Below are 57,273 nucleotides of genomic sequence, written 5' to 3' on the forward strand. Positions count from 1 at the left end.
AGCGGGAGAGCGGCGGGCCGAGTTCACGGCATCCGGCACCGTCTACACCTTCAAGGGCTTCCTCGAGGCCTACGAGGAGGGCACCGACGAGAAGCGGGGCGACGCCGACAAGGGCGAGAACCAGTCGCTGCCCCAGTTGACCGCCGGCGACGAGGTCGCGATGGCCGACGTGGAGCCGAAGGGCCACCACACCACGCCCAAGCCGCGCTACACCGAGGCATCCCTGGTCAAGGCGCTCGAGGAGAAGGGGATCGGTCGTCCCTCGACGTTCGCGAGCATCATCGACACGATCCTCGACCGCGGGTACGTCACCAAGCGCGGTCAGGCGCTCGTGCCGAGCTGGATCGCGTTCAGCGTCGTGCGGCTGCTCGAGGAGAACTTCCCCGACCTCGTCGACTACGACTTCACCGCGGCCCTCGAGGACGATCTCGACGCCATCGCGCGGGGCGAGCAGCACCGCGTCGAGTGGCTGCGCGCCTTCTACTTCGGCGACGAGGGCCACGTCGGCCTCCGCAACGTCGTCGACAACCTGGGCGAGATCGACGCGCGCGAGCTGAACTCGCGTCCCGTGAGCGAGAACGTCACGCTGCGCATCGGCAAATACGGTCCGTACCTCGAGGTCGTCGACCCCGAGAAGCCCGACGCCGACCCCCGCCGGGTCAACATCCCCGAGGACCTGGCTCCCGACGAGCTCACGCCCGCCAAGGCGCAGGAGCTCATCGACGCGCCGGTCGCGGGAGACCGCGTGCTCGGAGAGCACCCCGAGACGGGCAAGCTCATCGTCGTCAAGGACGGCCGGTTCGGCCCGTACATCCAAGAGGTCGAGCCCGTCGACCCCGACGCCGTCGACGAGGCCACGGGTGAGGTCGTCGACCCGCCGAAGAAGCGCGGGGCCAAGAAGGAAGCGGCGCCCAAGCCGCGGACGGCGTCGCTGTTCAAGAGCATGTCGGTCGACACGATCGACCTCGACACCGCCCTGCGGCTGCTGGAGCTGCCCCGCACCGTGGGCACCGACCCCGAGTCGGGCGAGGCCATCACGGCGCAGAACGGCCGGTACGGCCCGTACCTGAAGAAGGGCACCGACTCGCGGTCGCTGGAGAGCGAGCAGCAGATCTTCGACATCGACCTCGAGGGCGCGCTCGCGATCTACGCGCAGCCGAAGTACGGGGCCCGTCGTGCGTCGAGCGCGCTCAAGGAGTTCGATGCAGACCCCGTGAGCGGCAAGCCGATCCGCATCCGCGACGGCCGATTCGGGGCGTACGTCACCGACGGCGAGACGAATGCGACCATCCCGCGCGGCGAGACGGTCGAGGACGTCGACTTCGAACGCGCGAAGCAGCTGCTCGCCGACAAGCGCGCGAAGGGCCCGGCCCCCAAGCGCACGACCAAGAGGACGAGCACGCGCAAGGCGCCGGCGAAGAAGTCATGACGGATGCCGCCGCCCGCGGACTCTGGATCACCCTCGAGGGCGGTGACGGAGCGGGCAAGACCACGCAGGCAGGTCTGCTCGAGTCGTGGCTGCGGGAGCGTGGACGCGAAGTCGTCCGCACCCGCGAGCCGGGCGGCACCGAGGTGGGGACGCTGATCCGCGACATCGTGCTGCACCACCGCGGGGACGTCGCGCCCCGCGCGGAGGCCCTGCTGTACGCCGCAGATCGCGCGCACCACGTGGCGACGCTCGTGCGCCCGGCGCTCGCGCGCGGCCAGGTCGTGGTGCAGGACCGCTACCTCGACTCGTCCGTGGCGTATCAGGGTGCCGGGCGCGTGCTCGATGCGGCCGAGGTGCGCGAGCTGTCGCTATGGGCGACGGAGGGGGCCCTGCCCGACCTGACGGTGCTGCTCGACCTCGACCCCGCAGCGGCGCGTGCCCGCCTGGACGCCGCCGACAAGCCGTTCGATCGGCTCGAGGCGGAACGTGAGGAATTCCACGTGCGGGTGCGGGAGGCCTTCCGCGCTCTCGCGGACGCCGAGCCCCAGCGTTTCCTCGTGCTCGACGCGTCGCGTCCGGCCGCCGACCTCGCCGCCGCTGTCCGGGAACGCGTGACCGCTCTTCTCTGACGGCGTGCGCGCCGACCGGACAACATTCCGGAAGGATGCCGCTCTGCGGCTGTGGCTGAGGGACTGCGGATCCCTCGGGGGCCATCGATCCGGAGTGTTGTCGCCTTCCCGGGTCGGACGGGCCCGCCCTGCTGCCGGCGCAGGAGCGGATGTCGGGCCTGGGGATAGGCTGAGGCGGTGCCCTCGACTGCCGATACGACCACCCTCCCTTGGGGGAGCGTCTGGGGGCAGGAGGCCGCGGTCGACTCGCTGAGGGCAGCCGCATCCGACGTTCAGGGCATGACGCACGCCTGGCTCATCACGGGGCCCCCGGGATCGGGCCGCTCGACTCTCGCGTACGCGTTCGCCGCCGCCCTCATCGCCGCCGACGAGCGTGACGAGCCGACCATGCGGCAGGTGCTCGCGGGCACCCACCCCGACCTCACGGCGCTGCGGACCGAGCGCGTGATCATCACGATCGACGAGGCGCGGCGGCTCGTGGAGCGAGCGGCGTTCTCGCCCTCCCTCGGTCGGCACCGCGTGATCGTCGTCGAGGATGCCGACCGCATGACCGAGCGCACCTCGAACGTCCTGCTGAAGTCGCTCGAGGAGCCGCCCGAGCGCACAGTGTGGGTGCTGTGCGCCCCGAGCGACGCCGATCTTCTGCCGACCATCCGCTCGCGTGTGCGCACGCTGCGGCTGCGCGAGCCCGAGGTCGGCGATGTCGCCGCCCTCGTGCGGTCCCGCACGGGCGTGTCCGCGGAGATCGCCGAACAGGCCGCACGGCACGCGCAGCGCCACATCGGCATGGCCCAGCGCCTCGCGACGGATGCCGCGGCCCGCGAGCGCCGTGACGAGACGCTCCGCTCGGTGCTCCGAGTGCGGGGCGTGGGCGATGCCGTGGAGGTGGCGGCGCGCATCGTCGAGGTGGCGACCGACGACGCCAAGGCCCTGACCGCCGAGCGCGACGCGGAGGAGCGGGCGACGCTGCTGCGCACGATCGGCGTCTCCGAGGGGCAGGCCGTGCCGCCCGCCGTGCGCTCGCAGCTCTCGGCCCTCGAGGACGACCAGAAGCGCCGCGCGACACGCAGTCTCCGCGACGGGATCGACCGCGTGCTCACCGACCTGCAGTCGCTGTTCCGCGACGTCGTGATGCTGCAGTTCGGCCGCGCGGAAGGACTGGTCAACACCGAGCTCTCATCGGATCTGCGCGCGCTGGCAGGTGCCTGGGAGCCCGTGCGCACGCTCGCCGTGCTCGATCAGCTGCAGACGACGCGGCGTAGTCTGGAGCAGAACGCCGCTCCCGCTCTCGCTCTCGAGAGCTTGCTCGTGACGGTGATCAGCGGGAGGACCACCACGTGATCAGCACTCTTCGGCGGCGCGCTCGCCGCGCAACCGCCGCGCTCGCCGCGCTCGCCGCGGCATCCCTCGCGCTGACGGCGTGCCTCTACGCGGCGATCCCGGAGGAGGACGCTGCCGTCGGGCCGCAGGCGCCGGCCGATATCCCGGCCGATCTGGAGGGCTTCTACAGCCAGGAGCCGCAGTGGACGTCGTGCGGCGAAGGGTTCGAGTGCGCGATCGTCGCTTCCCCGCTCGATTGGGACGACCCGGCGTTCGGCGTGATCGAGCTCTCGGTCGTCCGTCACACGGCCGGTGGCGGCGCGCCCATTGGTTCGCTCCTGACCAACCCCGGCGGACCGGGCGCCAGCGGGGTCGTTCTCGTGCGGGACTCGCTCGACTTCGCCGTCGGCCAGTCGGTCATCGACACCTACGACGTCGTCGGCTTCGATCCCCGCGGGGTCGGCGAATCGACGGCCGTCGCCTGCCTGGACCCGGCCGAGATGGACGCCTACCTGTACGACATCCCGGCCGCGCCGCGAGGATCGGCCGAGTGGGAGGCAGAGCTGGAGGAGCGCAATCGCGCCTTCGCCGATGCCTGCGAGGCGAACAGCGACGGCATCCTGCCCTTCATCACGACCGAGAACTCCGCGCGTGACATGGACCTGCTGCGGGCCGTCCTAGGAGAGGATAAGCTCAACTTCCTCGGGTACTCCTACGGCACGTTCCTCGGCGCCACCTACGCGGAGCTGTATCCCGAGAACGTCGGCCGGCTCGTGCTCGACGGCGCGATCGACCCGGCGGTGTCGGGGTTGGATGTCGGCACGATCCAGGGCGTCGGATTCGAGAACGCGCTGCGCGCCTTCATGGCGGACTGCCTCGACATGGCGGAGTGCCCGTTCCGGGGAAGCGTCGACCAGGCGATGTCCGATCTCGGTGCGCTGCTGGCGAGCGTCGATCGCTCCCCGCTTCCCGCAGCCGACGGGCGGATGCTGGGGGCCGACAGCCTGCTGACGGCGATCATCGCCGCGCTGTACTCCGAGGGCAACTGGCCGTTCCTCACCGGCGCGCTCTCCGACGCGTTGCAGGGAGACCCCGAAGTCGCCTTCCAGCTCGCGGACTTCTACAACGGGCGCCAGGCGGGGGAGTACCTCGACAATTCGACCGAGGCGTTCCGGGCCTACAACTGCATGGACTACCCGAACGACATCACCGACGAGGAGGAAGCGGCGGCCGAAGCGCTGCTCGCGGCGGAGGCGCCGACCGTCGCTCCGTACTGGTCGGGTCCCGACCCGTGCGAGGTCTGGCCGTACGATCCGACCGGCACCCGCGGTGAGATCGCGGCGGAGGGCGCCGCGCCGATCGTCGTCGTCGGCACCACGGGAGACCCGGCGACGCCGTACGAGTGGTCGGTCGCCCTCGCGGAGCAGCTCGCATCGGGCGTCCTCGTGACCAACGTCGGTGAGGGGCACACGGGCTACAACAAGGGCAACGCGTGCGTGGATGACGCGGTGGAGGCCTACCTCGTCGACGGTGTCGTGCCCGCCGAGGGGCTGTGCGGCTGAGCGCGAGCGTGCCCCCGCCCCGGCGCCTGGCCCGCGCGTTCGCGGCGGCACCGGCGACGCTGTAAGATCGTTGCTTGTGCACGCGCGAGCGGGCACGCGCCACCTTAGCTCAGACGGCAGAGCGATTCACTCGTAATGAATAGGTCAAGGGTTCGATTCCCTTAGGTGGCTCCACATACTCGACTCCGAGATTCGCATTGGCATTCGGGCACCACCTGGACTCTACGTCGGCTCTCGGCCATTCCTCTCACCGTCCCTCTTGCCCTGCCCGTCGAGTTCACTCTCGTTTTCAGATTCGTCGGTTCGCGGCCTCGCCGGCAGGCCGAACGTCCCGAGAGCACGCGCACCGGTGCCGGGTGCTCTGGTACGCGGTCGAGATCCTTCGAAGCTGCGCACGTCCCCGCGGACCCGCGCGTGCTCCCTTGGCAGAGGCGGCGAGTACGTCCCATTCGTCGTGTTGCTCGATGAGGACGTGCCCGGCGAGGCGGAGCAGCGCGGCGGGGTTGGGGAACGTGCCGACGACGTCGGTGCGGCGTTTGATCTCCTTGTTGACGCGCTCGAGCACGCTCGAGCGGGTTCGTGGACCAGATCTGCGGCCAGTGTTGCTGGGGGAACTCGCAGAACGCGAGGATGCCGTCCTTCGCGTCTTCGAGCATGCTGGCGATCTTCGGGTGCAACCGGGTGAGCATCCGCACGACCTCGTGGAACTGGGCGAACACGTGCTCGGTGTCGGGCTGCGCGAAGATCGTGCGGATGATCGACGCGACCATCGGGCCGGCCGTCTTCGGAACGTGGGAGAGCACGTTCCGCATGAAATGGACCTGGCATCGTTGCCAGCTGGAGCCGACGACGACCGTCTCGATCGCCGCGGTCAAGCCGGTGTGCGCGTCGCTGATCACGAGCTTCACCCCGTCCAACCCGCAGGCCTTCAACGACCGCAGGAACGTGGTCCAGAACGGCTGCGATTCGGTGTCTCCGACCTCGAAGCCGAGGATCTCCCGGCGGCCGTCCGCCGCGACGCCGACCGCGACCACGACCGCGTGCGATACCACCCGGCGGCCGACGCGGGCTTTGATAGAGCGTCTCGGTCGCTGTCCGGATCTGGTCGTTGACATCGGTGAGTTTCAGTTCCCCGAGGAGCCCGAGGAGGGCAGACTGGTCAAGAGCCATCGTGCGCTTGTGTCTTTCTGTGAGTGACTTTGATCGGTTCTCACTGACCATCGCACGATGGCTCACCAACGTCTACGACGAAGACAACCCGTCCGAATCCTCCACCAATCCAGGGGACGTCACCCCACGGCGGGGCCGCGCTCCATGGCCGGGCCGGATGACAGGGGTGGCATTCTGGGGAGAGCGCCGCCCCTTTTGTACGCATCGGCGAAACGCAATCTTCTCGGGGGGAAACACGAGCGCATTCCGTTCGTAGCCACACCGAAACAGGACGTCCGTCTACTGGAGTCATGACTCCCGGACCGGCTGCTGCGACACCCACCGCGACCCACGTCTCGACCCGCGTCGACATCGCGTTGCTCGGTGTCCGAAGCGATGCGCCGGTGCGGAGGGCGGGTGGTGCCGGACCCAGCGACGACGGGCACTTCATCGTAAACGGCGAGGGCGCCGCCATCCCCCTCAACCCGGCCAGCCCGTACGTCGTCACCTCCAGCGGGCGGTTGACCCTCGACGGCGCCGACCTCGGCTTCGACGTGGCGCCCGTCGTGCGACCCGCGTTCTACGACCTCGAGACGGCCGACGGCATCAATTACGAGAAGATCGCCAAGCTCCACGGCAAGAACGTGCTGGCGACCACCGTCGTGCAGACCTGCGTGCGCTACGACGAGAGCGAGCGGTGCCGGTTCTGCGCCATCGAGGCGTCGCTGGATGCCGGACTCACCATCGCCGTGAAGACCCCGGCGATGCTGGCCGAGGTCGCCGAGGCGGCCGTTCGACTCGACGGCATCACCAGCATGGTCATGACGACGGGGACGTCGAACGGCTGGGATCGTGGAGCGAAGCACCTCGCCCGGTGCGTCCGAGCCGTCAAGCGCGCGGTGCCAGACCTCGAGATCCAGGTGCAGTGCGAGCCGCCCGCGGATCTGCGGGCGATCACGGACCTGTACGAGGCCGGCGCGCGATCGATCGGCATCCACGTGGAGTCGATGGACGAGGATGTGCGCAGGCGCTGGATGCCCGGAAAGTCGCGCGTGAGCATGGACGAGTACCGCGCCGCGTGGCGCGAGGCCGTTCGTGTGTTCGGATTCAACCAGGTCTCGACGTACCTGCTGGTCGGGATGGGGGAGGACCCCGACGAGCTGGTGGAGGGCGCCCGGGAGCTCATCGAGATGGGCGTGTACCCGTTCGTCGTCCCGTTCCGCCCCCTCAAGGGAACCCTCGCCACCGATGTCGACAGGGTTCCGGCTCCCCACCGTTCCGTGCTTAACTCCGTCACCAGCCGCGTGGCCGCTATGCTGCAGGCGGCCGGCATGCGCGGTGAAGACCAGCGGGCGGGCTGCGTGGCCTGCGGTGCGTGCAGCGCGCTCAAGACGGCAGGCGCCTGACGTGCTCGACGTGCCGGTCATCACCGGGACTTCGCTTCGCACACGGGTCGACCGGGCGGCGTGGACGATCGAGCGCGCCACGCGGGGGCAGATCGAGGCCTACCGAGCGATCAGGCGCGACGTGTTCGTGGCGGAACAGGGCATCTTCGAGCGCGACGACACCGATCGCATCGACGAGGATCCACGGACGATCGTGCTGGTCTGCGTCGACTCCGGGGGCGCGGTCCTCGGGGGCGTGCGCCTCGCCCCGGCTGTCGAGGGCCGGGACATCGGGTGGTGGACCGGGAGCCGACTCGTGGTCCGACGTGACGCGCGGGGGTCGGCCGGTATCGGCTCGGCGCTCGTGCGCGAGGCGTGCGCCACCGCGCTCGCGAACGGCGTGCTGAGGTTCGAGGCGACGGTCCAGGAGCGCAACGCCCCGCTGTTCCGGCATCTCGGCTGGGAGCAATGGGGTACCACCGCCATCGGCGGCGCCGCCCACGTGCGGATGCGGTGGCCGATCGATCGCATCGAGCGACTTCTGCGGTCGACCAAGGGCGTCCTCGGCGATCTGCTCGGGGACCTTCGGGGCGACGACCCGCGCGCCCTCGGCGGACCGCGCTTCGTCGGCGACGACGGAGCGCCCCTGCCCGGCAGCGATGTCGTCGCGGCCTGCGACGCGATCCTTCCCGCCATGATCGAGAGGGATCCCGAATGGGCCGGCTGGTGCGCGGTGCTGGTCAACCTGAACGACCTCTCGGCGATGGGCGCGAAGCCGATCGGGCTGCTCGATGCCGTGGCGGCACCGACCGCCTCGTTCGCGCGGCGGATCCTGGGCGGGCTCCGCAGTGGCGCGGATGCCTGGGGCGTGCCGATCCTCGGCGGCCATACGCAGCTCGGGGTCGCCCCCGCGCTGTCGGTGACGGCAATGGGGCGCACGAAGCGGCCCGTGCCCGGCGGGGGCGGGCGGGCCGGCGACGACCTCAGCCTGACCGTGGACCTGCGCGGGCGTTGGCGGCGCGGTTTCGAGGGCAGGCAGTGGGACACGACGTCGGCGCGGACGCGAGCCGAGCTTCGTGAGCTCGGCGCCATCGTGCGACGTGCCCGTCCCGCGGCGGCGAAGGACGTGAGCATGGGCGGAATCGTCGGCAGCGCCGCGATGCTCGCCGAGGCATCCGGCACGGGCCTGTCGATCGACGTGGCGGCGATCCCCGCACCCGAAGATGTCGCCTTCGGCGACTGGATCACCTGTTTCCCCGGTTTCGGGATGCTCACGGCCGACCGTCCGGGTCGCTCGCGGGCCGCCTCGCCCCTCGCCGAGACCGCCGTCATCGGACGGCTCGACGACGACCCCGACGTCCGGCTGCGCTGGCCGGACGGAGTGACGACGATCGCCTGTCCGGCGCCCGCCACGGGCCTCGGAGCATCCGGTTCGTAACGCGACCTCATTCCGGATGAAACCACACCGAAACACCCACTTGGGAGTGTGAATGCACGTTCCCATCGGCTCCATCTTCCGCTCGACGCCCCCGTTCCATCCCGTGCTCCACCTCACGAAAGAGATGAACCATGCCTGAAGACATCGACGCCCAGATCGCCGAGAACATCGCCAAGTCGCTCGGCGAGATCCCGCACCCCTCGCTGCCGAAGGGCACGAACCTCTACGGATCGACCAAGATCTTCCCCGATTTCCAGGCCGAGGATGGCGAGACCTACTTCACGCTGATCCACGGCATCCCGCACGAGTCCTCGGTCAGCTTCGTCGCGATCCTCCAGGCGACCCGCGCGCTGCGCAAGGGCTTCGAGTCGGCGATCTACTTCTACGGCCCCGGCACGCTCGCCTGTACGGCCAATCGCGGCTTCCCCACGACGGGCGACGCCGGTTTCCCGGGCGAGCTCAACATGAACGGCTCGCTCGAGACCTTCATCAAGGAGGGCGGCACGGTCTACTGCTGCCGCTTCGGGATGGCGCTTCACGGCATGCGCGAAGAGGACCTCATCGAGGGCGTCATCCCCGCGCACCCCCTCGACGTCCAGGACGCCCTCATCTACTACGCGCGCAAGGGCGCGATCATCAACTCCACCTACAACCTCTAGGTCGATCCATGACACTCACCGTCGCGTCGGTCTCGGCGAACTTCACGCGGGACCTGGACCAGAACTACGCACTCATCGAGCAGCTGCTGCAGGATGCGCGCGCTCGGGGTGCGCGGCTCGTCGCCTTCCCCGAGGCGGCGATCGGGGGATACCTCTCGTCGCTGGGCAACCATGGAGACACGGTGCAGAACACCACGCGCTCGCTTCCCCCGGCCATCCGGCTGGACGGGCCCGAGATCCGCCGTGTGCAGGAACTCGCGGGCGACACGATCGTCACGATCGGGTTCTGCGAGCTCGACGACGACGGGTCGACCCGCTATAACGCGGCGGTCTGCCTCGACGGCGGGCAGATCTACGGGTCGTATCGCAAGGTGCATCAGCCTCTCGGCGAGAACATGTCGTACTCGGCGGGGTCCGAGTACACCGCGTTCGACACCCCGCTTGCGCGCATCGGGATGCAGATCTGCTATGACAAGGCCTTCCCCGAGGCGGCGCGGATGCTGGCGCTCGACGGCGCGGAGATCGTCGTGAGCATGTCGGCCTGGCCGGCGGCGCGGACGGCGACGGCCGAGAACCTGCAGGACGACCGCTGGACCTATCGGTTCAACCAGTTCGACATCGCTCGGGCGCTCGACAACCAGGTCTTCTGGATGGCGTCGAACCAGTCCGGGACGTTCGGCTCGCTGCGCTATGTCGGCAACGCCAAGGTGGTCGATCCGGGCGGCAACATCCTCGCGACCACGTTGCTCGGTGCCGGTCTCGCCGTCGCCGAGATCGACGTCGACGAGACGTTCCGGGCGATGCGCGGCGGCATGTTCCACCTGCGCGACAGGCGACCGGACGTCTACGGCCCGGTCACCTCGACCGAGAGCGCCAGCGCGACCCGGTGGACGGAGCTCGCGCATGCCTGAGATGACATTCGCCGTGCGCTGGCCCGACGGCCGCGAGAGCACCCACTACTCGCCGAGCCTGGTCATGCATGACTTCCTCACGGTGGGGGAGAGGTACCCGGTGTCGGACTTCGTCGGACGCACGAGCGAGGCGCTGGCCCTTGCCAGCGAGCGGGTGCGCGCCAAGTTCGGATTCGCATGCACCTCGGCGATGCAGTCGGAGCAGACGATCATGACGGCCGCCTCCTCGTACCCGGACGGTCACGTCGAGGTGGTCGCGATGGAACCGCCGCTGGACGGAGGGACCGCATGATCCCCGTCGACCTGAGCGACGGGGATCACTTCGATGCCGTGATCGTGGGCGGGGGTCAGGCGGGGCTCGCCCTCAGCTGGCATCTGGTCCAGCGGGGCATCCGCCACGTCGTCATCGAACGCGACACGGTCGTGCACGAGTGGCGCGACGGCCGCTGGGACAACTTCACCCTTGTGACGCCGAACTGGCATTGCGCGCTTCCCGGGTACGCCTATGACGGGCCGGAGCCCGACGGATTCATGACCCGCGACGAGGTGTACGCCTGGGCGCGGCGGTACGCGGACACCTTCCCGGCGCCGGTCGCCGAGCACACATCGGTCTCGCTCGTCGAGCGGCGCCCCGGCGGCGGCTTCCTCGTCCACACGAGCGCGGGCATGATCACGGCGGAGACCGTCACCTCGGCGACGGGCGGCTACCACCTGCCCGTCACCCCCGCCTGGTCGGACGACATCCCCGAGCACGTTTTCCAGCTGCACTCCCACGAGTACCGCAACGCCTCTCAGCTTCCCGACGGGCCCGTCCTCGTGGTGGGTTCGGGACAGTCCGGAACCCAGATCGCCGAGGACCTGCTGCTCGAGGGGCGTGACGTGCACCTGGCTCTGGGCCGCGCGCCGCGCGTCGCGAGGTTCTATCGCGGACGCGACTGCATGACCTGGCTCGCCGACATGGGCGTCTACGACGTGCCCGTCTCCACGCGGGGGCTGGCCAAACGCGAGTCGACCAACCACTACGTCACGGGTCGCGACGGGGGACGCGACATCGACCTTCGCGAGTTCGCTCTGCGGGGGATGGCGCTCTACGGCCGGGCGATCGGGATGTCGGGCGGAGACTTCCTCTTCGACGACACCCTGGCCGACAACCTCGACTACGCGGACTCCGTCGCCGAGTCGATCAAGAACGACATCGACCGCTACATCGAACGCGAGCGGATCGATGCGCCGCACGAAGACCGATATGAGGCCGTCTGGCGCCCCGAGGACGTTCCGGCGAGGCTCCCCGCACGGGATGTCTCGTCGGTCGTCTGGTCGATCGGCTTCCGCGCGGACTGGTCGTGGCTCGGCAGCCTCGACGTGCTGGATCACGAGGGGCATCCCGCCCACTCGAGAGGTGCGACGAACGTGCCCGGGTTCCAGTTCATCGGGCTGCCGTGGATGCACACCTGGGGATCCGGACGATTCCATGCCATCGCGCGCGACGCCGAGCACGTCGCGGGACTCGTCGCCGAGGGAGCGGAGCGGCGCATCCCCGTCGCCTGAGGCGCCCGGATATCGCGCTATACCCTGAGGAAATGGTCACGGTCACGATGGCGGGGGTCGCAGCGCACTTCGGGCGAGACGTGGATCGGACCCTCGCCAAACTGCCCGGGATCATCGCTCACGCGCGGGAGAGGGGCGTCGATCTGCTCGTCCTGCCGGACGCGACGATCGGCGGGTATCTGTTCGACCTGCAGCATCCCTCCGACGAGGGCGACAGCGCGCCCCGCTCGGTCGACCTGGATGGGCCGGAGATCGCCGCGGTCATCGCGCTCGCCGGCGGCATGACCGTCTGCTTCGGCGTCGCCGAGCGTGCGCGCGCCGAAGGTGCGGAGGTTCGCTACAACACGGCCGTGTGCGTGACGGGCGACGGCATCCTCGGAACCCATCGGAAGGTGCACCTGCCGCTCGGCGAATCCGACGTCTATCGCGCGGGTGACGCGTTCTCGGCCTTCGACACCCCGGTCGGCCGCCTGGGAATGATGATCGACTTCGACAAGACATTCCCGGAATCGGCGCGGTCGCTGGCGCTGGGCGGGGCCGAGATCCTCGCGTGCCTGAGCGCGTGGCCGGCGAGCGTGACCGACCGCTCCGACCGCATCCGCAACGACCGTCAGGCCCATCTGTTCGACCTGTACGACTGCGCGCGGGCGGCGGAGAACCAGGTGTATCTCGTCTCGTCCAACCAGACCGGCGTCATGGGCGGGCTGCGCTTCCTCGGGCAGGCGAAGATCGTCGATCCCGCGGGAGAGATCATCGCCAAGACCTGGGCCAAGGGCGGGCTCGCGATCGCGGAGGCCGATGTGAGGGCGTCCCGGGCCCGGGCGCGCCGGAGCCTGAACCACATCGAGCAGCGCGCCGAGCACGCGTACCGATTCACCCTGTCGTGAGCCGGAGCCGCTGCCGCGGAGGAGGAGTCGTGTGAAGATCGCACAGGTCACGTACTCGACGAGGCCGCGCGGCGGCGTCGTCCATACGCTCGCCCTGTCGGAGGCGCTCGCTGCGCAGGGGCACGAGGTCGAGATCTGGACGCTCGGTCGGGGCGACGACACCGCCTTCTTCCGCGACGTCGATCCGGCCGTCGCCGTTCGCGTCGTCCCCTTCGAAGCGCGCGAGGGGGAGGGCGTCGGCGATCGGATCGAGCGGTCCATCACCACGATGGCGTCGGCTTTCTCGACCGACGCGGACGTGGTGCACGCGCAGGACTGCATCTCGGCGAACGCCGTCATCTCCGCCGGTCACGCCTGCGTACGCACGATCCATCACCTCGACGCCTTCACGACGCCGCGCCTGATCGAGTGCCACGAGACGGCGATCCACCGGCCCGCGGGGCGTGTCTGCGTGTCTCGGGCGGTCGCCGCGGAGGTCGAGGCGGAATACGGATACACCCCGACCGTGATCCCGAACGGCGTCGACGCCGATCGCTTCGCGGCCGCCGCCGGGCCCGCCGGCGACGCCCAGCGCACCCGGTGGCGCTCGCGGCTCGGCGACTACGTGCTCGCGCTCGGCGGGATCGAGCAGCGCAAGGGCTCGATCGATCTGCTCGAGGCGTTCGCCGCGGTCCGTGCCGAGCATCCGGATCTGCGGCTGGTGTTCGGGGGCGGCGAGACGCTGTTCGACTACCGGCCCTACCGCGAAGAGTTCGATCGGCGGGCGGACGAACTGCACATCCAGCCGACGGTTCTCGGCGCGGTGCCCGATGACGACCTTCCCGCTCTCGTCGCCGCGGCGACGACGCTCGGCTTCGTCTCGACGAAGGAGGGCTTCGGGCTCGCCGCGATGGAGGCGCTCGCCGCGGGGGTGCCCGTCGTCGCGAGGGACCTTCCCGTCCTCCGCGAGGTATTCGGAGGGGCCGTCCTCTACGCGTCGGATGTCCCGGGCATCGCCGAGGCCCTGAGCGCCTCGATCGACCCGCTCTCGCGCGCCGATCCCGCCGACGGGCAGCGCCTGGCGCGCTCCTACAGCTGGAGCGCCGCCGCCCGGGCTCACGACCACTTCTACCGCTCGTTCCTCGCACGCGGGGGCGGATGATGCGACAGTCGATCTCCTCGATCATCGCCGACAGGGCGCGCGCCGCGCCGAACGATGTCGTCGTCATCGACGAGCGCGGCGGGCTCACGGCATCCGACCTCGATGAGTCGGCGACGCGTCTGGCGCACGCCCTGCGCGGTCGTGGTGTGGAGACGGATGACCTCGTGACGATCTCGCTGCCCAACGGTCGCGATTTCGTCATCGCCACCGTCGCCGTCTGGAAGGCGGGTGCGACCCCACAGCCCGTGGCGACGAGGCTCACGGATGCAGAGCGCGCCGCCGTCGAGGAGGTGTCCGGGCCGGCCGCCGCGATCGGTCTTCGCCCCCAGGACCGGTCGACCCCGTGGTTCGTCTCGGTCGATGCGCCCGCCGTGGCCGAGCCGCTCCCGGACCTGGCGGCGTCGTCCTGGAAGGCGCCCACGACATCCGGGTCGACCGGTCGCCCCAAAGTGGTCAAGGCGAACGCCCCGGCGCTGCTGGACCCGACCACGCCCGTCGCCGCCTTCCTGCCCTTGCGCGCGACGCAGCTGGTGGCGGGGCCGATGACGCACTCGGCGACGTTCACGTACGCCTTCCGGGGCCTTCTCACGGGCCATCGCCTCGTCATCCTGCCGCGCTTCGACGAACGAGGGTGGCTCGACGCGGTCGAAGAGCACGCCGTCACGTGGGGCCTCATCGTGCCGACGATGATGCATCGGCTGCTCCGTCTGCCCGAGGCCGAGCGTCATCCCGATCGTGTGCGCAGCATCGAGTCGCTGCTGCACATGGGAGCCCCGTGCTCGATCCCGCTCAAGCGCGCGTTCGTCGAGTGGGTCGGCGCGGAGCGGGTCGTCGAGGTGTACGCCGGATCCGAGTCGAACGGGCTGACGATGATCGGCGGCGACGAATGGCTCACCCGCGAGGGCAGCGTCGGAAGGGCCGTCGGTGGAACCGAGATCCGGATCCGTGCCGCGGACGGCGAGCCCGCGCCGATCGGGACGATCGGGACGGTGTGGATGCGTCGAGGCCCGCGGCCCGCCTACGAATACGTCGGCGCGACCTCCCGCAGGGACTCCGAAGGGTGGGACACGCTCGGTGACGTCGGCAGGCTGGACGACGACGGCTACCTCTACCTCCTCGATCGCCTGGACGATGTCATCAACCGCGGCGGGGAGAAGATCTATCCCGTCGAGATCGAGCGCGTGTTGGAGCAGCATCCCGCCGTTCGCGGTGCGCTCGCCTTCGGGCTGCCGGATCCCGCTCTCGGCGAGCGCGTCGCGGCCGTCGCGGACGTCGCCGGCGCGCAGATCGGCGCGGACGAGCTGCTGGCATGGTCGAGGGAGCGGCTCGGAGCGCGGGCGCCCGCCTCGATCGTCGTGGTCGATGAGCCCGTGCGCGATGATGCGGGCAAAGCGTCTCGTCGTCGGTGGGCGCAACGAGCCGCGCGATCATGACGCCCGGGCGCGACGTACCGTACGCGTGGCGGAATAGGACACCGCATCCGGTCGTTGTGGCTCACCCGGACCGTCATCCGCGGTCCGGCCCCTCGAAAGGACGCACCCGTGGACCTGTTCTCCCCGCTCACCCTCGGTGATCTCGATCTCCCCAACCGGGTGATCATGGCCCCCCTCACCCGTATGCGAGCGGACGCGGAAGGTGTCCCCGGTGCGCTGATCGCCGAGCACTACGCCCAGCGCGCGAGCCTCGGCATGATCATCTCAGAGGGCGTGTACCCGAGCCACGAGTCGCGTGCCTACCCCGGCCAGCCGGGGATCGTCACCGACGAGCAGGCTGCGGGATGGCGTAGCGTCGCAGACGCGGTGCACGCCGAGGGCGGGCGGATCGTGATGCAGCTCATGCACGGCGGCCGCGTCTCCCACACCGACATCACGGGAACCGACCGCATCGTCGCTCCCAGCGCGGTCGCGATCGACGGCGACGTGCACACCCCCGGCGGGAAGAAGCCCTTCCCCGTTCCCCACGCCCTCTCGACCGAAGAGCTCGCGCAGGTGAGAGACGAGTTCGTCGCCGCGGCGCGGCGCGCGATCGATGCCGGTCTCGACGGCGTCGAGGTGCACGGCGCGAACGGCTACCTCCTCCACCAGTTCCTCTCGCCGGTCTCCAACCAGCGCACCGACGCCTACGGCGGGTCCCCGGAGGGACGCGCCGCGTTCGTGATCGAGGTCACGACGGCGATCGCCGAGGCGGTGGGTGCGGGACGCGTCGGCATCCGCCTCTCCCCGGCGCACAACATCCAGGATGTCGCCGAGACGGACGAGGCGGACGTCCGCGCCACCTACACGGCGCTCGTGGAGGGCATCGCGCCCCTCGGCCTCGCCTACCTCAGCGTGCTGCACGCCGAGCCCGAGGGGGAGCTGGTGCAGGGCCTGCGCGCGCGCTTCGGCGGCGCGTTCGTCGCCAACAGCGGATTCGGGCGCCTGACCACGAAGGAGGAGGCGGTCGACATCGTCGCGCGGGGCAAGGCCGATGCCGTCGCCGTGGGTCGCCTCGCGCTCGCCAATCCCGACCTCGTCGAGCGGTGGGTGGGAGGCCACCCCGAGAACGAGCCGGACCCCGCCACGTTCTACGCGCAAGGCGCCGTCGGCTACACCGACTACCCGCGCCTGAGCGCCTAGAACGGTCGGCCGTTGCCGGGTGGCACTCACACGCCACCGCGCCACCCTCGTGACCGGCTTCCTCGGCGGGGTCGAGGTGGGCGTCGGCGTGCTCGCCTACATCGGCGTCCTGCACGCCACGGGTGACCAGCTGCTGGCGGGCCTCGCGTTCAGCGTCGGTCTCATCGCCCTCCTGCTCGCGCACGGCGAGCTCTTCACCGAGAACTTCCTCATGCCGATCGCGGCGCTCGTCGCGCGAGAGGAGACTGCGCTCCAGCTCGCGAAGCTGTGGGGCGGCACGCTCGTGGCCAATCTGCTCGGCGGCTGGGTGATCACCACTCGATCCTCGACTCGCTCTTCGCTTTCGGCGCGATCTTGAGCGGAGCCCCCATCACCTATCTGAACTGGCTGCTGTGGTTCCTTCCGGTGCTGGCGCTGAACCTGATCGGGGGGCTCGTGCTCGTGACCGGCCCTCGTCACCATCCGTGCGTGTTGAACCAGGCGGCGCGGCCGGATGCCTCGGCATCCGTCTCGGCGCCCCGGAAGGCGTCGTGCGTGGCGAGGCGCGCGTCTCGGGTGAGTGCCACGAAACCGGTGCAGACGGGGCACAGAGCCCGTCCGCCGGGAAAGCCGCCGGGGAGTGCCGACGCCGGCTCCGCGGGAATGCGCGAGCCGTCGCAACGAGGGGGATCGGCGTCGCGGTCCGCCCACATGGCGCCCGTCCCGCGGCGGTTGTGCAGCCCCGCGTGGCCGGGAGGTCGGCTGCAGATCACGCCCCCACGCCGGCTGAAGCACCAGATCCGCGGCGAATCCGTCATCTGACCACCGTAAGGGCCGCCCGGAGGACGCGGCCCTTCTTCCCCACGGCGTGCGTACGATGGATCCCATGAGCACCACGCCCGAGAACAGCAGCCCCCTTCAGGTCCTGACCCCCGTCACGGACGAGCAGAACCTCCTGAAGAACCAGGATGCCGCGCCCTCGTGCTGCGGCGGCGCCTGCTGCTCGAGCTGACACCCCTGCAGCCGCGAGGACGCGGCATCCGTGGGTCATGCGGTCCGGTCAGGCGTGCTGACCGGGGTGCTTGCCTTCGGCGATCTCCTCGATCACCTTCGCGTTGAAGGCGGGGAGGTCGTCCGGTGTCCGGCTCGTGACGAACCCCTGGTCGACGACCACTTCCTCGTCGACCCATTCGGCTCCGGCGTTGCGGAGGTCGGTCTTCAGGCTCGGGTAGCTCGTCAGCGTGCGTCCCTTCACCACGCCGGCCTCGATGAGGGTCCACGCCGCGTGGCAGATCGCGGCGACGGGCTTGGACGCCTCGAAGAACGCCTTCGAGAACGCGACGGCCTTCTCGTCCATCCGCAGGTGGTCGGCGTTGACGACGCCGCCCGGCAGCACGAGCGCGTCGTAATCCGCCGCATCCGCGGCATCCGTCGTGAGGTCGACGGGCTGGGTGTGGCCGTTCTTGCCCTCGATCGAGCCGCCCTCCGGTGCGATCAGCACCGCCGTCGCACCGGCTGCCGTGACGGCCTCCCACGGGGAGGTCAGTTCGCTGTCTTCGTATCCGTCGGTCGCGACGAACGCGATCTTCTTTCCACTCAGATCGGTCATGACAACGACGTTACGCCGCCGCGGGGCCCGAGCGCCGGGGGTTGACAGCCGCCCCGAGCGCTCACTCGGTCGGGGCGGGCGCCTCGGGGGTCCGTGCGGCCGTAGTCGGCGTCGGTGCGCCGCCCCGGGTGGTCGCATCCGCGAACGCCTCGCCGACCGCGCGGCCCTGGATGATGGCCGTCAGATCGATCCCGGTCGCCGCGCGGACGGCCTCGAAGGAGGCGCGAAGGCCCGATGCCGACTCCGTCGCGAGGTGGCCGCTCGCCCCGTCGCCGCCCAGCACGGTGATCGAGCCGACCTTGTCGTAGCCCTTCGCGAACTCGGTCATCATGGGCACGAGCGCCTCGAGCGCGCGCTGCGCGAGCAGTGCCTCCTGGTTGTGCGAGAGCGCCTCGCCCTCGGCCCGGAGCGCGCCGGCACGCGCCTCACCGGCCAGGCGCACGGCCTCGGCGTCGGCCTCGGCCTTCAGGCGCACGGCCATCGCCTCCTGCTCGGCGATCTTCGCCCGGGCCTCGGCCGCCTTGACCTGTGCGTACGCGTCGGCATCGGCGTCCTTCTGTCGCTGGTACAGGTTCGCGTCGGCGACGCGGCTGACCTCGGACTCCAGCCGGGCCTGCGTGTTCTCGGCCTCCTGGATGAGCACGGCCTGCTGGCGCTCCGCCCGCGCCAGGGCCTCGGCCTGCTCGGCCTCGGCGTTGGCCCGGCCGACCTCGGCCTTCGCGGCCGCGCTGTTCTTGTCGAGCGCGGTCTGCTCGATCAGGTTGGCCTCGTCCGTCGCGATCTGGCGGGCGCGGATCTCGCGGTCGGCGTTGATCTTCGCCACTTCTGCATCGCGCTTGACCCGCTCGACCTCAGTCGCACCGAGCGCTGAGATGTAGCCGTTGCTGTCGGTGATGCCCTGGATCTGGAAGGAATCGAGGATCAGGCCCTGGGAGGAGAGGTCGCTCTTGATGCCCTCGGCGATCTGATCGGCGAGGCGCTGGCGGTCGCGCATGAGTTCTTCGACCGTCAGGGTCGCGACGACACCGCGCAGGGCGCCCTCGAGCTGCTCGGTCGTGAACTGCTCGATCGCGACGTCCTGCGACGCGAAGCGCTCCGCGGCGCGGCGCACGGACTCGGGGTCCGACCCGATCTTCACCAGTGCGACGCCGTTGACGTTCACCGTCACGCCGTTCGACGACTGCGCGGTGGGCTCCATCTTGATCTGGCGGGCCCGCAGCGAGATCATCTCCGCGCGCTGCGTGAGCGGGTTCACGATCGCACCGCCGCCCGTGATGACGGTGATGCGCGATGACTCGCCGTCCGCCCCGCGCTGCTTCTTGCCGACGATGACGAGGGCCTCGTCGGCGCGTGCCACGCGGTACCACGCCCGGATGAGGAACAGCAGGACGATGAGGGCGATGACCGCCACTCCCGCGCCGATCAGGACGAGCAATCCGATTCCGCCGAGCGCGGCAATGTCCATGGGGTTCCTCCATTGTGCGTCGCGCGCGGCGGCGCGTCGGTGTGCCGGGGGTTCCCCTCCAACCTAGCCCGCGGGCTCTACCGCTCCCTCCCCCGCGAGGGGGAGATGGGGCGGGATCGCGCGCGGGCGGGCGGGCGGCGAGGTGCGCAGGGTCAGTGCGCGACGGGCATGTCGGCCGAGTCGGCCGGCTTGCGGATGAAGAACGAGAACACCACCGTCGGCGTGGCGATGATCGCCGCCAGGACGAACGCGGCCTGGGTGCCGGCGGCCTCGCCGGTGACCTCGCTGCCGCCTCCCGCGACGATGCCGGCCGCAATCCCCGACATGACGGTGATGAGCAGCGCGATGCCGGCGGCGCCGGCCACCTGCTGCACGGTCGAGACGATCGCGCTGCCGTGCGAGTAGAAGCGGCGCTCGAGCGAACCCAGCGAGGCCGTGAACAGCGGCGTGAACGACAGGGCCAGGCCGATCGAGAGCAGCGTCTGCGCGACGGCGATCACCCACACCGGGGTGGAGGCGCCGAGCGTCGTGTAGAACCACAGCAGGGCGCTCGCGATGATCGAACCCGGCACCAGGAGCACGCGCGGGCCGTGCTTGTCGTAGATGCGGCCGATAGTCGGGCCCAGGAGGCCCATCGCGAGCGCGCCGGGCAGCACGACGAGGCCGGTCTCGAGTGCCGAGACGCCGAGCACGCGCTGCATGTAGAGGGGCACGACGGTGATCGCGCCGAAGAAGGCCATCGAGATGAGCAGGAACTGCAGGACCGACAGCGAGAAGTTGAGCGACCGGAAGACGCGCAGGTCGAGCAGTGCGTCGTCGCGGCGCTGGAGGCGCAGCTGGCGCCAGACGAAGACGGCCAGGGACGCCACTCCCACGGAGAGTGCGATGACGAGGGCCGCCGTCGAAGCCGATGACGCGGCGGCTGCGTCGGCACCGCCGCCGTGGCTGGCCGCCCCGCCGATCTGGCTGAGTCCGAAGACCACACCGCCGAAGCCCAGCGCCGACAGGATCACCGAGAGGACGTCGAGCGGCGCCTCCTTGGTCTCCCCGACGTTGACCATCCAGCGGGCGCCCGCCACGAGGGCGACGAGCGCGATCGGGAGGACGAGCCCGAAGATCCAGCGCCATCCCACCGTGTCCAGCAGCACTCCCGAGACGGTCGGCCCGATCGCGGGCGCGAGGGAGATGACCACGCTGACGCGGCCCATCATGCGCCCGCGGGCGTGGGGCGGAACGAGATTCATGATCGTCGTCATGAGCAGCGGCATCATGATGGCCGTGCCGGACGCCTGTACGACGCGCGCCACGACGAGCATGGGGAACCCGGGGGAGAGGAACGCCAGCAGTGTGCCGAAGGAGAACAGCGAGATCGCGATGAGGAACGCGGCGCGCGTCGTGAGCCGCTGGAGAAGGAAGCCGGTGGTCGGGATGACCACGGCCATCGTGAGCATGAACGCCGTCGTCAGCCACTGCGCATCGAGGGCCGTGATGCCGAGATCGGTGATGAGGTGGGGAATCGCCACACCCATCGTCGTCTCGTTCAGGATGGCGACGAAGGCGGCCGCGAGCAGGAGCCAGATGACGCGATTCTCGCGGGCGGCGAGCACGCCGCCCTGCTGCCCGGATGCCGGGACCGTCGGTACGGGTGAGGTGCTGGTCGCGGACATCCTGGTCTCCTCAGGCTCGGGTCGGCATGCTCGAATGGCCACCCGAGGATGGCGATCACGGGCTGTAACGGTGCCGCCGCGCGCACCTATTCCCGCGCGGCCCGCTTTCGTCGATCGCGAGGCCACCCTAGACCCGGCCGGGGACACGCGCCGACGTCGATTTATGCATGTAATGTGACAACTAATGACCTCGATACCACCGTCTCACGCGCCCCGGTGCCGGCGCTCTCGCCTAGGCTCGGCCGCGTGAGCATCGGTCGCGGCGGGGGTGGGGGAAGCCTCACGCGCAACATCGATCCCGACGCGCTGCGGGCGCAGAATGCGCTCGCTCCGCACATCCCCGATCTCGGGCGTCGCATCGTCGCGCTGTTCGCGCCGTATCGTGCACGCCTTGCCGCGACCGCCGTCCTGGTCGTCGTCAGCGCGGCCATTGCGGTGGTGCCCGCTCTCCTGATCGAGCGCATCTTCGACTCGGCGCTGTTCCCGTCCGGCGGGGGCGGGCCCGACCTGGCCCTGCTGGCGGAGCTCGTGGGGCTCATGATCGTGCTGTTCGTGGCATCGGCGGGCCTGAACGTCGTGCAGACCTGGCTGACGTCATCCGTCGGCAACCGGGTGACGGGCGATCTGCGCGTGAAGCTCTTCTCGCATCTGCAGCGCATGGATCTGGCGTTCTTCACGCGCACCAAGACGGGGGTCATCCAGTCCCGGCTGCAGAACGATGTGGGCGGAGTGGCGGGGGTGCTCACCAACGCGATGACGAGCATCCTCGGCAACGTCGTCACGGTCGTCGCGTCCCTCGTGGCGATGGTGCTGATCGACTGGCGGCTCACGCTCATCGCCGTCGTGCTGCTGCCCGCGCTCGTGTGGGTGCAGCGCAAGGTGGGTCAGGTGCGCGCTCGCATCCAGGGCGAGACGCAGGAATCCCTCGCCCAGCTGAGCGCCATCACCCAGGAGACCCTGTCGGTCTCCGGCATCCTGCTCGCGAAGGCCTTCAATCGCCAGGAGTCGGAGACGCAGCGCTACACCCGGGAGACCGTGACGCAGGTGGGGCTGCAGGTGCGCCTCGCGATGACCGGTCAGTGGTTCTTCGGCCTCGTCAACGTGATCATGTCGTCGGTGCCCGCGATCATCTACCTCGTCGCGGGCTTCCTCCTCGTGGGCGGTTCCGACGACATCTCGGCGGGCGTCATCGTCGCCTTCACCACGGTGCAGGCACGGCTGCTCTTCCCGCTGATGGCCCTGCTTCGCGTCTCGCTCGAGCTGCAGACATCCAAGGCCCTCTTCGCCCGCATCTTCGAGTACCTCGACCTCACCCCGGCCATCCGCGACCGCGTCCCGGCGATGCCCGTCGAGAGCGCACCGGGCCCCCTCGGCAGCATCGACTTCGAGGACGTCGTGTTCCGCTACCCCGACGCCGCGCCCGATTCGCGGCCGACGCTCGACGGGGTCAGCTTCCGCGCCGAGCCGGGGCAGCACATCGCCTTCGTCGGCCCGAGCGGCGCCGGCAAGACCACCATCCTCTATCTCGCCCCGCGGCTGTACGAGGCGACCGCCGGCCGGGTGCTGTTCGCCGGCGAGGACGTGCGGGAGCTCGACCGCCACAGCGTCATCGATCACATCGGCATCGTCTCCCAGGAGACCTACCTCTTCCACGCCTCCGTGCGGGACAACCTGCGCTACGCCAGGCCGGACGCGACCGACGCCGAGCTCGAGGCGGCCTGCCGCTCCGCCAACATCCACCACGTCATCGAGAGCTTCGCCGACGGCTACGACACCATCGTGGGAGAGCGCGGCTACCGCCTCTCGGGGGGAGAGAAGCAGCGCATCGCGATCGCCCGGGTCCTGCTGAAGGACCCGCCGGTCCTGCTTCTCGACGAGGCGACGAGCGCCCTCGACACGGTGTCCGAGCGCGTCGTGCAGGAGGCGCTGGATGCCGCGGCCCGCGGTCGCACGACGCTCTCGATCGCCCACCGCCTCTCGACCGTGGTGGGAGCCGACGTCATCCACGTCGTCGAGGCGGGGCGCATCGTGGAGTCGGGGACGCACGCAGAGCTTCTCGCGGCCGGTGGTCTCTATGCCGCGCTCGCCGCGCAGCAGGTGCAGGCGTCCGCCGGGCTGGCGACGCAGGACTGACGCGGCTACGCGCGGGGCGCGACGGCGGCCACCGACGCGGCCACGGCGTCGGCGACGGCATCCAGCGGGGATTCCAGATCGCGGGGGAGCGTGAAGCGCACCGCCGTCTGGGCCACCGCGGGATCCGTGCCGATCGCCACGAGAACGTGCGAGGGCTCGTCGCTTCCGGCCGCGCACGCCGAGCCGCTGGAGGAGACCACGCCGCGTCGTTCGAGCTCCAGCAGCACCGCTTCGCCCGAGGTCCCGGCGAAGGTGAAGCTCGCCGTGCCCGGCAGGCGGTGCTCGGGGTGCCCCGTGAGGCGTGCCGAGGGGACCAGGCCGAGCACGCGCGCGATGAAGGCGTCCCGCAAGGCGGCGACCCGCGCGGCCCTCTGCTCGCGGTCGGTCTCCGCGGCCCGCAGGGCGGTCGCCAGCGCCACGGCGCCGGCGACGCTCTCGGTGCCGCTGCGGCGGCCCCGCTCCTGCCCGCCGCCGTGCAGGAGCGGCTCGAGCGGCACGCGGCCCCTGACCGCCAGCGCTCCCGTGCCCTTCGGCGCGCCCAGCTTGTGGCCCGCGATCGAGATGGCATCGATGCCGAGGTCTGCGGCGGAGAGATCGAGCCAGCCGGCGGCCTGCACCGCATCGATGTGGATCGGAACCGCGTGCGCACGGGCGACGGCGGCGAGGGCGGCGACATCCTGGACCGTGCCGATCTCGTTGTTCGCGTAGCCGATCGTCACGAGCGCTGTCATCTCGCGCAGCGCCTCGTCGAGATCGCCCGGATCGATGAGGCCGTACCGGTCGACGGGCAGCTCTGTGACGACGAACCCGTGCACCCGCTGGAGATACCGCACCGACTCCAGGACGGACTCGTGCTCGATCGGCGACGTCACGATATGTCCGGCGTCGCGTTGCAGCTGCGCCGCGATCGCGATCCCCTTGATCGCGAGGTTGTTCGACTCCGTCCCGCCCGAGGTGAAGACCACGTCGCCCCGACGCATCCCGAGCGCGCGGGAGACGACGCCGCGTGCGTCCGCGAGAGCGGCCGACGCGCGTTCGCCGACGGTGTGGTGGCTCGAGGGGTTGCCGAACTCGCTCGTGAGATACGGCATCATCGCCTCGAGCACATCCGGGCGCACGGGCGTCGTCGCCGCGTTGTCGAGGTAGAGCATCGTTCCTCTAGTGTGCCGCCTGGAGCCCGGAGTCATCCAGTGAGATGTCCAGTCCGAGATCCAGCGACGGCGCCGAATGCGTCAGGGCGCCGACCGAGATGACGTCGACCCCCGTCTCGGCGATCCGCCGCACGGTGTCCAGTCGCACGCCGCCGCTGGCCTCGACCGTGGCGCGACCCGCGATGTGCTCGACTCCGCGGCGGAGGTCCTCCATCGTGAAGTTGTCGAGCATGATCGTGCCGACGCCGGCCGCGAGCACCGCGTCGATCTGGTCGAGTCGGTCGACCTCGACCTCGACGTGCGTCGTGTGCGGCAGACGCGCGATCGCGCCCTGCAGCGCGGCCGTGACCGAGAGCCCCCGGCCCGTCAGCACGGCGAGGTGGTTGTCCTTGACCAGGACGGCGTCCGAGAGGGAGTGCCGGTGGTTGTGCCCACCGCCGCTGACGACGGCATGGCGCTCGAAGGCGCGCAGGAGCGGTGTGGTCTTGCGCGTGTCGGCGATGCGCGCGCCCGTGTGGGCGACCTCGGCGACGTAGCGCGCGGTGAGCGTGGCGATGCCCGACATGCGCTGGACGAAGTTCAGCCCGATGCGCTCCGCCCGGAGGACCGCTCGCGCGGGACCCTCCACGACGGCGAGCGTCGCCCCCCGCTCGAAGCGCTCCCCGTCCTCGATCATCAGCACGACGGCGATACGCGGATCGGTCAGGCGGAAGGCGGCCTCGAACACCTCGCCGCCGCTGAAGACCCCCGGCTCCCGGGCGACGAGCTCGGCCCGCGCGGAGGCCTCGAGCGGGATGAGCGCCTCTCCGGTCAGGTCTCCCCACGGGGCGTCCTCGTCGAGGGCGGCGGCGACGGTCCGGTCGATCTGGGTGCGGGTCAGCATGCGAGGGCTCCGGTCAGTGTGCGGGATGCCGCGGCATCCGGGGCGAGGCGGGGGGTGCCCGTCGGAGCCGCCTCGGGCGTGTCGATGCGGTGGTGTGCGCCGACCGACTCCGTCCGGGCGCGCGCCGCGCCGATCGTGGCCGCCGCGACGTCGAGCAGGTTCTCGTCCTCGAGCTCGTGCACCGACTGCGGCGTCCGTTCCTGCGCGCGCCAGCCGGCGACGAGGGCCGCGGCCGAGTTCAGCCCCGCGCCCGTGCGTTCGAGACCGGCGTGGTCCCACATCAGGCGCTGAAGCGCGGAGCGGCTGAACGGAACCGCGGCGTGCTCGACGATGCCGCCCACTTCTGCGGCGTGCACTGCCGCGGCGAGGGGAGCGCGGAGCGCGCGGGGACCGCGCCACGGGGAGGACCCGGATGCCCCCGCCGATGCCAGCGCGGCGGCAGCGCGGGCGGCGAAGACGGCGCCCTCCAGGAGCGAGTTCGACGCCAGCCGGTTCGCGCCGTGCACGCCGGTGCGCGCGACCTCGCCCACGGCGTACAGGCCCGGCATGCTCGTGCGGCCGTCGAGGTCGGTGACGACCCCGCCCATGAGGTAGTGGGCGGCGGGGGTGACGGGGATCGGCTCGCGCGACCAGTCGAGCCCCCGCTCGCGCACGGCCGCATCGATCGTCGGGAATCGCTGCGCGAGGAACGCCTCGGCCGTCTCGGGTCCCGCCGCCCCGCCCCCGATCGCCGTCGCGTCCAGCCGAACGGGGCGACCGCCCTGCGCGGCCATGCGGGCAGCGATCGCCCGCGCGACGACGTCGCGCGGGGCCAGCTCGGCGTCGGGGTGCACGTCGAGCATGAATCGGCGGCCCGAGTCGTCGACCAGCACACCCCCCTCGCCGCGAACCGCCTCGGAGACGAGGAAGGGCTCGCCGACCGCGAGCACGGTCGGATGGAACTGGACGAACTCGAGGTCGGCGACCTCGGCACCCGCCCGCAGGGCGGCCGCGATGCCGTCTCCCGTCGCCACGGCGGGGTTCGTCGTGCGGTTGTAGAGCTGCCCCGCGCCGCCGGTCGCGAGCACGACGGCGTCGGCGCTCAGGACGACGCGGTCCCGGCCGGCCTCGAGCAGCTCGACGCCGCGGACCGCCCCGTCCTCCACGATGAGATCGACGAGGAACGCGTGCTCGATGATCGCGATGCGCGCGTCGCGCACGGCCGACACGAGGGCGCGCTCGATCTCGGTGCCCGTCGCATCGCCGCCGGCGTGCAGGATGCGGGGGTAGGAGTGCGCGGCCTCCAGGCCCCGCACGAGTTCTCCGCCGTCGTCGCGGTCGAACCCGACGCCGAGGGAGATCAGCTCGCGGATGCGCTCGGGCCCCTCCTCGGCGAGAACGCGCACGGCCGCGGGGTCGGAGAGCCCCGCGCCCGCGACGATCGTGTCGTGCACGTGGTCCTCGACCCGGTCGTCGGCGAACATCACCCCGGCGATGCCGCCCTGCGCGTAGCGGGTGTTCGCGTGCTCGAGTTCGTCCTTCGTGACGAGGGTGACGTCGACCCCCGCCCGCGCCGCGTGCAGCGCGGTCATCAGCCCCGCGATGCCGCTGCCGACGACGACGGCGTGCGTCACGGCGCGACCTGAGGGGATGGCCGTGCCGACAGCATCCGCTCGAGGGCCACGCGGGCGGGGTCGGCCACATCCGCCGGGACCGTGATGCGGTTGCGCACCTCGCCCGCGACGAGGCCCTCGAGCACCCACGCGAGGTAGCCGGGGTGGATCCGGTACATCGTCGAGCACGGGCAGACGACGGGGTCGAGGCAGAAGATGGTGTGCTGGGGATGCTCGGCGGCCAGACGCTGCACGAGGTTGATCTCCGTGCCGATCGCGAAGGTCGTCGGCTCGGTCGCGGCCTGGATGGCCTTGCGGATGTAGTCGGTCGACCCCGCCTCGTCCGCGGCGTCGACGACGTCCATCGGGCATTCGGGGTGCACGATCACCCGCACGCCGGGGTGCTCGAGGCGAGCCCTGTCGATCTGGTCGACGCTGAAACGGCGATGCACGCTGCAGAAGCCGTGCCACAGGATGACGCGGGCGTCCTCGAGCGCCGCGTCGTCGTTGCCGCCCATCGGGCGCCGCGGGTTCCACAGCGGCATCCGATCGAGCGGCACGCCCATCGCCTTGGCGGTGTTGCGACCGAGGTGCTGGTCGGGGAAGAAGAGCACGCGGCGGCCGCGCGCGAACGCCCACTCCAGCACGGTCCGGGCGTTCGAGGACGTGCAGACGATGCCGCCGTGGCGACCGACGAAGCCCTTGATCGCGGCGGAGGAGTTCATGTACGTCACCGGCACGACGGGGACGAGGCCCTCGGCATCCGCCCGGTCCATCGGCCCGTACAGCTCCTCGAGCTGCTCCCAGCACTCCTCGACCTGGTCGATGTCGGCCATGTCGGCCATCGAGCAGCCGGCCGCGAGGTTGGGGAGGATGACCGCCTGGTCGGGACCGGAGAGGAGGTCTGCCGTCTCGGCCATGAAGTGCACGCCGCAGAAGACGATCGCCTCGGCCTCCGGGTGGGCCTTCGCGGCGCCGGCGAGCTGGAAGGAGTCGCCCACGTAGTCGGCGTGCGCGACGACCTCTTCCCGCTGGTAGAAGTGGCCCAGCACGACGACGCGGTCGCCGAGCGCGTGCTTGGCGGCGATGATACGTGCGTGCAGCTCCTCCTCGCTCGCCTCGCGGTACTCCCGGGGCAGCTCGCCCTGGCGCGGGGAGCCCGTGGGGATGACATCGCCCATGGAGGACCCGGGGCCGTAGCCGGGCCGGGAGTCGAAGTCCCAGGGGCCCGCGGCGAGATCGGTCGTGCAGGTCTGCGAGAGTGATGAACCGGTGACGATGGCCTGGATCTCGTGGTCGACCGATGCATCGATCGGGCGAGGCTGCAGGGTGAGGGGCGTGGCGGGCATGACTACCTCGATTCAGCGGATGCCGCGGGCTGTACGAGCCGCGCGAGGGGACCCCGGTCGGCGAGTTCGACATCCTGGTTGTAGCGGTACAGACGCGCCGGGCGATGGCTGCCCGTGCGGAACGATTCGGTGGGGATGAGGGTGCCGGACCCCTCGACCTGGCGGCGGAAGTTGGCCGGGTCGAGGCGACGGCCGAGGATCGCCTCGTACGCCTCCCGGAGATCGGCGAGCGTGAACTCGTCGGGCAGCAGACCGTGCGCGATGCGGCTGTAGCCCACCTTGTTGCGCAGGCGCCACAGGGCGTAGTCGACGATCGTGTTGTGGTCGAAGGCGAGTTCGGGGAGCTCCGCGGCCGCGAACCACTCGACGTTCTCGGGTGCGTCGCCGTCGGCGGCGTGCGCCGCGACCTGCGCGTCCACCTCGTCGGCGCGAAGGAGCGCCCAGTAGACGATCGACACGACCCGAGTAGGGGAGCGATCGACGTCGCCGAAGGCGTAGAGCTGCTCGAGATAGCTGGGCGTGAGGCCCGTCGTCTCGGCGAGGGTGCGGGAGGCGGTGGCATCCAGGCCCTCCCGCGCGTCGAGCCACCCGCCGGGGAGCGCCCAGAGGCCCTCGAACGGATCGCGCGTGCGGCGGACGAGGGGCAGCACGATGGCGGGCCGGTCCTGTTCGGGATGACGTCGCAGCGTGAAGATCACGGTCGACACGGCGACGCGCGCCTGCTCCTCGTCGGCGGCGTGGGCGCCGTCGGCGAGGGGGGCGAGTGAGGGGTTCGTGGTTCGTGTCGTCATGACCTTTACTTCCACGGATCATATTAGTGTCACCGTGACCTCAAGGGCAACCGGGCCGGGCCGCGCCGCGCCGCGCGCATGCCGTGTGTTCCCAGGCGGGGCGACGTAGGCTTCCCGCGAGATCTTTGCGAGGAGGAGACGTGCTCGTCGTCGACATCGTGCTGATCGCGGCACTCATCCTCGCGCTCATCATCGGCATCCAGCGCGGCCTCTTCGCGAGCCTCGGCACCCTCGTGGGTCTTGCGGGCGGAGGCGTCGCCGCCTTCTGGCTCGTGCCGATCGTCAACAACGCCGTCCCCTGGCCCCAGTGGCGCGGGCTGATCGTGCTCGTCGTCGCCGTGCTGCTGCTCGCGGTGGGTGCCGGCATCGGCGGCGGGATCGGGATGGCGGTGCGGCGCGGGGCCGACCGCATCAAGCTCAAGGGAATCGAGCGGCTTCTCGGCGGGGCCGTGAGCGTCGTCGTCGCCGCGCTGGCGATCTCGCTCGCGGGGCAGAGCATCTCGGCGACCGGGATGCCGGTGGTCTCGCAGGCGCTCGCGTCCTCGCAGGTGCTGCGCACGATCGAGCAGCTGACGCCCCGTCCGGTGCAGTCCACCCTCGCCCAGCTGCGCGGGACCGTGCTCGATGAGGGCCTGCCGACGCTCGGCACGCTGCTGGACGGTGCCGTCTCGCCCGGGGCGCCCGACGTCTCGCTCGACGACCCCGCGCTGACCACCGCCGCGCAATCCGTCGGTCGTGTGTCGGGCGTGGCGTACGCGTGCGGCACGAGCGCGACCGGGTCCGGATTCGTCATCGCACCCGACCGGGTCGTGACGAACGCGCACGTCGTCGCGGGCGTCGAGACGCCCGTCGTGGAACTGCCGGGAGAGGCGGCGCGCGAGGGTCGGATCGTCTACTTCGACCCCGTCGACGACCTCGCGGTGATCGCGGTCACCGGCCTCGGCGCGGACCCCCTCCCGGTCGTGCCCACCCTCGGCGCAGGCGCATCGGCGGTCGTGCAGGGATACCCGTACGGCGGACCCTTCGAGATGGTCGGCGCCGAAGTGATCTCCGTCGGCGCCGCCGCCGTACCCGACATCTACGACTCCTCGGCGGCCCAGCGCGAGGTGTACGCGCTTGCCACGACGGTGCGGCCCGGCAACTCCGGGGGGCCCCTGCTGACCCCCGCGGGCGAGGTCGCGGGGGTGGTGTTCGCGCGCGCCGAGAACGACGACGACCTCGGATACGCGATGACGACGATCGAGCTCGGCCCCGTGCTCGCGCAGGCCGAGGCGCTCGACGCCGCCGTGTCCTCGGGCAGCTGCACCGGCTGACCCGCGGCATCCGGCGTTTCGGGGGGTGTGGTCCGCCGCCGCCGCGCGTATGCTGACCGCCACAACCGCATACGGCCTCACCTCGAGCGGGAGAGCCCCGGAGCCGCCACGGTCCGGGCACCGAAGGAGCAAGCCTCCCCGCCAATCTCTCAGGTACGCGTACCGCCCGAGTCGGCCACTCTGAAAAGCGATCGTCCCTCGAGGCGGTCCGCCGACGGTGAAAGCCCCGCGCCCGTGCGCCGGGCGAAGCTCTCAGGCCCATGACAGAGGGGGAGTTCACCGGATGCCGCTCGGCACCCGGCCCGCACGACACCGGGAGAGCTCCATGCCAGACCCCGTCGACCCCGTGGCTCCGGCGCCGCGCGCGTCCGCCCTCGCAGCCGTCCACAAGGCCCTCGGGGCCTCCTTCACGGACTTCGGCGGATGGCTCATGCCCGTGCGCTACACGTCCGACCTGGCCGAGCACCACGCCGTGCGCCGGGCCGCCGGCCTCTTCGACATCTCGCACATGGCCGAGTTCGTCGTCACGGGGCCGGATGCCGCGCCGTTCCTCGACCACGCCCTCGCGGGCCCCCTCGCGACGCTCGCCGTGGGGCGGGCGAAGTACACGTTGCTGCTGAACGAGGGCGGCGGCATCCTCGACGACCTGATCGTCTACCGCCTCGCGGCCGATCGCTACCTCGTCATCGCGAACGCCGGCAACCGCACCGTCGTCGCCGAAGCCCTCGAGGATCGGGCGCAGCGGTGGCCGATCGTCGCGACGCTCGCGGGCGGCGACCGTCCGGCGGGGGGGTCGTTCGCGCTCGTGCGGGGTTCGCGGCCGGTGCGGGTCGATGACGTCTCGGACTCCTACGCCCTGCTCGCGCTGCAGGGCCCGCGGTCTTCGCAGATCCTCTCCGCCGTTCGCGGGCTCGAGGCGACCGGCGCCGATCCGGCCGCGCTGTCGTCGTACGCGTGGGCCGAGGCCTCCTTCGACGGCGTGCCGGTGCTCGTGCTGCGAACGGGCTACACCGGCGAGGACGGCTACGAGCTGCTGCTGCCCGCGGATCGGGCCGCGGGGCTGTGGGCCGCGCTGCAGGAGGCCGGTGAGGGGCTCGGGCTCATCCCGGCGGGCCTCGCCGCGCGCGACACGCTGCGCCTCGAGGCGGGTATGCCCCTCTACGGGCACGAGCTGTCCGCCGACGTGCGCCCCGATCAGGTGGGGCTCGCGCGCGTCGTCGGGTCGGGCGCGTCCGGCCCGCCCGGATTCGTGGGCGGCGACGCCCTCGCCCGGCCGCGGGACGCCGGGGCGCCCGTGCTCGTCGGGCTCGTCTCCGAGGGGCGCCGCGCGGCGCGGTCGGGATACCCCGTGCGGCTCGGCGACAGCGTGGTGGGAAACGTGACGAGCGGCGCCCTCAGCCCCACCCTCGGCCACCCCATCGCCATGGCGTTCGTGCGGCCCGACCTCGCCGCGCCGGGAGCCGCGCTCGACCTCGACGTGCGCGGCACGCGCATCCCCGCCACCGTCACCGCCCTGCCCTTCTACCGGAGGAAGAAATGACCGACCTGACCAGCCTGAAGTACACCGCCGAGCACGAGTGGATCGCCCTCGACGGCGATATCGCCACCGTCGGGATCACCGATTTCGCCGCCGACAAGCTCGGCGATGTCGTCTTCGTCGACCTGCCCCCCGTCGGCTCGCCCGTCCTGGCCGGCGAGGTCTGCGGCGAGATCGAGTCCACGAAGTCGGTCGGCGAGCTCTACGCGCCCCTCACCGGCGAGGTCGTGGCCGTCAACGAGGCCGTCGTCGACGACCCGTCCCTGGTCAACTCGTCGCCGTTCGACGACGGCTGGCTGCTGAAGATCCGGGTGGATGCCCCGGCATCCGCCGACCTGCTCGACCGTCAGGCGTACCTCGGCCTCACGGGGGCCGCGCGGTGACGGCGACGACCGCCGCGGAACGCTTCGTCGAACGGCACATCGGCACCGACGCCGGCGCCCGGGCCACGATGCTCGCCGCCCTCGGGTACTCCTCGACGGCCGAGCTCATGCGGGCGGCCGTGCCCGCCGCGATCCTCGCCGAGCGCGGCGATGACGGCGTCATCCCGCCGGCGGCGACCGAGGCCGAGGCGCTCGCCGAGCTGCGTGCGCTCGCGGGGCGCAACCGCCCGGCGCGGTCGATGATCGGGCTCGGGTACTACGACACGTTCACGCCCGCCGTCATCGCGCGCGGCGTCTTCGAGAACCCGTCGTGGTACACGGCATACACGCCCTACCAGCCCGAGATCTCGCAGGGCAGGCTTGAGGCGCTGCTGAACTTCCAGACGATGGTCGCCGACCTCACCGGGCTCGCCACCGCCAACGCGTCGATGCTCGACGAGGCGACCGCGGTCGTCGAGGGGATGCTGCTGGCCCGGCGCGCCTCGCAGAGCCGCTCGAACGTCTTCCTGGTCGACCCCGATGCGCTGCCTCAGACCCGCGCCGTGCTCGCGCACCGGGCGGAGGCGCTCGGCATCGAGCTGCGCGAATGGGGCGGGAGCGGGGCAGCGGAGGCCGAGGCGTTCGGGGTCTTCGTGCAGTACCCGGGAGCCTCGGGGCGCGTGGCCGACCCGACCGCGCTCATCGCCGCCGTGCACGCGTCGGGCGGACTCGCCGTCGTGGCGGCCGACCTGCTCGCGCTGACCCTGCTCGCCTCCCCCGGCTCGCTCGGCGCCGACATCGCCGTCGGCACGACGCAGCGCTTCGGCGTCCCGATGGGCTTCGGGGGTCCGCACGCGGGCTATCTCGCCGTGCGCGCGGGCCTCGAGCGCCAGCTGCCCGGGCGCCTGGTCGGGGTGTCTCAGGATGCCGACGGCGCGCCCGCCTATCGGCTCTCGCTGCAGACTCGCGAGCAGCACATCCGCCGGGAGAAGGCGACGTCGAACATCTGCACCGCCCAGGTTCTGCTGGCCGTCATGGCGGCCATGTACGCCGTCTACCACGGGCCCGGCGGGCTCCGGGCGATCGCCGAGCGCGTGCACGGGCACACCGTCGCGCTCGCCGCCGCGCTGCGGGCATCCGGCTGCGAGCTCGTGTCGGACAGCGCCTTCGACACCGTGCGTGTGCGGGTGCCGGATGCCGCGGCGGTCGTGGGCCGCGCGCGCGAGCGCGGCTACCAGCTGCTGCAGGTCGACGGGACGACCGTCGGGATCTCGATGGACGAGACGACGACGGCGGCCGATGTCGCCGCCGTCGCCGAGGCGGTCGGCGGCGGGTTCGCCACCGGCGAGGGGGAACGTCCCGCTCGGGCGGACGCCCCGGGCGTGGGCCTGCCGGAGGGGCTGCGGCGCGCGGACGGCTACCTGCGGCATCCGGTCTTCCGCACGCATCGCTCCGAGACGGCCATGATGCGCTACCTCAAGACCCTCGCCGACCGCGACTACGCCCTGGACCGGGGCATGATCCCGCTCGGCTCGTGCACGATGAAGCTCAACGCGGCGAGCGAGCTGGCGGCCGCATCGTGGCCCGAGTTCGCCCGGGTGCACCCCTTCGCGCCGGCCGAGGATGTCGAGGGATACCTCGCGCTCATCGAGCAGCTGGAGACGTGGCTCGCCGAGATGACCGGATACGACACCGTCTCGCTGCAGCCGAACGCGGGGTCCCAGGGCGAGCTCGCGGGCCTGCTCGCGATCCGCGGCTATCACCGCTCGCGGGGCGACGACGCGCGCGACGTGTGCCTCATCCCCGCCTCGGCGCACGGAACCAACGCGGCCTCCGCGGTGCTCGCCGGCATGCGGGTCGTCGTCGTGGCGTGCGACGCGGCGGGCAACGTCGACCTCGGCGACCTGCGCGCGAGGATCGCGGCGCACGCCGAGACGCTCTCGGCCCTGATGATCACCTACCCGTCCACGCACGGGGTGTACGAGCACGACGTGCTCGAGATCACCGCCGCGGTGCACGACGCCGGCGGACAGGTGTACATCGACGGCGCCAACCTCAACGCCCTGCTCGGGTACGCGCGCTTCGGCGACCTCGGCGGCGACGTCTCGCACCTGAACCTGCACAAGACCTTCGCGATTCCGCACGGCGGGGGCGGGCCGGGCGTCGGTCCCGTCGCGGCGAAGTCGCACCTCGCGCCGTTCCTGCCCTCGCATCCGCGCACGCAGGGCGGCGACGCGCACGGCCGGGCGGGAGGCCCCGTGGCGGCGGCGCCCTTCGGGTCGGCGTCGATCCTGCCGATCTCGTGGGCGTACGTGCGCATGATGGGGGCGCGCGGGCTGGCGGATGCCACGGCATCCGCGGTGCTCGCCGCCAACTACATCGCCACCCGGCTGCGTGCGCACTTCCCCGTGCTGTACACGGGCGAGGGCGGTCTCGTCGCGCACGAGTGCATCCTCGACCTGCGCCCGCTGCGGGGGCGCACCGGGGTGAGCGTGGACGACGTCGCCAAGCGGCTGATCGACTACGGCTTCCACGCGCCGACGATGTCCTTCCCGGTGGCGGGCACGCTCATGGTGGAGCCGACCGAGAGCGAGGATCTCGCCGAGCTCGACCGCTTCTGCGACGCGATGATCGCGATCCACGACGAGGCCGAGCGCGTCGGGGCGGGGGAGTGGCCGGCCGACGACAATCCCCTCGTCAACGCCCCGCACACGGCGGAGTCGCTCGTGGACGCGCACTGGCGGCATCCTTACTCCCGCGAACGGGCCGTGTTCCCGGTGCGCTCGCTCGTGCGAGCCAAGTACTGGCCGCCCGTGCGCCGGGTCGACCAGGCCTGGGGCGACCGCAACCTCGCGTGCGCCTGCCCCCCGGTGGAGGCCTTCGCGTAGCCTCGCCCCGCCCCGCCCCGCCCCGCCCCGCCCCGGCGCGCCCGCGCCCGCGCCCGCGCCGCCCCGCGAAACACCAGATCTGCGCCGAGACCCCATCCGGCGGCCGGGGTCTGGCCTCGGGTGTGGTGTTTCGTGTCAGCGCCACGCGCCGCGGAGGGTCGCGAGCATCGCGCGGTCGGGTGCGTCGACCTGCGGCAGCCCCGCGCCGAGCAGCTTGTCGAGCAGCGGCCGCACGCGATGCGCGTCTCCCCAATCCCATCTGGTGAAGCTGCGGCAGCGGCGTCGGAGGCGATCCTCGCGCAGCTTCTCCTTCACGACCCCGCGTACCGCGGCTTCCGCCGTCGCCGCGCGGTACTTCCCGTAGCCGTCCGACTCGCCGATGGTCGAGTAGTCGGGCCACCAGAAGTCGGGGCGGTCTTCGTGACCGTCCGTGAAGAACGTCCGCTGCAGGATGGGGACGGGGAAGCCCAGCCACGAGATGACCGCGCGGCTGACGGATTCTCCCGTCGACTCCGCACGCGCGTCAGCGAAGTCCCACACCCACGCGAGCATTCGCTCGTGGCGCCGATTCGGGTCCGACAGGCTGTGCGCCCGGATCGACTCCCGGTGAAGACCTCTCGACAGCGCCGTGTCGGCGACGGCGAGCGCGTACGCCGGTGGGAGATGCCGCGCGGTGTCCACGACCGTCGTGATGAGGTCGGTCGCGAGCGCTCCGGCGACGTGGGTGACGACGCGCGGCCGCTCCGATGCGTGAACCACGACGTCGCCGAAGCGTCGCGTCGAGCGCCGGTCGGGATCGAAGAAGTGGATGTCGCGCGGTTCCCCGAAGGTGGGCAGCCCATGCGCGACGGCCGCCGATTCCCGCATCAGCGCGGCATCCGGGAAGACGAGCACGGCCGCTGCGACGCGCTCGCGATAGCGTTCGTGCGGCGGGAGCGCGGCCCACCAGTCCGCAGGCGCGTATACGCCGGGCCGCACGCGCGCGAGCTCCCCCGACCGCACCCGGCGATAGAGCCCCTGCGGCATCCGTCGGTCGTCAGCGGAGAGCAGCAGGCTCCCGCCTGCGTCGGGTGTGAGCATGCGACCACCCTCGCGCGATCGTCCCCGGGTGGCCGGTCGCGCGCCCATCGTCCGTGGAGCGCTCGCCGGGCGGCGGGACGGGGAGAAGCGTGCGCGGTGGGCGACACACCGGATTTGCGCCGAAACACCAGCCGAGGACCGATGTGTCGGCGCAGATGTGGTGTCTCGCGGGGCGGGGCGGCGCGGGGTCAGGGCGAGGGGGTCGGGGTTGGGGTGCCTGACGGCGCGGGGACGGGGCCGAAGATCCCCGGCCAGAGCGCGGCCGCAAGCGGATACCCGACGAAGGCGATGACGTCGATGAGGGTGTGCGCGATCACGAGCGGCATGACCCGCCCCCACCGCTTGTAGCACCAGCCGAAGACGATCCCCATCACGAAGTTGCCGATGATCGGGCCGAAGCCCTGGTATGCGTGGTAGGCCGCGCGCAGCGTCGCCGATGCGATGATGATCGGCCACCACCCCCACCCCAACCGGCGCAGGCGGTCGAAGAGATAGCCGAGCATGATGACCTCTTCGAGCAGCCCCGCGCGCAGTGCGGAGAGCACCAGCAGCGGCACTGCCCACCACGCGGCATCCAGCGGCGAGGCCTGCACCGCCACCGTCGCGCCGAGTGTCCGTCCCACGGCGTAGAGCCCGAGGCCCGGCACCCCGATGACGAGGATGAGGAGGATGCCGCGGCCCGCGTCGCCTCCGAAGCGGGTGAAGTCCAGCCCGATCCGCCGCAGCGCGTTCGATCCCGGCTCCCACAGCAGGTAGACCACCAGCGCGACCAGCGCCAGGTCGAAGAACACCGACAGGATCTGGTACAGCGCATCCCAGAGGGCCGCGTCGTCGCGGGAGGGATTGAGGGCGGTCTGCTGCTGTCCGAGGGGCACCGAGATCGTCAGCCGTCGCACGAGCGTGAGCACGGAATACAACGCCGACTGGCCGAGCGTGACGGCGAGAACGATACCCAGTTCCCAGCGCAGCCGGACCCGGTTCAACGGCGGATTCACAGCGGGATGGGGAGTCACCTCGTCAGATTGCCATATCCGCACGGCACTGAGTAAAGGCTATGTAACGGTTCTGACGATGATTTGGAGCAATCGGATCAGCGTGCCTATGGTTTCCCCATCCCGCTCGGCTCACCTCCGTGACGCCTGGGCGAAAACAACCTTTCTTCATGGAGGAACAGTGAAGCGCAACAGAATCGCCCTCTCCGGGCTCGCGCTGCTGGGCGTCGGCGGGCTCACGCTCGCAGGCTGCGCCAGCGGCGGCACCGATGAAGGCACCGACGGGGGCGCGAGCGCCGCGATCATCACGACCAACGGCTCGGAGCCCGAGAACCCGTTGATCCCCACCGCCACCAACGAGGTCGGCGGAGGCAAGATCCTCGACGCGATCTTCGCGGGTCTGGTCTCGTACGAGGCCGACGGCACCCCCGTCAACGACATGGCCGAGGAGATCGTCGTCGACGACCCTCAGAACATCACCGTGAAGATCAAGGAGGGCCAGTTCTTCACCGACGGTGAAGAGGTCACGGCCGACAACTTCATCAACGCCTGGAACTACGGCGCTCTGCTGTCGAACGAGCAGTACAACAGCTACTTCTTCGAGGACATCGAGGGCTTCAGCTACGACGAGGACTCGGAGCTCACCGGCCTCGAGCAGGTGGACGAGTACACGTTCACGATCGCGCTGAACAAGCCGGCCTCGGACTTCCCGCTGCGCCTGGGCTACTCGGCCTACTACCCGCTTCCCGACGCCGCATTCGAGGACATGGATGCGTTCGGCGAGAGCCCGATCGGCAACGGTCCGTACATGCTCGCCAGCGAGGACGCGTGGCAGCACGACGTGCAGATCGACCTTGTCAAGAACGAGGAGTACCAGGGTGTGCGCCAGGCGGCCAACGGCGGCCTGACCATCAACTTCTACGCGACGCAGGATGCCGCGTACGCCGACCTGCTGGGCGGCGAGGTCGACGTGATCGACGCGATCCCGCCGTCGTCGCTGGCCTCCTTCGAGTCGGACCTGGGCGACCGCGCGGTCAACCAGCCGGCCGCGGTGTTCCAGTCCTTCACGATCCACTCCGAGCTGCCGCACTTCTCCGGCGAGGAGGGCGAGCTCCGCCGCGCCGCCATCTCGATGGCGATCAACCGCGAGGAGATCACCGACACGATCTTCCAGGGCAGCCGCACCCCCGCGAGCGACTTCACGTCGCCCGTCATCGACGGCTGGACCGACTCGCTCGAGGGCGCCGATGTCCTGGAGTACAACCCCGAGCAGGCCCAGGCCCTGTGGGCGGAGGCCGACGCCATCTCCCCGTGGGAGGGCACCTTCCAGATCGCGTACAACGCCGACGGCGGCCACGACCAGTGGGTCGACGCCGTGTCGAACTCGATCCAGAACACCCTCGGCATCGACGCGTCGGGCGCGGCCTACCCCACCTTCGCCGAGCTGCGCGAGCTGGTGAACTCCCGCACCATCACGACGGCGTTCCGCACCGGCTGGCAGGCCGACTACCCGGGTCTGTACAACTTCCTCGGGCCGCTCTACGCGACCAATGCGGGCTCCAACGACGGCGACTACTCGAACCCCGAGTTCGACGCCCTGCTCGCCGAGGGAATCTCGACGGATGACCAGGAGGCCGCCAACGAGCTGTTCCAGCAGGCGCAGGAGATCCTCCTCGCCGATCTGCCGGCCATCCCGCTCTGGTACTCGAACGTGACCGGCGGATACGCCGACACCGTCGAGAACGTGGAGTTCGGCTGGAACTCGGTTCCGCTCTACCACGAGATCACGAAGGGCGAATAGGCTCGATCTCACCTCGCGAGGCGGTGACGACCACGTCACCGCCTCGCGACATGTTTCCCCGGGGTATCGCGCGCGTCGCACCCGACGCGGCACGATGCTCTCAGGGCGCCCACGTCAACCCCGCGTGCGCGCCCGATGATCTCGGAGGGAGAAGAGGGTGGCCAGCTACATCCTCAGACGACTGCTGCAGGTGATCCCGGTCTTCTTCGGGGCCACGCTGCTCATCTATTTCATGGTCTTCGCCATGCCGGGGGACCCGATCCTCGCCCTCTTCGGCGACCGGACCCCCAACCCGAACCTGCTCGAGCAGATCCGGGAGCAGTACCACCTGAACGACCCGTTCATCGTGCAGTACTTCTACTACATCCTGGGCGTGTTCCAGGGCGACTTCGGCGTGAGCTTCTCAGGCCAGCCGGTCGCCGACGTCCTCGCGCGCACGTTCCCGGTGACGCTGCGCCTCGCGGTCATGGCCATCGCGATCGAGCTCGTGCTGGCGGTCATCATCGGCACCATCTCGGGCATCCGCAAGGGCAAGGTCTTCGACAACACCTCGCTCGTCATCGCCCTGATCTTCGTCGCGGTGCCGATCTTCGTGCTCGCATTCCTCGCGCAGTACTTCCTCGCGATCCAGCTCGGCTGGTTCCGCCCCACCGTCGGGGCGCAGAACGACTGGGGCGACCTCTGGCTCCCGGCGATCGTGCTGGGCCTGAGCCTCTACGCCACGAGCATGCGGCTCACGCGCGCCTCCGTCATCGACGCCCTCAATCAGGACTGGGTGCGCACCGCCTACAGCAAGGGACTGCCGCGCCGCCGCGTCGTCCCCGTGCACGTGCTGCGCAACTCCCTCCTGCCGGTCATCACCAACTCGGCCACCAACTTCGGTGTGCTCATGGTCGGCGCGACCGTCACGGAGGGCATCTTCAACGTCCCGGGCGTCGGCCAGACCCTGTACTCCGCCGTCACCCGGCAGGAGGGGCCGACCGTGGTGTCCTTCGTCACGGTGTTCGTGATCTTCTACGTGCTGGTCAACCTCGTGGTCGACCTGCTCTACGGCCTGCTCGACCCGAGGATCCGCTATGCCAAGTGATCAGCTCTCGCCGAACCACTACGTCGCCCCGGTCAAGAGCGCCGAGGTCACGGTGGACGCCGTGCGCGTCGACGCCAAGCCCAGCAGCCTGTGGCGGGATGCCTGGACCGACATCCGCCGCCGCCCGACGTTCTGGGTGACCAGCGTCGTCGTGGTGGTCGTCGTGCTCATGGCGATCTTCCCGACCCTGTTCACGCAGGTGCCGCCCGATCGCGAGTGCTTCCTGAGCAATTCCAACGGCGGACCCGCGCCGGGGCATCCACTCGGCTTCACCTTCCAGGGCTGCGACATCTGGTCGCGCCTCGTGTGGGGTGCGCGCACGTCGCTCGTCGTGGGTCTGCTCGCGACCCTGATCGGGACCGTGATCGGGACGGTGATGGGCGCCCTCGCCGGTTTCTACGGCGGGTGGCTCGACTCGATCCTCTCGCGGATCGGCGACATCTTCTTCGCGATCCCCTACATCCTCGCGGCGATTGTCGTGATGAGCGTCTTCTCACAGAACCGCACGCCGCTCGTGCTGGCCTTCGCGATCGGCGGTTTCGCATGGGCGTCGACCGCGCGCGTCGTGCGAGCGGAGGTGCTGCGGGTGCGTCAGGCCGACTTCGTGATGGCCTCGCGCGCGCTCGGCCTCTCGCGTTTCCGCACTCTGGTCTCGCACGTGCTCCCGAACGCCTTCGCCCCCGTGCTCGTCATCGCGACGATCACGCTCGGTGCGGCGATCTCGGCCGAAGCGACCCTGTCGTTCCTGGGTGTCGGTCTCGGCAGCGACACGATGTCGTGGGGACTGGACATCAGCCAGGCGCAGTCGTCGCTGCGCGTGGCGCCGATGGCCCTCATCTACCCCTCGATCGCCCTCACCGTGACGATCCTGGCATTCATCATCCTGGGCGAACTGCTCCGAGACGCCCTCGACCCGAAGGCGAGGGCCCGCCGATGAGCGTCGACTCCCAGACCCCGCTGCTGTCCATCCGCGACCTGACCGTCGCCTTCGACGCGGGCAAGACGTCGCGTGAGGTGCTGCACGGCGTGAGCCTCGACATCCACCCCGGCGAGACGGTCGCGATCGTCGGCGAGTCCGGCTCCGGCAAGTCGACGACCGCGTCGGCCATCATCAACCTGCTCCCGGGCACGGGGCACGTCACGGGAGGCTCGATCACCCTCGAGGGGCGTGAGCTGACCGAGCTGTCGCTGTCGCAGATGGAGAAGGTGCGCGGGCGCGAGATCGGCTACGTGCCGCAGGACCCGATGTCGAACCTGAACCCCGTGTGGAGCATCGGCTTCCAGGTGAAGGAGGCGATCCGTGCGAACGGCATCGCCACGGGCCGCCGCGAGGTCGAGCAGCGCGCCATCGAGGTTCTGAAGCAGGCCGGACTGAAGGATGCCGAGCGCCGGCTCCACCAGTTCCCGCATCAGTTCTCGGGCGGCATGCGTCAGCGGGCCCTGATCGGCATCGGCCTCGCCGCCGATCCCAAGCTGCTCATCGCCGACGAGCCGACCTCGGCGCTCGACGTCACGGTGCAGCGGGTCATCCTCGACCACATGGCCTCGCTCACCCGCGAGCGCGGCACCGCGGTGCTTCTCATCACGCACGACCTGGGGCTTGCCGCCGAGCGCGCCGACACGATCATCGTGATGAACCAGGGCGAGATCGTCGAGTCGGGGCCGAGCCGGGAGATCCTCGAGGACCCGCGGCATCCCTACACGCAGCGCCTCGTCGCGGCGGCCCCGAGCCTCGCCTCCCAGCGGATCCAGGCCACCGTCGAGGACCGGGGGCCGGTGCGCGACATCGACGCCGCCGAGCCTCCCGCCGTCGTCGTGACCGACCTGGTCAAGGAGTACAAGATCCGTCGCGGCGGGTTCCGCAGCGAGCCGTTCCGCGCCGTCGACGGCGTCTCGTTCGAGATCCCGCGGGGCAAGACCCTCGCCCTCGTGGGCGAGTCCGGGTCCGGGAAGTCCACGATCGCGAAGATGGTCCTCGGGCTCGAGGATCCCACCTCGGGCTCGATCACGATCGACGGCGAGCGGACCGACGCGCTCTCCGGCCGGGAGTTCTTCGCGCTCCGCCGGCGCATGCAGCCGGTGTTCCAGGACCCGTACGGCTCCCTCGACCCGCTGCGCAACATCGGCAACACGATCTCCGAGCCGCTGCACATCCACGGGGTGGGCGACGCGGCGTCTCGGCGCGCTCGGGTGAAGGAGCTGCTCGAGCAGGTGGCCCTGCCGCAGGAACTCGCCTCGCGCTATCCGAACGAGCTCTCCGGCGGTCAGCGCCAGCGCGTGGCGATCGCGCGGGCGCTCGCCCTCAAGCCCGACATCGTCGTACTGGACGAGGCGGTGTCGGCGCTCGACGTGCTCGTGCAGGACCAGATCCTGCAGCTGCTGGCGGACCTGCAGTCCGAACTGGCGCTGACCTACCTGTTTATCACGCACGACCTCGCCGTCGTGCGGGTCGCGGCCGACCTGGTGTGCGTCATGGAGCATGGGAAGCTCGTGGAGCAGGGAACGGTGGACCAGATCTTCGCCGCTCCGGCCGAGGAGTACACGCGGCGCCTCCTCGACGCGATCCCCGGCGCATCCATCCCTCTCGGCGGCCGATGAGGCGCGCGACTCCGACTCCCGAGGGACGGGTCTTCCGAACGCCGTCCGGAGTCGTCGCGTTCGTCGTGGCGGCGGCGGTCGCTGCGCTCCTGCTGGGGGATGCCGCGGTGCGTGCGGGGGTGGGGGAGATGCTCCTGCTGGCCCCCTGGATCCTGCTCCTGCTCTGGGGTGCATACGTCTTCGTCTATGCACCCCGCGTGCGCATCGACCGCGACGGCATCCGGCTCCACAACATCCTCCGCATCATCGACGTGCCGTGGGCGCTCGTACGCGGCATCGACGTGCGGTGGCAGCTGGAGCTGACGCTTCACGACGGCCGGGTCCTGCGCGCCTACGGCGGACCCGTGGCGGGAAGGCCAGGGCGACCCGCGCTCCGGCGATCGCCGGGGGAAGCCGAGCGGGTGCCCCCCGCGGTCCGCGATCTCGCACTGATCCGCGAGCAGTGGCAGGACGCCCTCGAGCAGGGAGCCGACTCGGCGGCCCCGGAGATCCGACGCGGCTGGGACGTTCCGGGGCTCGTCGCGCTGGCCGCGATCCTCGCGTGGGCGGTCATCGCTCTGCTGATCTCCGGCGGAACAAGCTGAGCGATCTGCCTGATCCGGACTGCGCCGCCTGAGAGATCGACGATGACGTTCCATTGGCCGACCGCACGATCCGACGCACGCGCACCACGCGCCGGGACCGCGCCGTGACGCTGTACATCCTCCGCCGGTTCGTCCACTACGCGATCCTGAGCCTCATCGCGACGTGCCTGGCATATGTGCTCGCGAGCGTGCTGCTCAAGCCCGCGGAGCGCTACTACGGCATGAACCCGAGACCGCCCCAGACCTCGATCGAGGCGAGCCTCGATGCGATGGGTGTGACCCCCGCGGTACCGGTGCTCGTGCGGCTGTGGGACTGGCTCGTCGGCCTGTTCACCCGCTTCTCGCTCGGGGAGACCATCGGCGGCGTTCAGGTGACCGCGGAGATCGCGGCGCGCGCCGGCGCGAGCCTGCGCCTCCTGCTCATCGGCTCGATCATCGGCGCGATCCTGGGCGTGCTGCTCGGGGTCTGGGGGGCCGTGCGCCAGTACCGCGCGAGCGATCAGGCGGTCTCCGCCCTCGACGTGTCGATCCAGGCGGGCGTGATCAACCTGCTCGAGGACCTCAAGGTGCGTCTGGGGCTGTCGTGCATCTTCGTCGGGCACGACCTCGCCGTCGTACGGCAGATCGCCGACGACGTAGCGGTGATGTACCTCGGCAGCAGCACTGCCGCACGCTCGATCCCGCCCTCGCGCCGCACGGGCGCGCCCGCGTCGCGTGCCACCACGCCGGCCGCTCCGGCATGGTCGAGGAGGCCGCCCTCGCGACGGCCACCTGATCGTCCCGGGCTGCGGACACCATCTCACCCCGGGTCTTCCCCCGAAAAAACCGAGAGGAAATCACATGAGAATGCGCAACGCGAAGGCGTTCGGATCCCTCGCGATGCTGGGCGCCACCGCGCTCATCGTCGCGGGCTGCACCGCCGGCAACACCACCGCCCCGACCGACGCGGCGACCGATTCGACGCAGCTTCCTTCGACGGACTGGGTGCGCGCCGACGCCTCCGAGGTGCAGGACGGCGGCAGCGTCACGCTCGCCGTGAGCGCCCTGCCGGTGAACTTCAACATCTACCAGATCGACGGCAACGACTCCGACACCAACGACATCGTCGAGACGACGCTCGGCGGCCCCATCAAGATCGACGAATCCGGCAGTCCCGTCCTCAACGAGGACTACGCGTCATCCGCGGAGATCACGAGCGAGGACCCGCAGGTCGTGGAGGTCCGACTCAACCCCGAGGCGGTCTGGGAGGACGGCACACCCATCACCGTCGCCGACTACGTCGCGACCTGGCAGGCCAACAACGGCTCGAACGCGGAGTTCATCAACGTCTCCACCGCAGGGTGGGACCAGATCGAGTCGATCGAGGAGGGCGATGACGAATACCACGTCGTCGTGACCTTCTCATCGGTCTATGCCGACTGGCAGAGTCTGTTCACGAGCGTCCTCAAGGAGAGCGTCGCGAGCGATCCGGCGGCGTTCAACGAGGGCTTCCTCACCTCCGCCATGCCTTCCTCGGGGCCCTTCGTCATCACGAACGTGGACACGACGGGCCAGATCGTCACCGCCGAGCGCAACCCGCTGTGGTGGGGCGAGACACCCAAGCTCGACCGCATCCTGTTCCAGGCCGTGAGCCAGGATCAGCAGGGCTCGTCGTTCGCCAACGGCGAGATCGACGCCCTGTACATCTCCTCCAACGCCGACCTCTACGAGACGGCCCAGGGCGTCGACGGGGCCGACATCCAGGCGACGAACGGTCTCACGTGGACCCACGTGACCATGAACGCCTCGGACGGTCCGCTCGCCGACGTCAACGTCCGCAAGGCCGTCGCCTCGATCGTGAACCGCGAGCAGATCGCCGCCGCGGCCAACACGCCCGTCGGGGTGCCGGCCGTCACGCAGGGCGACTACATCTTCATGGCGGGCCAGGAGGGCTACGAGGATGCCGCGCTGCCCTACGATCCCGAAGCGGGCGCCGCCTTCCTCGAGGAGGCCGGCTACACGCAGGAGGGCGAGGAGTGGGTCAGGGACGGCGAGACGCTCGAGCTGACCGTCACCGTACCCGCCGACACCGCCACGAACATCCAGCGCGCCGAGCAGGTGCAGGCCGACCTCGGCGAGTTCGGCATCCCCGTCGAACTCGTCACGGTCCCCGTCGCCGGCTACTTCAGCGACTACGTCATCCCCGGCGACTTCGAGATGGTCTCCTTCTCGTGGGTGGGCACGGCGTTCCCGATCTCGACGGCGGAGCCGCTGTTCTCCCCGCTCGACTCGGAGCAGAACTTCACCGGCACGACGGAGGAGGCGCTCGGGGACCTGTGGGACCGGGCGAACAGCGAGCTCGATCCGCAGGCCCGCATCGAGATCGCGAACGAGATCAATGAGGCGATCTGGGACTACGTGCCGATGTTCCCGATCGCACCGCTGCCCGAGGTGTGGGCGGTCGCCGATGGTCTGGTCAACTACGGTGCGACGCAGTTCGAGACGATCGACTGGACCCTCGTGGGCTGGGCCGCCGAGTAATCCGCGGCATCCGCTCGTCGAACGGGGCGGGATCCTTCACCGGGTCCCGCCCCGTTCGACGTCTTCCCGGTCCTCGGCAGCCTCTCGGGAGGCCTGCGGTAGTCTGGAACGGCCGGAATTCCGGACATCTCCCTCCACGCAAGGACCACCGTCATGGCGCGCGCCCTCCGATCCGACCTCCGCAACGTTGCGATCGTCGCCCACGTCGACCACGGCAAGACGACCCTCGTCGACGCCATGCTCCGCCAGACGGGCTCCTTCGGCGAGCACTCGCACGTCGAAGAGCGCGCGATGGACTCGAACGACCTCGAGCGGGAGAAGGGCATCACGATCCTCGCCAAGAACACGGCGATCACGTACAACGGCGCACACACCGAGTCGCCCGTGACGATCAACGTCATCGACACCCCGGGCCACGCCGACTTCGGCGGCGAGGTCGAGCGCGGCCTGTCGATGGTCGACGGTGTCGTGCTGCTGGTGGATGCCTCGGAGGGCCCCCTGCCGCAGACCCGCTTCGTGCTGCGCAAGGCGCTCGAGGCGAAGCTCCCCGTCATCCTGCTGGTGAACAAGACCGACCGCCCCGACGCGCGCATCGTCGAGGTCGAGGAGGAGAGCCACGACCTGCTGCTGGGCCTCGCCTCCGACCTCGTCGACGACGTGCCCGACCTCGATGTCGACGCGCTGCTCGACGTGCCGGTCGTCTACGCCTCGGGTCGCGCGGGCGCGGCCTCGCGCAACCGCCCCGACAACGGCGCCCTTCCCGACAACGACGACCTCGAGCCCCTCTTCGAGGCGATCCTCGAGCACGTGCCCGCGCCCTCCTACGACGACGAGGCGCCCCTGCAGGCGTGGGTCACGAACCTCGACTCCAGCCCGTTCCTCGGCCGCCTCGCCCTCCTCCGGGTCTTCAACGGCACGCTCAAGAAGGGGCAGACGGTCGCGTGGGTGCGCTCCGATGGCACCACGAGCAACGCCCGCATCACCGAGCTGCTCAAGACGCGGGCGCTCGAGCGCTACCCCGCGGATGACGCGGGTCCGGGAGACATCGTCGCCATCGCGGGCTTCGAGGACATCACGATCGGCGAGACGATCGCCGACCCCGAGGACGTCCGTCCTCTCCCCGCCATCACGGTCGACGATCCCGCCATCTCGATGACGATCGGCACCAACACGTCGCCCCTCGTCGGCAAGGTCAAGGGCCACAAGCTCACCGCGCGCATGGTCAAGGACCGCCTCGACCGCGAGCTGATCGGCAACGTCTCGCTCAAGGTCGTCGACATCGGACGCCCGGACACATGGGAGGTGCAGGGTCGCGGTGAGCTGGCCCTCGCGATCCTGGTCGAGAACATGCGTCGTGAGGGATTCGAGCTGACGGTCGGCAAGCCGCAGGTCGTCACCAAGCAGATCGACGGCAAGACGTACGAGCCCTTCGAGCACCTGACGATCGACGCCCCGGAGGAGTACCTCGGCGCGATCACGCAGCTGCTCGCCGCGCGCAAGGGTCGCATGGACAACATGACCAACCACGGCACCGGCTGGGTGCGGATGGAGTTCGTCGTCCCCTCGCGCGGTCTGATCGGCTTCCGCACCGAGTTCCTGACGACGACCCGCGGCACCGGAATCGCGAACGCGATCTCGCACGGCTACGAGCCCTGGGCAGGTCCCATCGTCACGCGCCAGAACGGCTCGATCGTCGCCGACCGCTCGGGAGTCGTCACGCCCTTCGCGATCATCGGCCTGCAGGAGCGCATGTCGTTCTTCGTGCAGCCGACGCAGGAGGTCTACGAGGGCATGGTCATCGGCGAGAACTCGCGCGCCGACGACATGGACGTCAACATCACGAAGGAGAAGAAGCTCACGAACATGCGAGCTTCGACCTCCGACTCCTTCGAATCGATGACCCCGCCGCGCCAGCTCTCGCTCGAGGAGAGCCTCGAGTTCGCGCGCGAGGACGAGTGCGTCGAGGTCACGCCCGAGATCGTCCGCATCCGCAAGGTCAACCTGGACGCGAACGAGCGCGCCCGCGCGACGGCCCGCCTCAAGCGCCAGGGCTGAGCGCCGCCGCGCCCGTCAGGGCGCCTCGAGCACCAGCTCTTCGAGGTCCTCGAGCAGGTGGGCGGGCAGATCGCCGTCCTCGCCCGTCGCGTTGAGCAGGATCGCCACGGCGGTCTCGCTCTCCGCGTGGTACATCGCGAGGGCCTGGTAGCCGAGGCCGTTGCCGGTGTGCCCGATCCAGTCGCCGATGCGTCCGATCCCGAGGCCGTACTCGTCGTACTCGGGGCTCTGCGGATCGGATGCCGTGGGCCCGAACGCCGAGAGGCGGGTCTCGAACGTCTCGTCCTCCAGCAGCGCGCCCGTCCCGAGCGCCTGCGCCCACACGGCGAGGTCGCCGGCCGTGCCGAACAGTCCGCCCGCGGCCGAGAACGCGCTCGCACGGACGGCGGGGAGCGGCTCGGCCGCGCCGTCCGTGAGCTGGAACGGTGTGGCCGCGGCATCCGGTGCAGCGCCGTCGCCGGGGTAGACGACGCTCTCGAGCCCGAGGGGCTCGGTCACGAGCTCCGCGACCGCCTGCGACCACGTGTCCATCGAAGCGTCGGCGACGAGCTCGCCGACGAGCAGCGTGTTCGTGTTGGAGTACTCGTACGACGTGCCGGGCGCGAACGACTCGGGAAGGCCCCGCACGAGGTCGAAGAGGTCGTCGTCCTCCCAGGCTCGCTCGGGGTCCGCGGTGATCTCCTCGATGAGACCGGGCTGCGCGGAGTAGTTCGGCGTCCCCGCCGTCATGGCCGCGAGCTCCCACGGCGTCGCGTCGGCGGGCGACACGCCCTCCTCAGGGGCGGTCGTGGGAACGATGAGGTCGACCAGGCCCTCCTCGGCAAGGCGGAGCAGCACCGTCACGACGAACGACTTCGTGACGCTCCGGTAGCCGAAGACCGTCTCCTCCGTGATGGGGGTGCCCTCGTCGTCGGCGTCTCCGTGCACGATGACCTCGGTGTCCTCGCCCCGCCGGATCGCGAGCGCGCCTCCCGGCACGCCCCGGGCGTCGATCAGCCCGGCGAACGCCTCCTCGAGGGTCGGCGGCTCGGTGGGCGCGGGTACGGGGGGTTCCGGTTCCGCGGTGCAGCCGGCCATCGCGGCCATCGCGGCGAGCGCGGCGACGGCCGCGCCGATGCGGAGGGATCGGGAGGGAACCGGCATGGCCCCAGCGTAACGCGGCCGGTCCACGGGACTTCGGGTGGCCGGCGGGTGCGGCGGTGCGGGCCCGGTACGCTCGAACGAGTGAGCCCCGCCGACACCTCCCCCGTGGGCGCCGCGGACCCCCACGCGCGGCGGGCGTGGCGCCAGGCCCTGAGCGTCGCCCTGGCGACGAGCGCGTACGGCGTCTCGTTCGGGGCGCTGGCCGTGGCATCCGGCCTCGACGTCTGGCAGACGTGCGTGCTGAGCCTGCTGATGTTCACGGGCGGATCGCAGTACGCGTTCGTCGGCGTGATCGGCGCGGGCGGCATCGCCGCAGCACCCGCCGCGATCGCCTCGGCGGGGCTGCTCGGCGTGCGCAACGTGGCCTACGGCATGCGGATGTCTCCCGTCATCGGTCCCGGCGCCCTGCGACGCGCGGCCGCGGCCCACGTCACGATCGACGAGTCGACGGCCGTCTCGCTCGCCCAGACCACGCCCCGCGCCCGCACCCTGGGCTTCTGGCTCACGGGCTTCGCCATCTACATCGGGTGGAACCTGACGACCCTCGTGGGGGCGCTTCTCGGCGACGTGCTCGGCGATCCGCGCGCGTGGGGCCTGGATGCCGCGGCGGCCGCCGCCTTCCTGGCGCTGCTGTGGCCCCGCCTGCGCGGACGGCAGGCGATCGCGGTCGGCGCCGCCGCGGCGGTCGTGGCGACCGTGCTGACCCCTGGGCTCATGCCGGGCCTGCCCGTGCTCATCGCGGCCGTCGTGGCGATCGCGGTGGGCTGGGCGAACTGGCTCGGCGACGCAACGTCCCCGGGCGAGCCCGAAGACGTTCCCGAGCGGGAGGGTCTGCCGTGACGCTGTGGACCGCCGTGCTGCTCGCCTCCGTCATCTGCGTCGCCCTCAAGGCGGTCGGCTACCTCCTGCCGACCTCGTGGGTGGAGGCGCCTCGGCCCGCGCGCATCGCCGACCTGCTCACGGTGGCGCTGCTGTCCGCGCTCGTGGCCGTCCAGACGCTCGGGGCGGGGCAGGCGATCGCGGTGGATGCCCGGGTCCCCGCCCTCTTCGTCGCGGCCGGTCTGCTCATGATCCGCGCGCCTTTCCTCGTCGTCGTCGCTGCCGCGGCCGTGACGGCGGCGCTCCTGCGCCTGGCCGGGTGGGCGGCGTGAGCGGCGTAGGCTCGGGGGCGTGAAGCCCTCCCTCCCCGCACGCCTGGGCATGTGGGCGATCGCCGCCGTCGCAGGGGCGGTCTACGGGGTCGTCGGAACGGTCGCGCACGCGTCGACCCTCGGCATCCTGCCGGTGGGGCTCGTGCTTTCGCTGATCGGCGCCGGATCGCTCGTGCTCGCGGTGCGCCTGCTCACCGACCGCCGCGCCGCGATCGCGACGACCGCGGGCATGACGCTGGCGATCGTCGTCTTCTCGGGGGAGGGGCCGGGAGGCTCGGTCATCGCGCCCGCCGGTCTTCCCGCCACGATCTGGACCATCCTGTGCCCGCTCGTCGCGGTGATGGTCGTGGCCTTTCCGCAGCTGCCCTCCGCCGCCCCGCGCTCGACCCCCTCGTCCTGACTCGCGATTGCCCTGTGTGTCGTCGCGGGGCGACTGCTGCGGCTGGGCACGTAGACTGCTCGTGTGACGTATGTGATCGCCCTCCCCTGTGTCGATGTGAAAGACCGGGCCTGCATCGACGAGTGTCCCGTCGACTGCATCTACGAGGGTGAACGCTCGCTGTACATCCACCCCGACGAGTGCGTCGACTGCGGCGCGTGCGAGCCGGTGTGCCCCGTCGAGGCGATCTACTACGAGGACGATCTGCCCGACGAGTGGTCCGACTACTACAAGGCCAACGTCGAGTTCTTCGACGACGTGGGCTCGCCGGGCGGCGCCGCGAAGGTCGGCGTGATCCACAAGGACCACCCGGTGATCGAGGCGCTGCCGCCGCAGGAACACTGACCGTGGGGGTCACCGGCCTTCCCGACTACCCGTGGGAGCAGGTCGCGCCCTACGCAGAGAGGGCGCGCGCGCACGCCGGCGGCATCGTCGACCTCTCGATCGGCTCGCCGGTCGACCCGACGCCTGCGCTCATCCGCCGTGCGCTCGCCGAGGCGACCGACGCCCACGCCTATCCGCAGACGATCGGCACGACGCCCCTTCGGGAGGCGATCGCCGCGTGGTTCTCCCGCCGCCGAGCCGTACCCGGTCTCGAAGCGCGTCACGTGCTGCCGACGATCGGCTCCAAGGAGCTCGTGGCGCTGCTGCCGCTGCTGCTGGGCGTGGGCGAGGGTGACGTCGTCGTGCACCCCCGCGCCGCCTACCCCACCTACGAGATCGGCGCGCGCGTCGCGGGCGCCGTGGCCGTTGCCGAGGACGACCCCGCGCGCTGGCCGGCGAACACGCGCCTCGTGTGGCTGAACTCCCCGGGCAACCCCGACGGGCGCGTGCTGGGCACCGGCGAGCTGCGGGCCGCCGTACGGCGCGCACGCGAGCTCGGTGCGGTCGTCGCGAGCGACGAGTGCTATGCCGAGCTCGGGTGGGACGGGCCGTGGGCGAGCGAGCCGGTTCCGAGCGTGCTCGACCCGCGGGTGACCGGCGGAGAACTCGGCGGCCTGCTGGCGGTGTACTCGCTCAGCAAGCAGTCGAACCTCGCGGGCTATCGTGCCGCGTTCCTCGCCGGCGACGCCGACCTCGTCGCGACGATGGCGAACGTCCGCAAGCATCTGGGGCTCATGCTTCCCGCGCCGGTGCAGCACGCGATGACCGTCGCGCTCGGCGACGACGACCACGTCGCGCAGCAGAAGGAGCTGTACCGCGCCCGGCGCGACGCGCTGCGCCCCGCGGTCGAGGCCGCCGGATTCCGCATCGATCGCAGCGAGGCGGGGCTCTACCTCTGGGCCACCGAGGGCCGCGACGCGTGGGACAGCATGGCGCGCCTCGCCGATCTCGGCATCCTCGCGGGCCCCGGTCACTTCTACGGAGAGCACCACCCGCAGCACGTCCGGCTGTCGCTGACCGCCACCGACGAGCGGGTCGCGGCGGCGGCGCAGCGCCTGCGCGCGGCCGTTTCGTAGATATCCACCATCGATCGGTCGCAGGCTTGGCGGGTGCGTGAGTAGGCCGATCCTGAGGATAGGCTGTAGGAGCGCGGATGTCGCGGGGCCACCACCTGCAGCATCCGGACCCGAAGCCTGGGCGCACGATCGCCGGGTGCGGAGGGTCGGCCGCCCGTCCCGCGGCGGTGACACCCCGACGACGACAAATCGCAAGGAGGCGCCGTGAGCGATGCGGTCTCGCAGCCCGAGAAGGCAACCCTGACCCTCGGCGGCAAAACCGCCGAGTTCCCGGTGCTCCAGGGCACAGACGGCGTCCCGAGCGTCGACATCTCGACCTTCACGAAGCAGACCGGTCACACGACCCTGGACTACGGCTTCGTCAACACCTCGGCGACGAAGTCCGCCGTCACGTTCATCGACGGCGACCAGGGCATCCTGCGCTACCGCGGATACCCGATCGAGCAGTTGGCGACGCATTCGAGCTACCTCGAGGTGGCGTGGCTGCTCATCTACGGGGAACTCCCGACCGCCGACGAGCTGGCCGCGTTCGATGACCGCATCCGCCATCACACGCTGCTGCACGAAGACCTCAAGCGCTTCTTCTCGGCGCTGCCGCTGACCGCCCACCCCATGTCGGTGCTGTCGGCCGCGACCGCCGCGCTCTCGACCTACTACGAGGGCGAGTCCGACCCCAACAACCCCGAGCACGTCGAACTCAACACGATCCGGCTGCTCGCGAAGCTCCCCGTCATCGCCGCGTACGCGCATAAGAAGAGCGTCGGGCAGGCCTTCCTCTACCCCGACAACTCGCTGAGCTTCGTCGACAACTTCCTCAAGCTCAACTTCGGTGTGCTGAGCGAGATCTACGACGTCAACCCCGTCATGACGCGGGCGCTCGAGCGTCTGCTCATCCTGCACGAGGACCACGAGCAGAACGCCTCGACGTCGACCGTCCGGCTCGTCGGCTCGACGGGGGCGAACCAGTTCTCCTCCATCTCGGCGGGCATCAACGCGCTCTACGGGCCCCTCCACGGCGGCGCCAACGAGGCGGTGCTCGCCATGCTGGCGCGCATCCGCGACTCCGGCGAAAGCGTCGAGCGCTTCGTGGAGCGCGTCAAGAACAAGGAGGACGGTGTCAAGCTCATGGGCTTCGGGCACCGCGTCTACAAGAACTACGATCCTCGCGCCAAGCTCGTCAAGGAGTCGGCCGACGAGGTGCTCGAGGCGCTCGGTGTGAGCGATCCGCTGCTCGACCTCGCGAAGCAGCTCGAGGAGATCGCCCTCAGCGACGACTACTTCAAGGAGCGTCGTCTGTACCCCAACGTCGACTTTTACACCGGCGTCATCTACAAGGCGATGGGCTTCCCGACCCGCATGTTCACGGTGCTGTTCGCGATCGGCCGGCTGCCCGGCTGGCTCGCGCACTGGCGTGAGATGCAGCAGGATCCGCAGACCAAGATCGGCCGCCCGCAGCAGCTCTACACGGGGGCGACCGAGCGCCAGTACCCGGGCACCTGAGCCCACGGACGATACGAGAGGGGATGCCGGCGCGGCATCCCCTCTTCGCCTTCCTGATGCGTGCACGGGCTTTCGTCGTCGTGCGACGCACGCGCCATCCCGACGCTCCGGTGCCGTGCACCCGCTTCGGTGCCGTGCAGCGTCTTGGGTGCCGTGCAGTGTTCTCGCGTCGTCTGAGCGAGCGCGGCTCCGTCGATCTTGACCGCGCGCACGTTTCGCGGTCGCGTCAGAACGGTGGTGGTTCGCCGTGCGCGTTCGCATGATGATCGTCGGGGGTGAATCGCACGTGTGGTGGTGTGGGTGGTTGGTCGGTGTAGGTGAGTCCGCCGGGTGAGGTCCATTCGAGCACGCCGCCGTCGTGTTGGGTGACTTTCCATGCCGTTTCGCCCTTCAACGTGTGGTGTCTTCGGCACAGGTGGGCGAGGTTTCCGGTGTGGGTTTTCCCGCCGTGGGCGTAGTCGATCGAGTGGTCGAGGTCGCATCGGTGTGCGGGCTGTCGGCAGCCGGGGAAGCGGCAGTGTCGGTCGCGGGCGCGGAGGTATCGTTTCATCTCCGCCGAGGGGGTGTATCGGTCGACGGCGAGGACGCTTCCGGTGATGGGGTCGGTGAGGATTCGGTCCCATCCGGGTGCCCGTGCGGCCAGTTCGCGGGCGGTGTCGGCGTCGATGGGTGTCTTTCCGACGAGTTGTCCGGGTTCGGTGGTGAGGCCGGCGAGGGTGAGGGCGGGGACGGTGACGTTGACGATCGCGGTGATCGCGCCGAGCCCGCCGTATCCGTCGGTCAGTCCTTCCCCGGTTTCGACGTTGGGGGTGGAGGTGAGGAGCATGTCGGCGGCGAGGTCGGCGCGGATCTGATCGAGGGTGCGGGTGTCGGTGGGGTCGAGGTTCTTCACCGCTCGGGCTTGTTGGGTGAGCCGGTCGTGGATCCCGTCGATGAGCACGGCCGGCTGCACGATCGTGACGGATCCCATCCCGTCGTCGAGCATGGTCGTCCATACGCCTCGTCGTTCCCGGGCGGCCCGGTGCCGTTCTGTCAGCGACCCGGGTTGCATCTCTTCCGCCATCGGCGCCAGGGCCGCCCGTAACCGGCGCGGCGTCATGCGCTCGGCCTGCCGTACGGCTTCCGTCTCGAACGCCGCCCGCGCGACCGGGTCTGCCAGTGGTGTTCCGAGTTCGGTGATCACCCGCACATGGCGGGCGCCGATCCGTCCCTCGCCCCACGCGGTCATCGCCGCCGGGAACTCCCGCACCACGACGGCCGCTTCGCCCATCTGGCGTTGCACCGCCCCGTCGGGCTCCCGCGCCGCGACCGCCAGCTCCGCAGCCACCGCCCGCACCGGAAGTTCGGCGTCTTTCGCCGATGCCCGGGGCAGCGCCGCTACCCGCGACGCCGCCAGTTCGGCCGCCTCCGCCAGCACCCGTGCCACCGCGGCCTGAGCGACCGCTTCGGCCCGCCTTGCCGCGACGTAGCGTTCGGCGAGTTCCCGCGCGGCGAGATCCACGTCGTCGCCCCAGGGGGTGGGCGCCGACACCGGGTTCGAATGCATGTTCGAAACTATAGAACCAGCCTCCGACATTGCCCCGCGGCCGCTGCGCCCCAACGGGCCGGGGCCTCAGGCGTGCAGGGCCTCGTTCAGCGTCACCCCGACGCCCGAGCGACGCACGGCCTCCACGGCACCGGTCAGCGAGTTGCGCCGGAACAAGAGGCCGGACACGCCCGACAGCTCGGCGCCCTTCACCACGCGGGGGCTGCCGTCGGCGGTGGCAGGCTCGTCGGCGAGGAGGATCTTCGAGCCGGCCGTCACGTAGAGCCCGGCCTCCACGACGCAGTCGTCGCCGAGAGAGATGCCGATGCCGGCGTTCGCGCCGAGCAGCGTGCGAGCGCCGATCGAGACGCGATGCGTGCCCCCGCCCGAGAGCGTGCCCATGATCGAGGCGCCGCCGCCGATGTCGCTGCCGTCTCCGACGACGACGCCCTGCGAGATGCGCCCCTCCACCATCGACGCGCCGAGGGTTCCGGCGTTGAAGTTCACGAAGCCCTCGTGCATGACCGTCGTGCCGGGGGAGAGGTAGGCCCCGAGGCGCACGCGGGAGGCGTCGGCGATGCGCACCCCGGGCGGCGTGACGTAGTCGGTGAGGCGCGGGAACTTGTCCACGCCCTGGATCTGGATGCCGTCGCGCATCAGCAACGGTCGCAGGCGCGTCGCGTCATCCGGGTGCATGGGGCCCGCGTTCGTCCAGGCGACGTTCGGCAGGTGCCCGAAGACGCCCTCCAGGTTCACGTCGTTGGGCGTCACGAGCCGGTGCGAGAGCGCGTGGAGCCGAAGGTAGGCGTCGGACGTGGATGCCGGGGCCTCGTCGAGCGAGATCTCCACCGTCACCGCCTCGATCGACACCGCACGGCGGTCATCCGGCGCGGCGAGCCGGTCCAGCTCGTCGGAGACGATCGAGGCGTCGCGCCCCTGGGGCACGCGTCCGATGCGCGGACTGGGGAACCAGGTGTCGAGCACCGTCCCGTTCTCGGAGATCGTCGCGAGGCCTTCGCCCCACACGTGCCGTTCATCGCTCATACGTCAAGGCTAGCGGGGCGTCGCTTCTAGACTTGCCGCATGAGCCCGCTCGATCTGTCGCTGTCCTCGCTCGAGCTCACGCGGACGATCTGCAACATCCCGAGCGTCTCCGGAGACGAGACCACGCTCGCCGATGCGATCCACGACGCCGTCTCGGCCCTCGACCACCTCGACGTCTACCGCGACGGCGACACGATCGTGGCGCGCACGATGCTGGGCCGCGCCCAGCGGGTCGCGATCGCCGGACACATCGACACGGTCCCGATCAACCGCAACCTGCCCACGCGCGACATCGTCGAGGACGATGTGCCGATGCTGTGGGGGCGCGGCACGGTGGACATGAAGGCGGGCGTCGCGGTGCAGCTGCGTCTGGCCGCCGAGCTCGTCTCGCCCCGGGCCGACATCACCTGGATGTGGTACGACCACGAAGAGGTCGACGCCGACCTGAACGGGCTCACCCGGCTTGGCCGCACGCGCCCCGATCTGTTCGTGGCCGACTTCGCGATCCTCGGCGAGCCCTCCGGCGGCGAGGTGGAGGGCGGCTGCAACGGGAACCTGCGAGCCATCGCCCGCACGCACGGTGTGCGCGCGCACTCCGCCCGCTCCTGGATCGGGGAGAACGCGATCCACGCCGCCGCGCCGATCCTGGCGCGGCTCGCCGAGTACCGTCCGCAGACCATCACCGTGGACGGGCTGGACTACCGCGAAGGCCTGAACGCCGTGCGGATCGGCGGGGGTATCGCCGGCAACGTCATCCCAGACCTGTGCGAGGTGGAGGTGAACTTCCGCTTCGCCCCGAGCCGTACGCCCGAGCAGGCCGAGAAGCATCTGCGCGACGTGCTCGCCGGCTTCGATCTCGAGGTCGTGGACCGCGCCGCCGGCGCGCGGCCGGGCCTCGACGC

At 70.7% G+C, this 57,273-nt stretch carries 49 protein-coding genes, 1 tRNA gene, 2 pseudogenes and 2 riboswitches (2 of these 54 only partly in view); of the genes and pseudogenes, 37 read left to right on the forward strand and 15 right to left on the reverse strand.

Features of this window, described 5'->3' with window-relative positions; genetic code table 11:
* The 5 genes from topA to RYJ27_RS03325 form a co-directional block, all read left to right on the forward strand.
* On the forward strand, positions 1 to 1,429 hold the 3' portion of the coding sequence (topA, locus tag RYJ27_RS03305; protein WP_330171332.1) for a type I DNA topoisomerase. The gene continues 1,280 nt to the left of window position 1, outside the view; 1,429 of the gene's 2,709 nt are visible here — the last part of the coding sequence; its start codon lies off the left edge, out of view; the stop codon is at positions 1,427 to 1,429.
* On the forward strand, positions 1,426 to 2,058 hold the full coding sequence (gene tmk / locus RYJ27_RS03310; protein ID WP_330171333.1) for a dTMP kinase: 633 nt from the start codon (positions 1,426 to 1,428) through the stop codon (positions 2,056 to 2,058). Before topA ends, tmk begins: the two co-directional genes overlap by 4 nt.
* A 177-nt stretch (positions 2,059 to 2,235) precedes the next feature.
* The gene (locus RYJ27_RS03315) at positions 2,236 to 3,399 is read left to right on the forward strand and encodes a DNA polymerase III subunit delta' (RefSeq protein ID WP_330171334.1); all 1,164 of its coding nucleotides are present in this window, start codon (positions 2,236 to 2,238) and stop codon (positions 3,397 to 3,399) included.
* Complete coding sequence (locus RYJ27_RS03320) at positions 3,396 to 4,940, forward strand: alpha/beta hydrolase (RefSeq protein ID WP_330171335.1); 1,545 nt, start codon at positions 3,396 to 3,398, stop codon at positions 4,938 to 4,940. Before RYJ27_RS03315 ends, RYJ27_RS03320 begins: the two co-directional genes overlap by 4 nt.
* A gap of 98 nt (positions 4,941 to 5,038) precedes the next feature.
* A tRNA-Thr gene (locus RYJ27_RS03325) sits at positions 5,039 to 5,114 on the forward strand.
* 115 nt (positions 5,115 to 5,229) lie between these two features.
* Here the strand turns inward: RYJ27_RS03325 and RYJ27_RS03330 are convergent.
* A pseudogene (locus RYJ27_RS03330) lies at positions 5,230 to 6,013 on the reverse strand (IS256 family transposase); the annotation flags it as partial.
* Between the two features lie 387 nt (positions 6,014 to 6,400).
* Here RYJ27_RS03330 and RYJ27_RS03335 point away from each other — a divergent pair.
* The 11 genes from RYJ27_RS03335 (at position 6,401) to RYJ27_RS03385 (ending at position 17,031) form a co-directional block, all read left to right on the forward strand.
* Positions 6,401 to 7,495 carry an MSMEG_0568 family radical SAM protein gene (locus tag RYJ27_RS03335; RefSeq protein ID WP_330171336.1) on the forward strand — a complete coding sequence of 365 codons (1,095 nt, stop codon included), beginning with the start codon at positions 6,401 to 6,403 and terminating at the stop codon, positions 7,493 to 7,495.
* 1 nt (position 7,496) lies between these two features.
* Complete coding sequence (locus RYJ27_RS03340) at positions 7,497 to 8,912, forward strand: MSMEG_0567/sll0787 family protein (RefSeq protein WP_330171337.1); 1,416 nt, start codon at positions 7,497 to 7,499, stop codon at positions 8,910 to 8,912.
* Positions 8,913 to 9,043: 131 nt separating this feature from the next.
* A complete protein-coding gene (locus RYJ27_RS03345; RefSeq protein WP_330171338.1) occupies positions 9,044 to 9,571 on the forward strand; it encodes an MSMEG_0572/Sll0783 family nitrogen starvation response protein in 528 nt (175 codons plus the stop codon).
* Between the two features lie 8 nt (positions 9,572 to 9,579).
* Entirely contained in the window at positions 9,580 to 10,482 is a 903-nt protein-coding gene (locus RYJ27_RS03350) for a carbon-nitrogen hydrolase family protein (protein WP_330171339.1), read from the forward strand.
* Positions 10,475 to 10,774, forward strand: coding sequence for an MSMEG_0570 family nitrogen starvation response protein (locus RYJ27_RS03355; RefSeq protein ID WP_330171340.1), 300 nt, complete (start codon positions 10,475 to 10,477; stop codon positions 10,772 to 10,774). The genes RYJ27_RS03350 and RYJ27_RS03355 overlap by 8 nt, the downstream gene beginning before the upstream one ends.
* A complete protein-coding gene (locus tag RYJ27_RS03360) occupies positions 10,771 to 12,030 on the forward strand; it encodes an MSMEG_0569 family flavin-dependent oxidoreductase (protein WP_330171341.1) in 1,260 nt (419 codons plus the stop codon). Before RYJ27_RS03355 ends, RYJ27_RS03360 begins: the two co-directional genes overlap by 4 nt.
* A 32-nt stretch (positions 12,031 to 12,062) precedes the next feature.
* Complete coding sequence (locus tag RYJ27_RS03365; protein ID WP_330171342.1) at positions 12,063 to 12,917, forward strand: carbon-nitrogen hydrolase family protein; 855 nt, start codon at positions 12,063 to 12,065, stop codon at positions 12,915 to 12,917.
* Positions 12,918 to 12,948: 31 nt separating this feature from the next.
* Positions 12,949 to 14,058 carry an MSMEG_0565 family glycosyltransferase gene (locus tag RYJ27_RS03370; RefSeq protein WP_330171343.1) on the forward strand — a complete coding sequence of 370 codons (1,110 nt, stop codon included), beginning with the start codon at positions 12,949 to 12,951 and terminating at the stop codon, positions 14,056 to 14,058.
* Complete coding sequence (locus RYJ27_RS03375) at positions 14,055 to 15,491, forward strand: AMP-binding protein (protein ID WP_330171344.1); 1,437 nt, start codon at positions 14,055 to 14,057, stop codon at positions 15,489 to 15,491. The genes RYJ27_RS03370 and RYJ27_RS03375 overlap by 4 nt, the downstream gene beginning before the upstream one ends.
* A gap of 108 nt (positions 15,492 to 15,599) precedes the next feature.
* Positions 15,600 to 16,673 carry an alkene reductase gene (locus tag RYJ27_RS03380; protein ID WP_330171345.1) on the forward strand — a complete coding sequence of 358 codons (1,074 nt, stop codon included), beginning with the start codon at positions 15,600 to 15,602 and terminating at the stop codon, positions 16,671 to 16,673.
* A 19-nt stretch (positions 16,674 to 16,692) separates the two neighbouring features.
* The gene (locus RYJ27_RS03385; protein WP_330171346.1) at positions 16,693 to 17,031 is read left to right on the forward strand and encodes a formate/nitrite transporter family protein; all 339 of its coding nucleotides are present in this window, start codon (positions 16,693 to 16,695) and stop codon (positions 17,029 to 17,031) included.
* A gap of 97 nt (positions 17,032 to 17,128) precedes the next feature.
* Here RYJ27_RS03385 and RYJ27_RS03390 read toward each other — a convergent pair whose 3' ends face one another.
* Entirely contained in the window at positions 17,129 to 17,470 is a 342-nt protein-coding gene (locus RYJ27_RS03390; RefSeq protein WP_330171347.1) for a hypothetical protein, read from the reverse strand.
* A gap of 68 nt (positions 17,471 to 17,538) precedes the next feature.
* On the opposite strand from RYJ27_RS03390, the gene RYJ27_RS03395 reads away from it, so the two are divergent.
* On the forward strand, positions 17,539 to 17,664 hold the full coding sequence (locus RYJ27_RS03395; RefSeq protein ID WP_330171348.1) for a hypothetical protein: 126 nt from the start codon (positions 17,539 to 17,541) through the stop codon (positions 17,662 to 17,664).
* Positions 17,665 to 17,712: 48 nt separating this feature from the next.
* On the opposite strand, the gene RYJ27_RS03400 is transcribed toward RYJ27_RS03395, so the two are convergent.
* The 3 genes from RYJ27_RS03400 to RYJ27_RS03410 form a co-directional block, all read right to left on the reverse strand.
* Entirely contained in the window at positions 17,713 to 18,261 is a 549-nt protein-coding gene (locus tag RYJ27_RS03400; protein WP_330171349.1) for a type 1 glutamine amidotransferase domain-containing protein, read from the reverse strand.
* Between the two features lie 61 nt (positions 18,262 to 18,322).
* On the reverse strand, positions 18,323 to 19,726 hold the full coding sequence (locus RYJ27_RS03405; RefSeq protein ID WP_330171350.1) for a flotillin family protein: 1,404 nt from the start codon (positions 19,724 to 19,726) through the stop codon (positions 18,323 to 18,325).
* 152 nt (positions 19,727 to 19,878) lie between these two features.
* A complete protein-coding gene (locus RYJ27_RS03410) occupies positions 19,879 to 21,393 on the reverse strand; it encodes a DHA2 family efflux MFS transporter permease subunit (RefSeq protein WP_330171351.1) in 1,515 nt (504 codons plus the stop codon).
* A gap of 252 nt (positions 21,394 to 21,645) precedes the next feature.
* Here RYJ27_RS03410 and RYJ27_RS03415 point away from each other — a divergent pair, with 252 nt between their 5' ends.
* Positions 21,646 to 23,526, forward strand: a complete 1,881-nt coding sequence (locus tag RYJ27_RS03415) for an ABC transporter ATP-binding protein (protein ID WP_422732880.1) — start codon at positions 21,646 to 21,648, stop codon at positions 23,524 to 23,526.
* 5 nt (positions 23,527 to 23,531) lie between these two features.
* Here the strand turns inward: RYJ27_RS03415 and RYJ27_RS03420 are convergent, their stop codons facing one another.
* From RYJ27_RS03420 to RYJ27_RS03440, 5 genes are read right to left on the reverse strand one after another with little or no spacing between them, the layout of a single operon-like run.
* Positions 23,532 to 24,677 (reverse strand): cysteine desulfurase family protein, encoded by a 1,146-nt coding sequence (locus tag RYJ27_RS03420; protein WP_330171353.1) that lies wholly within the window; start codon positions 24,675 to 24,677, stop codon positions 23,532 to 23,534.
* 7 nt (positions 24,678 to 24,684) lie between these two features.
* Complete coding sequence (nadC, locus tag RYJ27_RS03425; protein WP_330171354.1) at positions 24,685 to 25,560, reverse strand: carboxylating nicotinate-nucleotide diphosphorylase; 876 nt, start codon at positions 25,558 to 25,560, stop codon at positions 24,685 to 24,687.
* Positions 25,554 to 27,173: an L-aspartate oxidase gene (gene nadB, locus RYJ27_RS03430; RefSeq protein ID WP_330171355.1), complete on the reverse strand. Its 1,620-nt coding sequence runs from the start codon at positions 27,171 to 27,173 to the stop codon at positions 25,554 to 25,556. The genes nadC and nadB overlap by 7 nt, the downstream gene beginning before the upstream one ends.
* Positions 27,170 to 28,501 (reverse strand): quinolinate synthase NadA, encoded by a 1,332-nt coding sequence (gene nadA, locus RYJ27_RS03435; RefSeq protein ID WP_330171356.1) that lies wholly within the window; start codon positions 28,499 to 28,501, stop codon positions 27,170 to 27,172. The genes nadB and nadA overlap by 4 nt, the downstream gene beginning before the upstream one ends.
* 2 nt (positions 28,502 to 28,503) lie before the next feature.
* Positions 28,504 to 29,208, reverse strand: coding sequence for an NUDIX hydrolase (locus RYJ27_RS03440; RefSeq protein ID WP_330171975.1), 705 nt, complete (start codon positions 29,206 to 29,208; stop codon positions 28,504 to 28,506).
* Positions 29,209 to 29,432: 224 nt separating this feature from the next.
* Between RYJ27_RS03440 and RYJ27_RS03445 the strand changes: the two genes are divergently transcribed.
* From RYJ27_RS03445 to gcvP, 4 genes are all read left to right on the forward strand, one after another.
* Complete coding sequence (locus RYJ27_RS03445; RefSeq protein ID WP_330171357.1) at positions 29,433 to 30,605, forward strand: MarP family serine protease; 1,173 nt, start codon at positions 29,433 to 29,435, stop codon at positions 30,603 to 30,605.
* 77 nt (positions 30,606 to 30,682) lie between these two features.
* A riboswitch (glycine riboswitch) is annotated at positions 30,683 to 30,780 on the forward strand.
* A riboswitch (glycine riboswitch) is annotated at positions 30,781 to 30,879 on the forward strand.
* A 51-nt stretch (positions 30,880 to 30,930) separates the two neighbouring features.
* Positions 30,931 to 32,145, forward strand: coding sequence for an aminomethyl transferase family protein (locus RYJ27_RS03450; RefSeq protein WP_330171358.1), 1,215 nt, complete (start codon positions 30,931 to 30,933; stop codon positions 32,143 to 32,145).
* Positions 32,142 to 32,525 carry a glycine cleavage system protein GcvH gene (gene gcvH / locus RYJ27_RS03455; RefSeq protein WP_330171359.1) on the forward strand — a complete coding sequence of 128 codons (384 nt, stop codon included), beginning with the start codon at positions 32,142 to 32,144 and terminating at the stop codon, positions 32,523 to 32,525. Before RYJ27_RS03450 ends, gcvH begins: the two co-directional genes overlap by 4 nt.
* Positions 32,526 to 32,593: 68 nt before the next feature.
* Positions 32,594 to 35,392, forward strand: coding sequence for an aminomethyl-transferring glycine dehydrogenase (gene gcvP, locus RYJ27_RS03460; RefSeq protein ID WP_422732881.1), 2,799 nt, complete (start codon positions 32,594 to 32,596; stop codon positions 35,390 to 35,392).
* Positions 35,393 to 35,527: 135 nt separating this feature from the next.
* Here gcvP and RYJ27_RS03465 read toward each other — a convergent pair whose 3' ends face one another.
* Both RYJ27_RS03465 and RYJ27_RS03470 read right to left on the reverse strand, forming a co-directional pair.
* Positions 35,528 to 36,472, reverse strand: coding sequence for a hypothetical protein (locus tag RYJ27_RS03465; RefSeq protein ID WP_330171361.1), 945 nt, complete (start codon positions 36,470 to 36,472; stop codon positions 35,528 to 35,530).
* A gap of 188 nt (positions 36,473 to 36,660) precedes the next feature.
* Positions 36,661 to 37,455 carry a CPBP family intramembrane glutamic endopeptidase gene (locus RYJ27_RS03470; protein WP_330171362.1) on the reverse strand — a complete coding sequence of 265 codons (795 nt, stop codon included), beginning with the start codon at positions 37,453 to 37,455 and terminating at the stop codon, positions 36,661 to 36,663.
* Positions 37,456 to 37,645: 190 nt separating this feature from the next.
* On the opposite strand from RYJ27_RS03470, the gene RYJ27_RS03475 reads away from it, so the two are divergent.
* The 8 genes and pseudogenes from RYJ27_RS03475 to typA all read left to right on the forward strand — a co-directional run bounded on the left by RYJ27_RS03475 (position 37,646) and on the right by typA (position 48,109).
* Positions 37,646 to 39,265, forward strand: coding sequence for a peptide ABC transporter substrate-binding protein (locus tag RYJ27_RS03475; RefSeq protein ID WP_330171363.1), 1,620 nt, complete (start codon positions 37,646 to 37,648; stop codon positions 39,263 to 39,265).
* Positions 39,266 to 39,422: 157 nt separating this feature from the next.
* A complete protein-coding gene (locus tag RYJ27_RS03480; protein WP_330171364.1) occupies positions 39,423 to 40,352 on the forward strand; it encodes an ABC transporter permease in 930 nt (309 codons plus the stop codon).
* The gene (locus RYJ27_RS03485) at positions 40,342 to 41,289 is read left to right on the forward strand and encodes an ABC transporter permease (RefSeq protein ID WP_330171365.1); all 948 of its coding nucleotides are present in this window, start codon (positions 40,342 to 40,344) and stop codon (positions 41,287 to 41,289) included. Before RYJ27_RS03480 ends, RYJ27_RS03485 begins: the two co-directional genes overlap by 11 nt.
* Positions 41,286 to 42,950, forward strand: coding sequence for an ABC transporter ATP-binding protein (locus tag RYJ27_RS03490; RefSeq protein ID WP_330171366.1), 1,665 nt, complete (start codon positions 41,286 to 41,288; stop codon positions 42,948 to 42,950). Before RYJ27_RS03485 ends, RYJ27_RS03490 begins: the two co-directional genes overlap by 4 nt.
* Positions 42,947 to 43,534, forward strand: a complete 588-nt coding sequence (locus RYJ27_RS03495; protein ID WP_330171367.1) for a PH domain-containing protein — start codon at positions 42,947 to 42,949, stop codon at positions 43,532 to 43,534. The genes RYJ27_RS03490 and RYJ27_RS03495 overlap by 4 nt, the downstream gene beginning before the upstream one ends.
* A gap of 497 nt (positions 43,535 to 44,031) precedes the next feature.
* Positions 44,032 to 44,190, forward strand: a pseudogene (locus tag RYJ27_RS03500) (ABC transporter ATP-binding protein); the annotation flags it as partial.
* 184 nt (positions 44,191 to 44,374) lie between these two features.
* On the forward strand, positions 44,375 to 46,054 hold the full coding sequence (locus tag RYJ27_RS03505) for an ABC transporter family substrate-binding protein (protein WP_330171368.1): 1,680 nt from the start codon (positions 44,375 to 44,377) through the stop codon (positions 46,052 to 46,054).
* Positions 46,055 to 46,207: 153 nt separating this feature from the next.
* Positions 46,208 to 48,109 carry a translational GTPase TypA gene (typA, locus tag RYJ27_RS03510; protein WP_330171369.1) on the forward strand — a complete coding sequence of 634 codons (1,902 nt, stop codon included), beginning with the start codon at positions 46,208 to 46,210 and terminating at the stop codon, positions 48,107 to 48,109.
* Positions 48,110 to 48,124: 15 nt separating this feature from the next.
* Here the strand turns inward: typA and RYJ27_RS03515 are convergent, their stop codons facing one another.
* Positions 48,125 to 49,252: a serine hydrolase domain-containing protein gene (locus tag RYJ27_RS03515; RefSeq protein WP_330171370.1), complete on the reverse strand. Its 1,128-nt coding sequence runs from the start codon at positions 49,250 to 49,252 to the stop codon at positions 48,125 to 48,127.
* Between the two features lie 81 nt (positions 49,253 to 49,333).
* On the opposite strand from RYJ27_RS03515, the gene RYJ27_RS03520 reads away from it, so the two are divergent.
* The 6 genes from RYJ27_RS03520 (at position 49,334) to RYJ27_RS03545 (ending at position 53,802) form a co-directional block, all read left to right on the forward strand.
* Entirely contained in the window at positions 49,334 to 50,092 is a 759-nt protein-coding gene (locus RYJ27_RS03520) for an AzlC family ABC transporter permease (RefSeq protein ID WP_330171371.1), read from the forward strand.
* On the forward strand, positions 50,089 to 50,403 hold the full coding sequence (locus RYJ27_RS03525; protein WP_330171372.1) for an AzlD domain-containing protein: 315 nt from the start codon (positions 50,089 to 50,091) through the stop codon (positions 50,401 to 50,403). The genes RYJ27_RS03520 and RYJ27_RS03525 overlap by 4 nt, the downstream gene beginning before the upstream one ends.
* 19 nt (positions 50,404 to 50,422) lie before the next feature.
* Complete coding sequence (locus RYJ27_RS03530) at positions 50,423 to 50,803, forward strand: DUF6113 family protein (protein WP_330171373.1); 381 nt, start codon at positions 50,423 to 50,425, stop codon at positions 50,801 to 50,803.
* 63 nt (positions 50,804 to 50,866) lie between these two features.
* Positions 50,867 to 51,187, forward strand: coding sequence for a ferredoxin (fdxA, locus tag RYJ27_RS03535; protein ID WP_330171374.1), 321 nt, complete (start codon positions 50,867 to 50,869; stop codon positions 51,185 to 51,187).
* Between the two features lie 2 nt (positions 51,188 to 51,189).
* Positions 51,190 to 52,302, forward strand: coding sequence for a succinyldiaminopimelate transaminase (dapC, locus tag RYJ27_RS03540; RefSeq protein WP_330171375.1), 1,113 nt, complete (start codon positions 51,190 to 51,192; stop codon positions 52,300 to 52,302).
* A gap of 204 nt (positions 52,303 to 52,506) precedes the next feature.
* Positions 52,507 to 53,802 (forward strand): citrate synthase, encoded by a 1,296-nt coding sequence (locus RYJ27_RS03545; RefSeq protein WP_330171376.1) that lies wholly within the window; start codon positions 52,507 to 52,509, stop codon positions 53,800 to 53,802.
* A gap of 226 nt (positions 53,803 to 54,028) precedes the next feature.
* Here RYJ27_RS03545 and RYJ27_RS03550 read toward each other — a convergent pair whose 3' ends face one another.
* Together RYJ27_RS03550 and dapD are read right to left on the reverse strand one after the other, a co-directional pair.
* On the reverse strand, positions 54,029 to 55,348 hold the full coding sequence (locus tag RYJ27_RS03550) for an HNH endonuclease signature motif containing protein (RefSeq protein WP_330171377.1): 1,320 nt from the start codon (positions 55,346 to 55,348) through the stop codon (positions 54,029 to 54,031).
* A gap of 66 nt (positions 55,349 to 55,414) precedes the next feature.
* Complete coding sequence (dapD, locus tag RYJ27_RS03555; protein WP_330171378.1) at positions 55,415 to 56,371, reverse strand: 2,3,4,5-tetrahydropyridine-2,6-dicarboxylate N-succinyltransferase; 957 nt, start codon at positions 56,369 to 56,371, stop codon at positions 55,415 to 55,417.
* A 39-nt stretch (positions 56,372 to 56,410) separates the two neighbouring features.
* Between dapD and dapE the strand changes: the two genes are divergently transcribed.
* Positions 56,411 to 57,273, forward strand: the 5' portion of a protein-coding gene (dapE, locus tag RYJ27_RS03560; RefSeq protein ID WP_330171379.1) for a succinyl-diaminopimelate desuccinylase. Its footprint extends 214 nt past the window's final position; the window shows 863 of its 1,077 coding nt (coding positions 1-863); its start codon is at positions 56,411 to 56,413; its stop codon lies off the right edge, out of view.

It is taken from the genome of Microbacterium limosum, assembly GCF_036324365.1.
Lineage (GTDB): Bacteria > Actinomycetota > Actinomycetes > Actinomycetales > Microbacteriaceae > Microbacterium > Microbacterium limosum.

What these genes read in the sequence shown, in the direction of transcription:
- tmk (WP_330171333.1), top strand. Translation starts at nt 1,426, where the DNA reads ATGACGGATGCCGCCGCCCGCGGACTCTGGATCACCCTCGAGGGCGGT.
- RYJ27_RS03335 (WP_330171336.1), top strand. Translation starts at nt 6,401, where the DNA reads ATGACTCCCGGACCGGCTGCTGCGACACCCACCGCGACCCACGTCTCG.
- RYJ27_RS03345 (WP_330171338.1), top strand. Translation starts at nt 9,044, where the DNA reads ATGCCTGAAGACATCGACGCCCAGATCGCCGAGAACATCGCCAAGTCG.
- RYJ27_RS03350 (WP_330171339.1), top strand. Translation starts at nt 9,580, where the DNA reads ATGACACTCACCGTCGCGTCGGTCTCGGCGAACTTCACGCGGGACCTG.
- RYJ27_RS03355 (WP_330171340.1), top strand. Translation starts at nt 10,475, where the DNA reads ATGCCTGAGATGACATTCGCCGTGCGCTGGCCCGACGGCCGCGAGAGC.
- RYJ27_RS03360 (WP_330171341.1), top strand. Translation starts at nt 10,771, where the DNA reads ATGATCCCCGTCGACCTGAGCGACGGGGATCACTTCGATGCCGTGATC.
- RYJ27_RS03365 (WP_330171342.1), top strand. Translation starts at nt 12,063, where the DNA reads ATGGTCACGGTCACGATGGCGGGGGTCGCAGCGCACTTCGGGCGAGAC.
- RYJ27_RS03375 (WP_330171344.1), top strand. Translation starts at nt 14,055, where the DNA reads ATGATGCGACAGTCGATCTCCTCGATCATCGCCGACAGGGCGCGCGCC.
- RYJ27_RS03390 (WP_330171347.1), bottom strand. Translation starts at nt 17,470, where the DNA reads ATGACGGATTCGCCGCGGATCTGGTGCTTCAGCCGGCGTGGGGGCGTG.
- RYJ27_RS03395 (WP_330171348.1), top strand. Translation starts at nt 17,539, where the DNA reads ATGAGCACCACGCCCGAGAACAGCAGCCCCCTTCAGGTCCTGACCCCC.
- RYJ27_RS03400 (WP_330171349.1), bottom strand. Translation starts at nt 18,261, where the DNA reads ATGACCGATCTGAGTGGAAAGAAGATCGCGTTCGTCGCGACCGACGGA.
- RYJ27_RS03405 (WP_330171350.1), bottom strand. Translation starts at nt 19,726, where the DNA reads ATGGACATTGCCGCGCTCGGCGGAATCGGATTGCTCGTCCTGATCGGC.
- RYJ27_RS03410 (WP_330171351.1), bottom strand. Translation starts at nt 21,393, where the DNA reads ATGTCCGCGACCAGCACCTCACCCGTACCGACGGTCCCGGCATCCGGG.
- RYJ27_RS03420 (WP_330171353.1), bottom strand. Translation starts at nt 24,677, where the DNA reads ATGCTCTACCTCGACAACGCGGCGACGACGCCCGTGCGCCCGGATGTG.
- nadC (WP_330171354.1), bottom strand. Translation starts at nt 25,560, where the DNA reads ATGCTGACCCGCACCCAGATCGACCGGACCGTCGCCGCCGCCCTCGAC.
- nadA (WP_330171356.1), bottom strand. Translation starts at nt 28,501, where the DNA reads ATGCCCGCCACGCCCCTCACCCTGCAGCCTCGCCCGATCGATGCATCG.
- RYJ27_RS03450 (WP_330171358.1), top strand. Translation starts at nt 30,931, where the DNA reads ATGCCAGACCCCGTCGACCCCGTGGCTCCGGCGCCGCGCGCGTCCGCC.
- gcvH (WP_330171359.1), top strand. Translation starts at nt 32,142, where the DNA reads ATGACCGACCTGACCAGCCTGAAGTACACCGCCGAGCACGAGTGGATC.
- gcvP (WP_422732881.1), top strand. Translation starts at nt 32,594, where the DNA reads ATGCTCGCCGCCCTCGGGTACTCCTCGACGGCCGAGCTCATGCGGGCG.
- RYJ27_RS03465 (WP_330171361.1), bottom strand. Translation starts at nt 36,472, where the DNA reads ATGCTCACACCCGACGCAGGCGGGAGCCTGCTGCTCTCCGCTGACGAC.
- RYJ27_RS03485 (WP_330171365.1), top strand. Translation starts at nt 40,342, where the DNA reads ATGCCAAGTGATCAGCTCTCGCCGAACCACTACGTCGCCCCGGTCAAG.
- RYJ27_RS03490 (WP_330171366.1), top strand. Translation starts at nt 41,286, where the DNA reads ATGAGCGTCGACTCCCAGACCCCGCTGCTGTCCATCCGCGACCTGACC.
- RYJ27_RS03495 (WP_330171367.1), top strand. Translation starts at nt 42,947, where the DNA reads ATGAGGCGCGCGACTCCGACTCCCGAGGGACGGGTCTTCCGAACGCCG.
- RYJ27_RS03505 (WP_330171368.1), top strand. Translation starts at nt 44,375, where the DNA reads ATGAGAATGCGCAACGCGAAGGCGTTCGGATCCCTCGCGATGCTGGGC.
- typA (WP_330171369.1), top strand. Translation starts at nt 46,208, where the DNA reads ATGGCGCGCGCCCTCCGATCCGACCTCCGCAACGTTGCGATCGTCGCC.
- RYJ27_RS03515 (WP_330171370.1), bottom strand. Translation starts at nt 49,252, where the DNA reads ATGCCGGTTCCCTCCCGATCCCTCCGCATCGGCGCGGCCGTCGCCGCG.
- RYJ27_RS03550 (WP_330171377.1), bottom strand. Translation starts at nt 55,348, where the DNA reads ATGCATTCGAACCCGGTGTCGGCGCCCACCCCCTGGGGCGACGACGTG.
- dapD (WP_330171378.1), bottom strand. Translation starts at nt 56,371, where the DNA reads ATGAGCGATGAACGGCACGTGTGGGGCGAAGGCCTCGCGACGATCTCC.